Origin of the sequence: Streptomyces sp. NPDC051452 (assembly GCF_044454765.1) — a bacterium.
Lineage (GTDB): Bacteria > Actinomycetota > Actinomycetes > Streptomycetales > Streptomycetaceae > Streptomyces.
In genome coordinates this window covers 114885-170948 of sequence record NZ_JBITEB010000013.1, presented here as the reverse complement: position 1 = coordinate 170948, position 56064 = coordinate 114885, and the positions used below count along the sequence as shown (strand labels likewise).

At 72.1% G+C, this 56064-nt stretch carries 53 protein-coding genes and 1 riboswitch (2 of these 54 running past the window's edge); of the genes, 15 read left to right on the top strand and 38 right to left on the bottom strand.

Going from position 1 to position 56064, the window contains the following annotated elements; genetic code table 11:
• Positions 1-448, top strand: the 3' portion of a protein-coding gene (locus ACIBA9_RS27360; protein WP_399366982.1) for a hypothetical protein. It extends 245 nt beyond the left edge of the window; only the last 448 of its 693 coding nucleotides appear in the window; its start codon lies beyond the left edge, outside the window; the stop codon is at positions 446-448.
• Here ACIBA9_RS27360 and ACIBA9_RS27355 read toward each other — a convergent pair.
• A complete protein-coding gene (locus tag ACIBA9_RS27355; protein ID WP_399366980.1) occupies positions 427-1554 on the bottom strand; it encodes a glycosyltransferase in 1128 nt (375 codons plus the stop codon). The two genes, ACIBA9_RS27360 and ACIBA9_RS27355, sit on opposite strands and share 22 nt — an antisense overlap.
• Positions 1551-2090 carry a putative colanic acid biosynthesis acetyltransferase gene (locus ACIBA9_RS27350; protein ID WP_399366978.1) on the bottom strand — a complete coding sequence of 180 codons (540 nt, stop codon included), beginning with the start codon at positions 2088-2090 and terminating at the stop codon, positions 1551-1553. The genes ACIBA9_RS27355 and ACIBA9_RS27350 overlap by 4 nt, the downstream gene beginning before the upstream one ends.
• A gap of 124 nt (positions 2091-2214) precedes the next feature.
• Between ACIBA9_RS27350 and ACIBA9_RS27345 the strand changes: the two genes are divergently transcribed.
• Complete coding sequence (locus ACIBA9_RS27345; protein ID WP_399366976.1) at positions 2215-3723, top strand: hypothetical protein; 1509 nt, start codon at positions 2215-2217, stop codon at positions 3721-3723.
• A gap of 870 nt (positions 3724-4593) precedes the next feature.
• On the opposite strand, the gene ACIBA9_RS27340 is transcribed toward ACIBA9_RS27345, so the two are convergent.
• The 3 genes from ACIBA9_RS27340 to ACIBA9_RS27330 are packed head-to-tail and all read right to left on the bottom strand — an operon-like array spanning position 4594 to position 8818.
• On the bottom strand, positions 4594-5922 hold the full coding sequence (locus ACIBA9_RS27340) for a hypothetical protein (RefSeq protein WP_399366974.1): 1329 nt from the start codon (positions 5920-5922) through the stop codon (positions 4594-4596).
• Positions 5919-7616, bottom strand: a complete 1698-nt coding sequence (locus ACIBA9_RS27335) for a lipopolysaccharide biosynthesis protein (protein ID WP_399366972.1) — start codon at positions 7614-7616, stop codon at positions 5919-5921. Before ACIBA9_RS27335 ends, ACIBA9_RS27340 begins: the two co-directional genes overlap by 4 nt.
• Positions 7613-8818: a glycosyltransferase family 4 protein gene (locus tag ACIBA9_RS27330; protein ID WP_399367081.1), complete on the bottom strand. Its 1206-nt coding sequence runs from the start codon at positions 8816-8818 to the stop codon at positions 7613-7615. Before ACIBA9_RS27330 ends, ACIBA9_RS27335 begins: the two co-directional genes overlap by 4 nt.
• 393 nt (positions 8819-9211) lie before the next feature.
• Between ACIBA9_RS27330 and ACIBA9_RS27325 the strand changes: the two genes are divergently transcribed.
• On the top strand, positions 9212-9691 hold the full coding sequence (locus ACIBA9_RS27325; RefSeq protein WP_362157828.1) for an adenylyltransferase/cytidyltransferase family protein: 480 nt from the start codon (positions 9212-9214) through the stop codon (positions 9689-9691).
• On the opposite strand, the gene ACIBA9_RS27320 is transcribed toward ACIBA9_RS27325, so the two are convergent.
• Entirely contained in the window at positions 9651-10370 is a 720-nt protein-coding gene (locus ACIBA9_RS27320) for a CDP-alcohol phosphatidyltransferase family protein (RefSeq protein WP_399366970.1), read from the bottom strand. The two genes, ACIBA9_RS27325 and ACIBA9_RS27320, sit on opposite strands and share 41 nt — an antisense overlap.
• A gap of 155 nt (positions 10371-10525) precedes the next feature.
• Positions 10526-11380, bottom strand: coding sequence for a LysR family transcriptional regulator (locus ACIBA9_RS27315; RefSeq protein ID WP_399366968.1), 855 nt, complete (start codon positions 11378-11380; stop codon positions 10526-10528).
• Between the two features lie 103 nt (positions 11381-11483).
• Here ACIBA9_RS27315 and ACIBA9_RS27310 point away from each other — a divergent pair, with 103 nt between their 5' ends.
• Positions 11484-12209: an SDR family oxidoreductase gene (locus tag ACIBA9_RS27310; protein ID WP_399366966.1), complete on the top strand. Its 726-nt coding sequence runs from the start codon at positions 11484-11486 to the stop codon at positions 12207-12209.
• 118 nt (positions 12210-12327) lie between these two features.
• On the opposite strand, the gene ACIBA9_RS27305 is transcribed toward ACIBA9_RS27310, so the two are convergent.
• Positions 12328-12498, bottom strand: a complete 171-nt coding sequence (locus tag ACIBA9_RS27305) for a DUF5670 family protein (protein ID WP_362157818.1) — start codon at positions 12496-12498, stop codon at positions 12328-12330.
• A gap of 137 nt (positions 12499-12635) precedes the next feature.
• Here ACIBA9_RS27305 and ACIBA9_RS27300 point away from each other — a divergent pair, with 137 nt between their 5' ends.
• Positions 12636-12809 carry a CsbD family protein gene (locus ACIBA9_RS27300; protein WP_362157816.1) on the top strand — a complete coding sequence of 58 codons (174 nt, stop codon included), beginning with the start codon at positions 12636-12638 and terminating at the stop codon, positions 12807-12809.
• A gap of 161 nt (positions 12810-12970) precedes the next feature.
• On the opposite strand, the gene ACIBA9_RS27295 is transcribed toward ACIBA9_RS27300, so the two are convergent.
• From ACIBA9_RS27295 to ACIBA9_RS27260, 8 genes are all read right to left on the bottom strand, one after another.
• The gene (locus ACIBA9_RS27295; RefSeq protein WP_399366963.1) at positions 12971-13816 is read right to left on the bottom strand and encodes an RNA polymerase sigma factor SigF; all 846 of its coding nucleotides are present in this window, start codon (positions 13814-13816) and stop codon (positions 12971-12973) included.
• A 147-nt stretch (positions 13817-13963) separates the two neighbouring features.
• Positions 13964-14716, bottom strand: a complete 753-nt coding sequence (locus ACIBA9_RS27290) for a hypothetical protein (RefSeq protein ID WP_399366961.1) — start codon at positions 14714-14716, stop codon at positions 13964-13966.
• A gap of 12 nt (positions 14717-14728) precedes the next feature.
• On the bottom strand, positions 14729-19501 hold the full coding sequence (locus tag ACIBA9_RS27285) for a putative T7SS-secreted protein (protein ID WP_399366960.1): 4773 nt from the start codon (positions 19499-19501) through the stop codon (positions 14729-14731).
• Positions 19502-19503: 2 nt separating this feature from the next.
• A complete protein-coding gene (locus ACIBA9_RS27280) occupies positions 19504-20157 on the bottom strand; it encodes a hypothetical protein (protein WP_393899153.1) in 654 nt (217 codons plus the stop codon).
• On the bottom strand, positions 20154-20567 hold the full coding sequence (locus ACIBA9_RS27275) for an SseB family protein (RefSeq protein WP_399366957.1): 414 nt from the start codon (positions 20565-20567) through the stop codon (positions 20154-20156). The genes ACIBA9_RS27280 and ACIBA9_RS27275 overlap by 4 nt, the downstream gene beginning before the upstream one ends.
• A gap of 155 nt (positions 20568-20722) precedes the next feature.
• Entirely contained in the window at positions 20723-21382 is a 660-nt protein-coding gene (locus ACIBA9_RS27270; protein WP_399366955.1) for an MSMEG_1061 family FMN-dependent PPOX-type flavoprotein, read from the bottom strand.
• A gap of 90 nt (positions 21383-21472) precedes the next feature.
• Entirely contained in the window at positions 21473-22801 is a 1329-nt protein-coding gene (locus tag ACIBA9_RS27265; RefSeq protein ID WP_399366953.1) for a class I SAM-dependent RNA methyltransferase, read from the bottom strand.
• 120 nt (positions 22802-22921) lie between these two features.
• A complete protein-coding gene (locus ACIBA9_RS27260) occupies positions 22922-24973 on the bottom strand; it encodes an APC family permease (RefSeq protein ID WP_399366952.1) in 2052 nt (683 codons plus the stop codon).
• Between the two features lie 161 nt (positions 24974-25134).
• Here ACIBA9_RS27260 and ACIBA9_RS27255 point away from each other — a divergent pair, with 161 nt between their 5' ends.
• From ACIBA9_RS27255 to ACIBA9_RS27245, 3 genes are all read left to right on the top strand, one after another.
• Positions 25135-25269 (top strand): hypothetical protein, encoded by a 135-nt coding sequence (locus tag ACIBA9_RS27255; protein ID WP_399366950.1) that lies wholly within the window; start codon positions 25135-25137, stop codon positions 25267-25269.
• A 113-nt stretch (positions 25270-25382) separates the two neighbouring features.
• A complete protein-coding gene (locus ACIBA9_RS27250) occupies positions 25383-26054 on the top strand; it encodes a TrkA family potassium uptake protein (RefSeq protein WP_362157795.1) in 672 nt (223 codons plus the stop codon).
• Positions 26054-26725: a potassium channel family protein gene (locus ACIBA9_RS27245; RefSeq protein ID WP_399366947.1), complete on the top strand. Its 672-nt coding sequence runs from the start codon at positions 26054-26056 to the stop codon at positions 26723-26725. Before ACIBA9_RS27250 ends, ACIBA9_RS27245 begins: the two co-directional genes overlap by 1 nt.
• Before the next feature lie 128 nt (positions 26726-26853).
• Here the strand turns inward: ACIBA9_RS27245 and ACIBA9_RS27240 are convergent, their stop codons facing one another.
• The 7 genes from ACIBA9_RS27240 to ACIBA9_RS27210 all read right to left on the bottom strand — a co-directional run bounded on the left by ACIBA9_RS27240 (position 26854) and on the right by ACIBA9_RS27210 (position 33550).
• Positions 26854-27639, bottom strand: coding sequence for a DUF3159 domain-containing protein (locus tag ACIBA9_RS27240; protein WP_362157790.1), 786 nt, complete (start codon positions 27637-27639; stop codon positions 26854-26856).
• Between the two features lie 3 nt (positions 27640-27642).
• Positions 27643-28041, bottom strand: coding sequence for an OB-fold nucleic acid binding domain-containing protein (locus ACIBA9_RS27235; protein ID WP_399366945.1), 399 nt, complete (start codon positions 28039-28041; stop codon positions 27643-27645).
• Positions 28042-28121: 80 nt separating this feature from the next.
• On the bottom strand, positions 28122-28832 hold the full coding sequence (locus tag ACIBA9_RS27230; protein ID WP_399366943.1) for a response regulator: 711 nt from the start codon (positions 28830-28832) through the stop codon (positions 28122-28124).
• Positions 28826-31402: an ATP-binding protein gene (locus ACIBA9_RS27225; RefSeq protein ID WP_399366941.1), complete on the bottom strand. Its 2577-nt coding sequence runs from the start codon at positions 31400-31402 to the stop codon at positions 28826-28828. The genes ACIBA9_RS27230 and ACIBA9_RS27225 overlap by 7 nt, the downstream gene beginning before the upstream one ends.
• Before the next feature lie 240 nt (positions 31403-31642).
• Positions 31643-32416, bottom strand: a complete 774-nt coding sequence (locus ACIBA9_RS27220) for a DUF3710 domain-containing protein (RefSeq protein WP_399366940.1) — start codon at positions 32414-32416, stop codon at positions 31643-31645.
• A gap of 1 nt (position 32417) precedes the next feature.
• Positions 32418-32969, bottom strand: coding sequence for a dUTP diphosphatase (dut, locus tag ACIBA9_RS27215; protein ID WP_399366938.1), 552 nt, complete (start codon positions 32967-32969; stop codon positions 32418-32420).
• Complete coding sequence (locus tag ACIBA9_RS27210; protein ID WP_399366937.1) at positions 32966-33550, bottom strand: PaaI family thioesterase; 585 nt, start codon at positions 33548-33550, stop codon at positions 32966-32968. The genes dut and ACIBA9_RS27210 overlap by 4 nt, the downstream gene beginning before the upstream one ends.
• Positions 33551-33608: 58 nt before the next feature.
• On the opposite strand from ACIBA9_RS27210, the gene ACIBA9_RS27205 reads away from it, so the two are divergent.
• Positions 33609-34082: a DUF3093 domain-containing protein gene (locus ACIBA9_RS27205; RefSeq protein WP_399366936.1), complete on the top strand. Its 474-nt coding sequence runs from the start codon at positions 33609-33611 to the stop codon at positions 34080-34082.
• Between the two features lie 62 nt (positions 34083-34144).
• Here ACIBA9_RS27205 and ACIBA9_RS27200 read toward each other — a convergent pair whose 3' ends face one another.
• The 4 genes from ACIBA9_RS27200 to ACIBA9_RS27185 form a co-directional block, all read right to left on the bottom strand.
• On the bottom strand, positions 34145-35059 hold the full coding sequence (locus ACIBA9_RS27200) for a hypothetical protein (protein WP_399366935.1): 915 nt from the start codon (positions 35057-35059) through the stop codon (positions 34145-34147).
• Positions 35060-35072: 13 nt separating this feature from the next.
• Complete coding sequence (locus tag ACIBA9_RS27195) at positions 35073-35369, bottom strand: DUF4193 domain-containing protein (protein ID WP_005481602.1); 297 nt, start codon at positions 35367-35369, stop codon at positions 35073-35075.
• 394 nt (positions 35370-35763) lie between these two features.
• Positions 35764-37011, bottom strand: a complete 1248-nt coding sequence (locus ACIBA9_RS27190) for a sensor histidine kinase (protein WP_399366934.1) — start codon at positions 37009-37011, stop codon at positions 35764-35766.
• 4 nt (positions 37012-37015) lie between these two features.
• Positions 37016-37669, bottom strand: coding sequence for a response regulator transcription factor (locus ACIBA9_RS27185; RefSeq protein ID WP_003993508.1), 654 nt, complete (start codon positions 37667-37669; stop codon positions 37016-37018).
• Between the two features lie 414 nt (positions 37670-38083).
• On the opposite strand from ACIBA9_RS27185, the gene ACIBA9_RS27180 reads away from it, so the two are divergent.
• Positions 38084-38257, top strand: coding sequence for a hypothetical protein (locus ACIBA9_RS27180; protein WP_173456694.1), 174 nt, complete (start codon positions 38084-38086; stop codon positions 38255-38257).
• A 110-nt stretch (positions 38258-38367) separates the two neighbouring features.
• Here ACIBA9_RS27180 and ACIBA9_RS27175 read toward each other — a convergent pair whose 3' ends face one another.
• Positions 38368-39183, bottom strand: a complete 816-nt coding sequence (locus ACIBA9_RS27175; RefSeq protein ID WP_399366932.1) for an inositol monophosphatase family protein — start codon at positions 39181-39183, stop codon at positions 38368-38370.
• Between the two features lie 8 nt (positions 39184-39191).
• Complete coding sequence (locus ACIBA9_RS27170) at positions 39192-40319, bottom strand: ferrochelatase (protein WP_399366930.1); 1128 nt, start codon at positions 40317-40319, stop codon at positions 39192-39194.
• A 194-nt stretch (positions 40320-40513) separates the two neighbouring features.
• Between ACIBA9_RS27170 and ACIBA9_RS27165 the strand changes: the two genes are divergently transcribed.
• The gene (locus ACIBA9_RS27165) at positions 40514-41758 is read left to right on the top strand and encodes an MFS transporter (protein ID WP_399366929.1); all 1245 of its coding nucleotides are present in this window, start codon (positions 40514-40516) and stop codon (positions 41756-41758) included.
• Positions 41718-43037 (top strand): D-arabinono-1,4-lactone oxidase, encoded by a 1320-nt coding sequence (locus ACIBA9_RS27160; RefSeq protein ID WP_399366928.1) that lies wholly within the window; start codon positions 41718-41720, stop codon positions 43035-43037. The genes ACIBA9_RS27165 and ACIBA9_RS27160 overlap by 41 nt, the downstream gene beginning before the upstream one ends.
• On the opposite strand, the gene ACIBA9_RS27155 is transcribed toward ACIBA9_RS27160, so the two are convergent.
• Positions 42961-43764, bottom strand: coding sequence for a hypothetical protein (locus ACIBA9_RS27155; RefSeq protein WP_399366927.1), 804 nt, complete (start codon positions 43762-43764; stop codon positions 42961-42963). The two genes, ACIBA9_RS27160 and ACIBA9_RS27155, sit on opposite strands and share 77 nt — an antisense overlap.
• A gap of 491 nt (positions 43765-44255) precedes the next feature.
• Between ACIBA9_RS27155 and sepH the strand changes: the two genes are divergently transcribed.
• Positions 44256-45305, top strand: a complete 1050-nt coding sequence (gene sepH / locus ACIBA9_RS27150) for a septation protein SepH (protein ID WP_399366926.1) — start codon at positions 44256-44258, stop codon at positions 45303-45305.
• Positions 45306-45388: 83 nt separating this feature from the next.
• On the opposite strand, the gene ACIBA9_RS27145 is transcribed toward sepH, so the two are convergent.
• Positions 45389-46240 carry a sulfurtransferase gene (locus tag ACIBA9_RS27145; RefSeq protein ID WP_399366925.1) on the bottom strand — a complete coding sequence of 284 codons (852 nt, stop codon included), beginning with the start codon at positions 46238-46240 and terminating at the stop codon, positions 45389-45391.
• A gap of 322 nt (positions 46241-46562) precedes the next feature.
• Between ACIBA9_RS27145 and ACIBA9_RS27140 the strand changes: the two genes are divergently transcribed.
• Positions 46563-47354, top strand: coding sequence for a VOC family protein (locus ACIBA9_RS27140; protein WP_399366924.1), 792 nt, complete (start codon positions 46563-46565; stop codon positions 47352-47354).
• Between the two features lie 48 nt (positions 47355-47402).
• Here the strand turns inward: ACIBA9_RS27140 and ACIBA9_RS27135 are convergent, their stop codons facing one another.
• The 4 genes from ACIBA9_RS27135 to ACIBA9_RS27120 form a co-directional block, all read right to left on the bottom strand.
• Positions 47403-48053, bottom strand: coding sequence for a thymidine kinase (locus tag ACIBA9_RS27135; protein WP_399366923.1), 651 nt, complete (start codon positions 48051-48053; stop codon positions 47403-47405).
• A 49-nt stretch (positions 48054-48102) separates the two neighbouring features.
• On the bottom strand, positions 48103-49293 hold the full coding sequence (locus ACIBA9_RS27130; RefSeq protein ID WP_399366922.1) for an alkaline phosphatase family protein: 1191 nt from the start codon (positions 49291-49293) through the stop codon (positions 48103-48105).
• The gene (locus ACIBA9_RS27125) at positions 49293-49880 is read right to left on the bottom strand and encodes a DUF5998 family protein (protein ID WP_399366921.1); all 588 of its coding nucleotides are present in this window, start codon (positions 49878-49880) and stop codon (positions 49293-49295) included. The genes ACIBA9_RS27130 and ACIBA9_RS27125 overlap by 1 nt, the downstream gene beginning before the upstream one ends.
• A 103-nt stretch (positions 49881-49983) precedes the next feature.
• Positions 49984-52887 carry a GNAT family N-acetyltransferase gene (locus tag ACIBA9_RS27120; protein ID WP_399366920.1) on the bottom strand — a complete coding sequence of 968 codons (2904 nt, stop codon included), beginning with the start codon at positions 52885-52887 and terminating at the stop codon, positions 49984-49986.
• 176 nt (positions 52888-53063) lie between these two features.
• Between ACIBA9_RS27120 and ACIBA9_RS27115 the strand changes: the two genes are divergently transcribed.
• Positions 53064-53345, top strand: a complete 282-nt coding sequence (locus tag ACIBA9_RS27115) for an HPr family phosphocarrier protein (RefSeq protein ID WP_164339252.1) — start codon at positions 53064-53066, stop codon at positions 53343-53345.
• 236 nt (positions 53346-53581) lie between these two features.
• Here the strand turns inward: ACIBA9_RS27115 and ACIBA9_RS27110 are convergent, their stop codons facing one another.
• From ACIBA9_RS27110 to ACIBA9_RS27100, 3 genes are all read right to left on the bottom strand, one after another.
• On the bottom strand, positions 53582-54268 hold the full coding sequence (locus ACIBA9_RS27110; RefSeq protein ID WP_399366919.1) for a GntR family transcriptional regulator: 687 nt from the start codon (positions 54266-54268) through the stop codon (positions 53582-53584).
• A 298-nt stretch (positions 54269-54566) separates the two neighbouring features.
• Positions 54567-55322 (bottom strand): M23 family metallopeptidase, encoded by a 756-nt coding sequence (locus ACIBA9_RS27105; protein ID WP_362157732.1) that lies wholly within the window; start codon positions 55320-55322, stop codon positions 54567-54569.
• Between the two features lie 12 nt (positions 55323-55334).
• A riboswitch (cyclic di-AMP (ydaO/yuaA leader) is annotated at positions 55335-55495 on the bottom strand.
• A 211-nt stretch (positions 55496-55706) separates the two neighbouring features.
• Positions 55707-56064, bottom strand: partial view of a M16 family metallopeptidase gene (locus ACIBA9_RS27100; RefSeq protein WP_393899135.1) — the end only. 1031 nt of this gene lie beyond the right edge of the window; 358 of the gene's 1389 nt are visible here — the last part of the coding sequence; the start codon falls outside the window, past its right edge — the gene reads right to left on this strand; its stop codon occupies positions 55707-55709.

Here is a 56064-nt window from a genome sequence, read left to right as displayed (position 1 = left end):
CGGCTCGTTCACCGCCCGGCAGAAGCAGTATCTGCACGGCCGCGTGCCCGCCGACATGGACCCCGCCGCCGTGCTCCAGGTCGGCCAGGAGGCCTGCCAGCGCATCGAGCGCACCGCCGCACACGACAGGAACGCTGCGGTCGGCGCACTGATCACCGGGGACGTGCCGTCCGCCGCCGACGCCATCGACCAGCTGTGCCCGAAGGAGAAGCCCCTGCTGAAGGCAGCGGCGGCCGGCTTCGCCGACGGCACGCGCAAGAATCCGAAGGCGGGCGCCTACCGGGCGCTGACCAGCGCCGCGGGCTGCACCTGGAAGGCGCTGGGCGTGGGCGACAAGGTGCTGGCCTCGGGCCCGGGTACCGGCGACACCCGGCGGGTGACCGCGAAGATCCCGGCCGGGACCCGGACGTTCGTCTCGTCGGGCTGCTACGCCTGGCTTCCCGCGTAGGCCCGCTCGTACACGTCGAGCAGGGTGTCGAGGACCGCGTCCATGGAGAACGTCCCGGCGGTGAGCCCCCGGGCCGCCGCCGACGCGGTCCGGCGCGCGGCGGGCTCCAGCAGGTCGAGCACCGCCGGGGCGATCCCCCGCGGCTCCCCTACGACCCGTCCGGCCCCGGCCCGGTCGACATCGCGGGCCAGGCCGTTGGAGTCGGTGATCACGACCGGTGTGCCCACGGCCATCGCCTCCAGCACCGACATCGGGAACGGTTCGTCCACGGACGGCAGCACATAGACGTGCGCCCGGCGCAGCTCCTCGGTCATGCGCGCACCGGTGAGCGGGCCCGGGCAGCCGACCTGCGCCGCGAGTCCCAGCTCGTCGATCCGCCGCCGTACCGCCGCGAGTTCGCCCTCGTCGGGGCCGGCCACGACAAAGGTCGCCCCGGGGTGGCGGGCCAGGATCGCGGGTGCGGCGTCCACCAGGTCGACGGGTCGCTTGCGGGCCTGTAGCCGGGCCGCGTAGAGGATGCGCGGCGGCCCGTCGGGGGTCGGTCCCCCGGGCTGCGCGGGGACGCCGTTGACCAGGCGGACGGCACGGTCGAGGCCGGTCCCGCCCACCACGGCTTGCAGATCACGCAGTTCACGGGTGGTCAGGTGCAGCACGGCCGCGGCACCGCGCAGCACCCGGCGCACCGCGACCGCGTCCAGGAGCCGGGCCGACAGTCGCTCGCTCGGGTCGACCATGCCGTGCGTCTGCACCACCAGCGGCCGTCCGGCGCGCAGGGCGGCCAACGCCAAGGGCAAGGTGACCAGATCGCGCGCGAGATGCACGTGCACCACGTCGGCCCGCCGCACGAGGCGGTGGGCGCCGGCAAGCAGCGACGGGGACGTCAGACCGCTGAAGCCCAGCGGCAGGACCCTGCGCGCCTGATGCAGCCGGGCGGGCACGCCCTCCACGTCCTCGGGCAGTGGCCGTTCGAAGCCGTCGGCGAGCGCGGTGAGGCGGGCGTCGTGCCCGCGTGCGCGCAGCCCCTGACAGAGGTTGAGGGCGACCCGTACGGGGCCGCCGAAGGCGTGGGTGGTGCTGTGCAGGGTGACCGCGTGCAGCACTCTCACACCGGCTCCTCGACGGGACGGCGCCGGTTGTCGGCGCTGTGCAGGGTGAGTTCGGGCAGGTCCGTGTGGAGGACGGCACCGGCGCCGACGACGGCGCAGCGGCCGACCTTCACCCCGGCGAGCACGGTGGCGCGGGCCGCGATCCAGGCACCGTCGTCCACGGTGACCGGCGCGTTGCGGTACCGGAAGTCGGCGGCGCGGTGGTCATGGCCGCCGGTGCACAGCAGGGCCTCCTGCGAGACACATACCTGGGCGCCGAGGGTGACCGGCTCCAGGTTGAGGATCCAGGCCCCCTCGCCGATCCAGGTGTGGTCGCCGACCGTCAGCTTCCACGGCCACAGCACCCGCACCCGGTGCCGTACGAGCACCCCGGTCCCGATCTCGGCGCCGAAGGCCCGCAGCAGGGCCACCCTGACCCGGGCCGGAGTGAACCAGGCCATGAAGACCGTGTTCATCACCGCGAACCAGAGCGCCTGGACCAGCCGGCCGCGCCCCTTGTCATAGCCGGCCAGCGTGAAGGCCGTAAGGTCACGCATCGTTCGATCCCCCCCAACGACGTCTCCCCGGACGCCACTTCGCCACACTGTAGTGGCGATCCGTTCACCACGGGCCGGGCGTCGGTAGACTGCGGCGGGGATCTTTCTCGGGGGCGGGGGCGCCATGACGCAAGCGACGGACCGAAGCGCTGCGGCACGGCCCGGGGCGCCGGAGCGCGGCCTCCACGAGCGCGCCGCGCTGCCGTCCTTCTCCCCGCGCACGCTGCTCTCGCGCGCGCTGTCGGTCCCGCTCGTGCTCGGCTTCTCGGTGTTTCTGCCGCTGCTCGTGCTGGTCCAGCCCGGCACGGGGCTGCGCGACTCGGCGCTGTGGATGCAGCTGGCGCTGACCATGTACGCGGGCGTCCGGCTGTCGGCGATGATCCTCACCAGCCGCCGCAAACTGCTCGCCGGTTCGTTCTGGCTGTTCGTCTACATGGCGATGGGGGTGGCGCCGCTCGCCCAGGCCGTGCTGGGCCGCACACCGACCCCGGTGGTGGGGGCGCGCACCGATCTGACCGAGGCCGTCTCCCTCGTCCTGATCGGCTGTGTCGCCTTCGACGTCGGCTCGCTGCTGGCCCGCCAGCGGCCGGGCCGGGAGCGGGACGACCGGCTGCGGCCGGCCCTGGTGCACCGGCGACGGCTGTATCTGCTGACCGTGGCGGCCTTCGTCGGCTCGGCGCTGCTCGTGGTCAAGCTGGGCGGCCCCGCCGTGTTCTTCACCAGCCGCCAGGAGATCATCAGCAGCGTCGAGGAAGCGGGGCTCTCCCAGGCCGACTCGCAGGCGGGCCAGGCGATCGTGCGGGGCTTGGGCACCGTGCCCGCGCTCATCGCCTGGCTGGCGTACACGCGGTGGCTGGTGACCTCGCGGCGGGCCCGCCGCTCCGCGGTCGTCATCGCCGTGTGGCTCGCGCTGTGCGCGCTGAACGCGGTGGTCAACAACCCGATCTCCAACCCGCGTTTCTGGTTCCTCACCGTCCTGTTCTCGCTGCTGTTCACCGTCTTCCCGGTGAGTGCCGCGCTGTACCGGATCGCGCTCAGCCTGGGCGTGGTGGTGGCGCTGATCGTGTTCCCGTTCGCGGACCGGTTCCGTTACGACGACGCCAACTACCGCCCGATCCAGACGACTTCACCTCTGGAGCCGCTGGCCCTGAAGGACTACGACCAGGTCGGCATGTTCGCCAACACCATCACCTATGTGCGGTCGGGCCCCGGCCACACCTACGGCCGTCAGCTCGCCGGCGCGGTCCTGTTCGCGGTGCCCCGGTCGGTGTGGCCGGGCAAGCCGATGGACACCGGGGTGATGGTCGGCCAGTGGATGGGGGCGACCAACACCAACCTCTCGTCGCCGGTGTGGGCCGAGCTGTGGATCGACTTCGGCCCGGTCGGCATGGCGGCGGGGTTCATGGCCCTCGGGTACGCGGCGGCCCGGGTCGACCGCCGCTACGCCCGCCGGGCGGTGCGCCGGGCCCCGCCGGGCAGTCTGATCGCGCTGACCGTGCCCCTGGTCGCCGGCTACTCCTTCATCCTGCTGCGGGGGCCCCTCCTCCAGGCATCGGGCCGCGTGGCCATCGCGGCCTGCTGTATCGCCCTGATCACGACATTCCGCCAGGACCGGACGACCGGCCTCCGCTGAGGGCACCGCCCACCGGTGGCTGGGGGTGGTGAGCCGGACGGTCGGCCCACCAGGACCGCCGGGCGCCGATGCCGTCGCGGACCACTCGTCCACGCGGATGCGGCGAGCACGACCGGTCGAGCACGGGTGGCCCATGGATGACCATCCCACCCGAACCGCCAGGCGCGATGCCCTCACGAACCGCCCGTCCACCCGCCCGCACCGGATGGACCAGAGCCCAGCCGCGGGCGGTCAGTTCGCCAGGACCGCCCGGACCGGCGCCGTCGTAGGCCGCCGGTCCGCGCAGGCGGGCGACGCATTACCGGTCAGTTCGCCGGGACCGCCCGGGCTGCGGCCGGCATGGGCCGCTCGTCCGTCCGGATGCGGCGACGCTCGACCGGTCGGGCAAGGTTGGGCCCCTGGATGATCCGCCCGCCCGAACCGCCGGACCCGGTGCCCTCACGAAGCACCCGTCCACCCGCCCGCACCGGATGGACCAGAGCCCAGCCGCGGGCGGTCCCGTTCACCGGGACCGCAGGGGCCGGCAGCGTCGTCAGCCGCCGGTCCGCGCGCAGCGGGCGACGCGTGACCAATCGGGCAAGGTGGCCCTGGATGACGCCCTGACCGCCAGGCCCGGTGCCCTCACGGGTCCGCCCGTCGACACCGCCCGCACCCGACCGCCCAGAGCCTAGCCACGGGCGGTCAGTTCACCAGGACCGCAGGAACCGGCACCGTCGCGGGCCGCTCGTCAACGCGGAGGCGGCGACGCTCGACCGGTCGGGCAAGGTTGGACCCCTGGATGACCCGCCCGCCCGAACCGCCGGACCCGCTGCCCTCACGAACCACCCGTCCACCCGCCCACGCCCGACCGACCAGAGCAGCCGAGGGCGGTCAGTTCGCCGGGACCGTCGGGGTCGGGGTCGGTGTGGGTCGCTCGTCCGCGTGGAGGCGGGCGACGCGGGTCCAGGCCGCCGCCGCCTTGAGCGCGGAGCCCGCGGCCAGTCCCCAGGCCGCGCCCAGGGCCGATCCGCTCAGCAGGTATCCGCCGAGCATGAGCGCGACCGAGACCAGCGAGAAGACCACCTGCACCGACAAGGTGGCGCGCGGGCTGAGCACCCGCAGGGTCACCAGGGCACAGGTGCCCAGACCCATCACCGCGTACTGGGCGCCGGAGGCCGGCAGCAGCGCCGAGGCCGAGTGCCAGGTGGCGCCGAGGAGTTGGTGGCCGACGTCGGCGGGAAGGGCGTACAGCACCAGGCCCCAGGCGAGGCCGACGACACCGAGCACCAGACCGAGCACGGCGGCGGCCCGTGCGGTGGCCCGGCGCCCGCGAAGGCGGCCCAGCAGCGGCGGCCCGAACGCGTTGACCGAGTTGAACAGGACGTTGAGTGGCCCGAAGAGCGTGGTGGCGCCGCGCAGCGCGCCGACCGCCAGCGGCGCGGCGAAGAGCCCGAGGCCCAGTACGGCGAGCTGGCTGGAGGCGTTGCCGACGGCGAACTCCACCACGAAGCGCTGCCCGAGGTGGCCCCGGCGCACATAGGGCAGCAGGTCGGCTCGTACCCCACGCACCTTCGGCCACAGCAACCGCAGCCCGAGCAGCAGCGCCGGCACGGCCGACAGGCCCCAGACGGCCACGAGCATCCCGGGCGCGGTGTGCGGGGACTGGGCCAGCAGCGCGGGCACCACGCAGACCAGGCGCAGACTGTCGGCGGCCAGCGCCAGGCCGGGGCGCCGCAGGGTGGAGAACGCGTAGCGCAGCCCGTCCTGCACCAGGACCAGCGGCAGGACGAGCCCCAGGGCGAGGAACGCTCCGCCCGGCCCGGCCCAGCCGCCGGTGAGGGCGGCGGTGATCGCGCCGACGGCGGCGAGCAGGGCGCCGACGGCGGTGGCGGCCAGCGCGGTGAAGGAGACGGCGGACCGGCAGGCGGCCCCGGTGACCGTGGCGCCGCCGCGGGTGAGGACGACGGCCTGCCCCACGTACGCCATGTTGAGGCCGAGCAGCACCGTGAAGGTCAGGTAGACCATCGAGAAGGTGGCGAACCCGTGCGCGGTGGAGACGCGGGCGGCGATCACCAGCACGGCGATGTTGGTGAGGCTGGACGCCGCCTGATCGAGCACCGAGGCGACGACGGCCGCCGACCGGCGCCGCGCGCGCGGGGAGCCGGGGGCCGGGTCGGCGTCCCTCGGTGGTCGTTCTCCGGGATTCCCCGGGGTGCTCACCGGTCCACCGAGCGGACGGTGCGCAGCGCAACCGTGTCGCTGCCGTCGCCCTCCGGATACCGCTCGGGCTCGCGGCCGGTGTCGGCCGGGGCCGGACGGGACGCCGAACTCCTGTTCTTGTGCCGCCTGTTGTCGCGGCGGCCGCCGCTCTCCGCCTCGCCGCGGCGCGCCTCGGGATGCGTCACGGCCCCCAGCACGGTGCCGCCCGCGCCGACGATCAGCTCGCGGATACGAACGAGGTCGGCGCGGTGCACGGTGCGCGGGTCGCAGACGATGAGCACCCCGTCGACCCGGTCGACGAGCGCGAGGGCGTCGGCGTAGGCGAGGACGGGCGGGGCGACGACCACGACGGTGGCGTCGGGATCGTCCGCCTCGGCGATCAGCCGGGTGGTCCGCCCGGAGGTCAGCGCGCGCGGGACGTTGCGCACCCGCTCGCCGGGGACGAGCCCGAAGGACCCGGACTCGCCCGCGTCGACCACGAGTTGACCCGGTCCCGGCCACTCGCCTTCGGGGGACTCGGCGCCCCCGCGGCTCCAGCGGGGCCGGGAGGCGGCGGACACGTCGAGCCGGTCGGTGAGGGACGGCGTGCGCAGATCGGCCTCCACCAGCAGTACGTGCTTGCCGGTCTCCGCGAAGGACGCGGCGAGGTTGACCGCGACGGCCACGCTCGACTCCATGGAGCCGCGCGGGGCAACGACGAGCAGGCGGCGCCGGTCGGCGAACCTCTCGTCGTAGGCGAGCCGGAAGGCGACCGAGCGGTATTCCTCGGCCGCCCGGGAGTCGGTACGGCCGACGACCAGGGCGCCCGCCGAGCCGCGCGGCAGCGCGCCGAGCACGGGACCGCGCACCGCACGGGCCACGTCGCCCGCCGAGCGCGGAGCGGGGTCGAAGACCAGGCGCACCCAGGCGCCGAGCAGGCCGAGGCCGACGCCGACGAGCCCGCCGAGGCCCAGCGAGAGCGGCAGGCCCGGGCCGTCGGGGGCGGTGGGGACCGTGGCGTTGCGGATCACGTTGCCGGGCGTCATGTCGAGCGCCTTCAAGCTGGTGATCTTGGAGCGGAGGTCGGTGATGCGGTTGATCAGGTTGGCCTGCACCGCGTAGGCGGAGTCGGCGGCGGATCCGTTGGGCAGCTGCTTGATCCGCTGGGTGAGCTCGTCGTTCTGCTTGGCGACGGGATCGAGCTGGTCCTTCAAGCTCTTGAGCATCGAGTTCCGGACGGACTCCCACTGCTCCTTGCGCAGGTCGATGTAGGAGCGGGTGAGGGCGTTGGCGCGGCGCGCCGCCTCCTTCGGGTCGGAGGCGTTGTAGGTGAAGTGCAGTACGAGGGTCTGCGGAGGGTTGGTGACCTGGAGCCCGTGCTGGAGCCGGTCGACGTCACCCGAGCCCATTCCGAGCTGCTTGACGGCGCCTTCGGCGACCTTGCGGCTGATCGCCGTCTGCCGCTCGGACCCCATGTTGATCGCCTTGTCACCGGAGAGGGTCGGGGCGAAGGGATCGCTGGTGGGGGCGCGCAGCACGACGTCGGTGGTGGCGGCGTAGCTGTCGGCTCCGGTGATGCCGAGCCAGGCACCGGCCAGCAGTCCGACGCCGATACCGACACCGATCAGCCGGCGGTAGCGCAGCAGTTGGCGGAACTGCTCGCGCAACTGCTCCGGCTCGTCCTCCGTCCGGACGGGGACATGTGTGTCGCTCACCTGCCAAGACCCCCCAAAGCCTCGTCGATCAGCGCGTCGATCCGCGCGAGACCCGCCTCCCGGGAGAGATGGGCGGCCACGTGGCGCGGGCCCGCCGCGCCCAACTCGTCCGCCATGACGGGATCTTCGGCGAGTCTACGCACTGCGGACAGAAACCGATCGGGATTCTCCGGTTCCACCAGCACTCCGGCGCCGGAGCGCAGTACCTCTCGCGCCGTGCCGCCCTCGGCGGCCACGGAGGCGACCACCGGGCGGCCGGCCGCGAAGTAGGAGGTGAGCTTGGAGGGGACGCTCATGTCGAGGACGGAGGCCCGCTGGGTCACGGCGAGCACGTCGGCCGCGGCCAGTACGTCGGGGAAGTCGGCGTCGGCCACGGCGCCGAGGAAGTGGAGGTTGGGCAGCCCCTCGGCGAGGTGGGTGAGGTGCTCACGCTGGTTGCCGTCGCCCATGAGGACGATCCGGATGGCCGGGTCGCGGCGGGCGGCCTCCACGAGCACGTCCAGCCCCTGCTTGAGGCCCATGTTGCCGGAGTGCAGGACCACCGTCTGTCCCGGGCGCCACCCCAGGCGCTCGCGGGTCCGGTCCCGTGGCACCGAAGGCGCTTGAATGTGCGACCAGTTGGGCACCAGGCGGATGCGTCCGGGATCGACGCCCATGGCCCGCACCCGTTCGACGAACGTCTCGTGGATGACGCCGACGAGCGTGGCGCGCCGCAGCACCCACGACTCCGCGCGCTCGGCCAGCTCGGCGGCGCGGCCGCCGCCCCGGATGCCGGACTGCGCGGCGGCGGCTCCCATGAGGTCCTGTACGACCGGCACATACGGGGCGTGGTGCCGGGCGGCGATCCGGGCGCCGAGCACTCCCCCGGCGAGGCTGGGCAGTTGGGCGAGTACGGCGTCCACGCGGCCGGTGCGGGGTGGCGCGACGAGCCCGTGGGCGAGGATCGACCCCTCGAACAGGGCGCGGCGCAGGGCACTCTGCCGCGGTGGGACGCTGTGCCGGCGGCGGTGCACGGTGACGCCGGCCCGCTCCTCGGTGGCCCGCCACACCCCGCGGTAGGCGGGGTCGAGGCGCCAGGACGGATAGTGCGGGAGCCCGGCGAGGACGTGGGTGTCGTGTCCGCGGCTCGCCCAGTGCTCGGCGATCCCGGTGGCGTAGGGTCCTATGCCGGTGTGCTCGGGAGCGTAGTTGGTGGACACCAGGAGCAACCGCCGTACCGCGGACGGCGTTTCGCGCTCCCGGTCGTGACGGGTGGTGCGGTCCGGATGGCCGCCCTGCGCGGCGGTGAGGTCCGGATGGCCGCCCTGCGCGGCGGTGAGGTCCGGATCGCCGCCGCGCTGTCGCTCGTCGTGGGTCTGTGTCACGAGACGAAACCTTTCCCCCCGGCCACCTCGGCGGCCTCCCCAGTGTGTCGGCGCCCTCGCCCCACGGGACCCCCCGATCCCACCCGAGATCTGCACACCGATCGCGAGTGAACCAGGACGCACCCTGATTGTTCACCCTTCGGGCACCGAGCATGAACGCTATCGTCAAAGTCCGCGCATCCCCGCAAAGGGGTGCGCACAGGGGGTCACCATCGATCGAGGGGGGCATCTGTGCCATCGAGCAAGCCGTACCGCGTGGGCTACGCGCCGGGCGCCTACGATCTGTTCCACATAGGGCACTTGAACATCCTGCGCCACGCACGGGCCCAGTGCGACTACCTGGTGGCAGGCGTGGTCTCGGACGAGATGGCCGAACGGGCCAAGGGCAGGCTGCCGATGATCCCGCTGGTCGAGCGGCTGGAGATCGTCCGCAGCGTCCGTTACGTGGACGCCGCGTTCGTCGAGACCGTGCCGGACAAGCTGGAGACGTGGAAGCAGGTCCGCTTCGACGTGCTGTTCAAGGGCGACGACTGGCGGGACACGCCCCGGGGGGAGCGGCTGGAGCGGGACTTCGCGACGGTCGGCGTCGACGTCGTCTATTTCCCGTACACCGTGCACACGTCGAGCACCCAGTTGCGGCGCGCCATCGACGCGCTGAACGGACCGCGGTTCACCGACGAACTGCGGACAGTTCCCGGAACCACTTGGTGAGGAAGGCGACGAGGAAGAGGCCGGCGGCGACGGCGAGGACGGTGTAGACCCACCGGAAGAGGCCGCCGCCGCCGAGCAGCAGGAAGACCAGGCAGAACACGCCGTGGTCGACGGGCAGCAGGGCCACCGCGCGGGCCGTCGAGGGCGCGCCGCGGTCACCCGGGGCCGCCTTGGGCTTGAGCTGTTCGGTGAGCAGCCCACCGAAGAACGTGACGACGGCGACGAGCTGGAAGCCGAGCGGCACCAGCAACCAGCCGTCACCCGCGGTCCCGAAGTGACCGGGATGGCGGTAGAAGGAGATCAGCACGGCGGTGTGCAGTGCGGTGATCTTGGCGCAGTCGACGACGTGGTCGAGCCACTCTCCCGCCGCGCTGCCGCCGCCGCGCAGCCGGGCCAGCTGCCCGTCGGCGGAATCGAAGGCGAACCCGACCGCGAGCCCGGCCCACACCACGAGCCCGGCACCCCAGGAGGGCGCGGCGAGTGCCACGGCGACAACGGCGGTGAAGCTGAACGCCGCGCTGACGAGGGTGACTTGATTGGGAGTCAGGCCGACCCGGTAGGCACCGGCGGCGAGATACCGACCGGCCGGCCGGTTCACGAACCGCGAGTACAGCGACACACCCTTCGCACTCTTCTGCGCGGACTTCAGCCGTATCAGCGCCGACGCCGTACCGCTCATCGAACCCCCTCGCCTCGTGACCTCACCGGTCGCTCCCCTGATCCACATCATCACAGGCGGAAGCGCGCGATACCGAACGATCGGGTAACTGACCGGAAACGCCGGGTGGCGCCATGTCGTGGGTCGCGGACGAGCCGTTCCACGGTGGGCCGCCCTCATCCCGCGAGCCGTGCCGCGATCCGGACGAGGTCGGCGACGGGCGCGGACCGGCTGTGCGGTGGCCACGCGATGACCGTGGTGACCGGCGGCGCGTCCAGTACGGGCACGGTGGCGAGGCCGCCGGGCAGATGGATCCGGCACGATTCCGGCGCGATCCAGCAGGCGCGTCCGAGCGCGATCAGCTGATGCAGCTGCGCATGGTCACGGGCCTGGGGGCCGGGGCCGTCCGGATAACTGCCGTCGGGACCGGGCCAGCGGGGCATCGGCAGACCGGGCAGGTCGGTCACGTCGGCCATGCGCACATGAGGCCGGCCGGTGAGGGGATGTCCGGCCGGCAGCACCAGGACCTGTTCCTCCGTGTGGAGCTCTTCGGTGTCGAGTCCGGTCGTCGTGTCGAACGGCCGGTGCAGCACGGCCACGTCGGCCCGGCCGTCGCGCAGCAGTCGTTCCTGCTCGCCGATCCCGCACAGCACCACGTCGACGGTGACCGCGTCGGGTTCGGCGGCGTAGGCCTCGAGCAGCTTCGCCAGCAGTTCGCTGGAGGCGCCGGCCTTCGCGGCGAGGACCACGCCGGCGTGGCCGGTCGCGGCGAGGGCGGCGCGCCGGGTGCGGCGCTCGGCGGCCGCGACCGCGTCCAGCGCCGCCCGGGCCTCGCGCAGCAGTACCGATCCGGCCTCGGTCAGGGTGACGGCACGGCTGGTGCGTTCCAGCAGCGTCACGCCGAGGCGCCGTTCGAGCAGGCGGATCGCCCGCGACAGCGGGGGCTGCGCGATCCCGAGCCGCCGAGCGGCCCGCCCGAAGTGCAGCTCCTCGGCGACGGCGACGAAGTACCGCAGTTCACGCGTCTCCACCCCGTCACATTAGCGACTGCGACCGCGATCGATACCCGCACGGTATCGAAGCCCACCCGATCGGTGTTGGACGCACCGCGGGGATCCGGACAGAGTCGGTCGTATGAGTGAACAGACGATCGCGCTGGTGACCGGCGCGAACAAGGGCATCGGATACGAGATCGCGGCGGGGCTGGGCGCCCTCGGCTGGACGGTCGGGGTCGGCGCCCGGAACGAGGAGCGGCGCGAGGCCGCGGTGACGAAGCTGCGCGAGACCGGCGTGGACGCGTTCGGCGTACCGCTCGACGTCACCGACGACGCGAGCGTGGACGCCGCCGCCACGCTGATCGAGGGCCGCGCCGGACGCCTCGACGTGCTCGTCAACAACGCCGGGATCACCGGCAGCGCGCCACAGATGCCGACCACGGTCGACCCCGCGACGGTGCGGGCGGCCGTCGAGACCAACGTCATCGGCGTCATCCGCGTCACCAACGCGATGCTGCCGTTGCTGCGCCGCTCGGCGTCACCGCGGATCGTGAACATGTCCAGCAGCGTCGGCTCGCTCACCCTGCAGAGCGCTCCCGGCGCCGAGATGGGCCCGATCTCCGTCGCCTACTCGCCGTCGAAGTCGTTCCTGAACGCCGTCACAGTCCAGTACGCCAGGGAGCTGCGGGACACGAACATCCTGATCAACGCCGCCTGTCCCGGCTTCTGCGCGACGGACCTCAACGACTTCCGCGGCGTTCGCACCCCGGCGCAGGGCGCGGCCATCGCGCTCCGGCTCGCGGCCCTGCCCGACGACGGCCCGACCGGCCGGTTCTTCGACGACGCCGGGGAGGTGCCCTGGTAACTCCTCGCGCCCCGGTGTACTTCTGTGCTCACGCTGATCCCGTCTCGAAACCAAAAAGGGTCTGTCCGGCGTAATCCGCCGGACAGACCCTTTGAGTGATACTCGGACGCGGTTCAGATCACCATCGATACCAGCGTCCGCGACCGCCACTTGAATTGGTGGAACGCATGACGAAGCCCAGCAGCCACAGCACCAGGACGATGACCGCGACCCACCAGAGGATCTTGAGGGCAAAGCCGGCACCGAAAAGGATCAGGGCCAAAAGAAGAACGAGCAGCAGGGGAACCATAGTTATCAACCTCCTGAGCTGCGTATGCCCCGCACGTCCGCCCCTACTCCCCCGCCGCACCTTGTTTGTGCGGGGAATGCCGGGGCACGAGTGAGCTACCGCGAAAGCGACATCCAAGCTATGAGGAGGCGCATTCCATGACTGCCGGCGAGAAGGCCAAGGCGAAGACCGAACAGGCCGAGGGCAAGGTCAAGGAGGCCGCGGGAAGCGCCGTGGGCAACGACCGACTGGCCGCCGAGGGACAGGCGCAGAAGAGCACGGGCGACGCTCGCGAGGCCAAGGAAAAGGCGAAGGACGCGCTCAAGCACTGAGCCTCTCCCCTTCGCGTTAAGCGTCTACGCGACCACGCGATAATTCACACGAACAGGCGAAGGGCCTTCCCGCACCGAATGCGGGAAGGCCCTTCGCCATCAGCGTTTGTACTCACCGAATCACCGAACTCACCGATGTGTGAGCACGCGTCGTTGCCGTATTACTGCTGGGTGAGCATTCCCTCGCGCAGACGGGCGAGGGTGCGCGACAGAAGCCGGGAGACATGCATCTGGGAGACACCGAGGTGTTCACCGATCTGCGCCTGGGTGAGTTCCTCGACGAACCGCATGTGGATGATCTGCCGGTCCCGTTCGTCGAGTTCGGCGATCAGCGGGGCCAGGGCGTGGAAGTCCTCGACCAGTTCCAGCGCCTGGTCTTCGGCACCGATGAAGTCCTGCAGCGCGGATTCGCCGTCCTCGCTGCCGTTGATCGTGGCGTCCAGGGAGGAGGAGTTGTAGCCGTTGGCGGCCAGGCGGGCCTCCCGCACCTCGTCCTCGGGCAGGCACATGAGGTCCGACAGTTCCTTGACCGTCGGCGTACGGCCGAGGCGGCTGCGGAGTTCCTCGGTGGCGCGGGCGAGCTGGACCCGGGCCTCCTGCAGCCGGCGCGGGACGTGCACGGCCCAGGTGGTGTCGCGGAAGAACCGCTTGATCTCCCCGACGATGTAGGGGATGGCGAAGGAGGTGAACTCCGCCTCGCGTGAGAGGTCGAAGCGGTCGATCGCCTTGATCAGGCCGATCATGCCGACCTGGACGATGTCCTCCATCTCGTCCGCGCCGCGGCTGCGGAACCGTCCGGCCGCGTAGCGGACCAGGGACATGTTCATCTCGATGAGGGTGTTGCGCGCGTAGCTGTACTCGGGCGTGCCCTCTTCCAGGACCGCCAGCTGGTCGAAGAACAGCCTGGACAGCTCACGGGCGTCCTTGGGCGCCACCCGGGAGGGATCGGAGACCTCCGGCAACCAGCCAGTCCGCGTGTCCCCTGCCAGGGTGCTCATGAGCGCCATACTGTTCCCCTCCTACAAGTCGAACCAAGGTCTACGGCCCACCGTACCGGCGGACAACGCAGCGGTTACCCCGTGCCTCCGCGTTCATGCCTGTGTTTCACACATCCTGCCCAGACGGCCCCGGCGCGCTGTTCGAAGCCGGGCGAGTCAGCCGGTCCCGTAGTCCTCCACCAGGTTGGCGATGAGCGCGAGCAGGGCGTTGACGCGGTGCCGGTCCTCGCGTTGGGCGCGCAGGGCCCGGTGGACCTCCGCGAGCCGGGCCAGGGCGGCCGGGTCCTGGTCCTGCACCTCTTCGAGCAGCGGATCCGTGATCAGGTCCAGACAGGCACCGAGCAGCGCGCGGGTGGCCGGGGACGGCGGAGCGGGGTCCGGAGCAGCGTAGGCGGTGGTCAGATAGCGCGCGGGATCGGTGAGGCTCCAGCCGACGACCGTGCCGTTCTGGACCAGGAGCGCCACGTCCGGGGCGATCCCGATACGCGCCTCCAGCGGTGCGTCGAGAACCTCGAGGTCGCGCAGACAGGCCAGCACGGCGTCCCCGGGCGCGCGGCACAGCACCGAGGCCGCTTCGAGGCGGCAGTCGCGCTCCTCGTCCGCGCGCAGCCCGCCGGGGCGGACCGCCGGCGCGGAGGGGAGGCGGGCGCAGTCCTCGGCCGACGCCGACTCGTGGGGCAGCTGGAACTCGGCGCCGACCAGTTCCCGGCTCGACCGGTCGAACCCGAGCGTGTCCGGGGCGTCCCACAGCCACTCCTGGCTACCGAAGGTCTCCGCGAGGAACCGCACCCGTTCCTTCACGTCCCCGTAAGGCGCGACGGCCACGAAGGTGCCCGTGAAGCGGGGGGTGAAGGGCAGGGGATCGTCCGTCACCGTCGCGGACCAGCCGTCGTCGAGGGTCAGTCTCATGGTCAGCGTGCCTCATCTGATCTGTACGGCGGGGGGCATGAATCCGTCCTTGCCCGGAATCTTTCCCTCCACGATGTCCTCGTGGGTAATCGGTGCACCGGGAGCGGTCGGCTCGCCGCCCAGTGCCGTCGCCCCGGATTCGCCCCTGATGCCCGACGGCCCGTACGCCGTGATGGCCTGACCGGCCTCGGAGCCGGGCCCATGGGTCACGACGACGTCCTCGCCCTGCCGGAAGACGAGTTTTCCGGCCGAGCCCGACGACTGGTACACGGCGTCCGGGTTCTTCAGGATCTCCAGGACACGTTCGTCGGTGAAGCCGTGCATCTCGTCCCCGTGGTACTTGGGGTGTTTCCGGAACGTGCCGTCCCGCGCCCGTTCGATCACCCCGTCCGCCGTCTTGACGCTCCGCTGCCTGGCCTTCTCCTCCTTCGTGTACTTGGGCATCAGCCCCAGCGGGTCGCACCCGGTGTAGGGGTTGTCCACATAGCCGAGGGGGTTGGGCGCGGCGGCGAGACCCAGCGGGTCCGGGGAGGTGTAGCGGCCGGTCTCGGGGTCGTAGTGGCGGAAGAGGTTGTAGTGGAGGCCGGTCTCGGGGTCGTAGTACTGGCCGGGGAAGCGGAGCGGGGTGTAGGCGCTGCTGTCCCGCGCCCAGGCGGTGGTGCCCCAGAGGGTGCTGCGGCTGCGCCAGGCGATGTCCCCCGTCTCGTCGATCAGTTCGGTGGGGGTGCCGATCAGGTCGGTGGCGATGGCGAAGAACCGCCGGTCGATCTCCTGCTGCCGGCCGTCGGCCGTCAGGATGCGCTCGGTCTGGGCGAGGGGGACGACGTCACGGTGGTCCCAGCTGAGGGCGACCGTGTGCGGGAGGTCCGGCCGGTGGCTGGTCTGCTCGCAGAGGGTGAGCCCGTCCCAGGTGAAACGGACCTCCTCGACCACGCTCTCGCCGTCGGCCGCGAGACACTGCTTCGCGGTGCGGCGGCCCAGCGGGTCGTAGCGGTAGCGCCACCGGGCGCCGTCGGGGGTGGTGACGGAGGTGAGGCGGTTCTCCGTGTCCCACTCGTAGCGCCAGGTGTCCGGCTTGCGGGACAGGCGGGTCTTCTGCCGCAGGGTGACCCGGCCGAGGGCGTCGTGCTCGAAACGGACGCCTCCGGCCCGGGTGATGCCCGTGCCGCTGTACATGCGCGGTCCGGTGGCCTCGCCGCCCGGGTGCCGGTCCGGCCAGGAGGCCGAGGTCTGGTTGCCGGCGTCGTCGTAGGCGTACCGCTCCGTCCAGCCCGGGGCGTGGACGGCGGTGACCCGGCCCATCGGGTCCAGGTCGAACGAGCGGGTACCGGAGAGCCGGTCCGCGACGGACAGCAGGCGTCCGTCGGCGCGGTAGGAGTAGGAACGGCTGTTGACGGCGTGGGCCCCGGCGGTGATGTGCTGCGAGGCGAGCCGTCCGGCCTCGTCCCAGGCCGCCGTCATGGTGATCGCGTCCCCGAAGGCGCGGGCCAGTTCGCGTCCGGCGGCGTCGTGGGTGAAGTCGACGGGCCGGCCACCGGTGGTCAGCCGTGCGGGGAGCCCGTCGGAGTCGTAGGCGTAGGAGGTGACGTGGCCGGTGGGGGTGGTCCGGCGGACGCGCCGGTTCAGGGCGTCGTAGGAGTAGAGCATCGGGCGGCCGTCGACCAGTTCCGTTTTGACGCGCCCGTTGCGGTCGTACTGGTAGCGCAGTTCGCTGTCCGGTCCGACCGCCTCGAGGAGGCGGCCCGCCCGGTCGTACGCGTACGTCGTCACCCGGTCGTCGACGGTCTTGGCGATCACCCGGCCGAGTGGGTCGCGCTCGAAGGAGATGGTGCCGCCGAGGGCGTCGGTCCTGCTGGTGAGGCGGCCGGCGGCGTCCACGCGGTAGGTCAGCGTGCGCCCGTCGAAGTCGGTCTCGGAGACGATGTCGCCGACCGCGTCGTACTCGTACGTCCAGCTCAGGCCGTGCGGGCCGGTGACCTTGGTGAGGCGCAGGTCGGCGTCGTGCTCGAATTCGTAACGGCCGCCGTCGGGACGGGTGGTGGCGAGCGGGAGGTCGAAGTGGGTGTATTCGTGGCGCGTGACGGCACCGGCCGCGTCGGTGTGGGCCGTGCAGTTGCCCTCGCCGTCGTACGTCCATGACTCGCTCGCACCGTCCGGGCCGGTGCGGCGGGCGAGTTGGCCGTCCGCGTTCCACTCCAGGCGGGTGACGCCGCCTGCCGGGTCGGTCACCCGGACCGGGCGGCCGAGCCCGTCCCGCTCGGTGCGGGTGGTGGTGCCGGACGGGTCGGTCACCGCCACGGTCCGCCCCGCCGCGTCACACCTCACCCGGGTGGTGTTCCCGAGGGCGTCGGTGACCGAGGTGGGGCGGCCGGCATCGTCGTAGGTGGTGCGGGTGGTGCGTCCGGCCGGGTCGGTGTACGCGGTACGGTTGCCGCGCTCGTCGTAGGTGTACGTGGTGCGGGCGCCGTCCCACCCGACGATCTCCGTCGGCAGCCCGAACGGACCGCGTACGACGCGCAGTTCGGAGCGGTCCGGGCGGACGGCCGAGATCAGCCGGCCCTCGTCGTCGTAGGTGAAGACGTTCGTGGCGCCGAGCGGGTCGGTGCGGGACAGCAGGTTGCCGCTCGCGTCGCGGTGGAAGCGGGTGGTGCGGCCGAGCGCGTCCGTGGTGGCCAGGATCCGGCACCCCGGGCCGATCACATGCCGGGTGACCCGGCCGTCGGCGGTGGTCAGGACCGTCGTACGGTGGCCGGTCGCGGGGTCCGGTTCGGTGTACCCCAGGGTGATCTGGACGTGACCGGCCTCGCCGCCCTCGGCGACGACCCGGTCGCGGTCGTCGTACACGTAGTCGTAGCGGCGGCCGTTGGAATCGGTCCAGGCGATGACGCGGTGGCCTTCGTCATAGAGGAAGGTGGTGACGGCGCCGGACGGGCGGGTGACGGTGGTGAGGTCGCCGTTGTCGTAGCCGTAGCCCATCAGCGGCAGGTCCGCGCCGTTCTCCCCGGCGCCCGCGAGGAAGAGCGCGGTCACCCGGCCGTCGGCGGTGGTCAGTCCCAGCCGGTGGCCCGCGGAGTGGACGAGGGCCAGGGGCAGTCCGTCCTCCGCCCGGTCGACGGTGACGGTGTGGCCGCCCCGTTCGCCGACCCCGGACAGCCAGGCGGTGCCGTCACCTCCCGGTCCGGCGGCCGCCGGACCGGTGAAGTGGCGGACCACGCCCGAGTCGGGGTCGGTCAACGTGTAGTCGCCGTCGGTGTCACGTGCGAGCAGCACGCGCGCCGCGGCCGTGCCCGGCCGCGGCCGGGTAGGGGCGCCGGGGACCGGGTGCGGGTAGGGGATCAGGAGGCCGTCGGCGGTGACGTGGACGACGCCGACGGCGTCGATCTCCAGCCGCTCGTCCACCGTGGACGTCCACGACGGCCCCAGGAAGCGGCCGACCGTCAGGCCGGACTCGGTGCGCCGGGTGAAGACCAGCGGCAGGATTCCCGGGATCTCCACATCGGTCTGGGGCAGGAACATCCGGCCCGTGGCGAGGTCCACCGGGTCGGAGCCGTCGATGAGGCGTTCCCCGTCCGGGTGCGCGTGGGTGCCCTCCGGCACGTCGTCGACGAGCCTGCGCACCTTCGCGGCTTCGGAGGCGTCCTCGGCGACGCGCACGCCCTTCACCGCGGCACCGCCGCCGTCGGTGGCCACGGTCAGCACGATGTCGGGGATCAGCCGGCCGAAGCCCTCGGCCGGGTCCTTCATGAAGTCCTTGACCATCTGGGTGCCGGTGCCGACGGGGTCGTTGGCGGCCACGACGAGGCCGGCGGCCAGGCTGTTCAGGGACGTGGCGTACTCGGCCGGGTGCGTCAGGTTGTACGGGTCCATGGGATCGACGCTGCGCACGAAGTTCACGATCCCGGCGGTGCCCTTGACGAGGCCGCCGGCCACGTGGTCCTGCATGATCCGCGCCTCGTCGTAGCCGTCGCGCAGCTGCTCGGCGTAGGACGGCTTCTTCGGGGCCATGTCGCGGGCGGCGCGTACCGCGGAACGCGCGGTCTCCGCCGCCGAGTTCCGCTGTTTGCGGGCCTCGGCCAGGATGTCCTGCGCGTCCTTCATCAGCTTCTTGCCGGGGTCGTCGAACGTCTCGGCGGGGCGTGGCGGGAGCGAGGACGGGTCCCGCTTGTCGGCGGACTGGGCGTTGTAGCGGTCGACGGCCTTGTTGTAGGCGTCGACCTTCTCGCGGTGGGCGTCGGCGGCGTCCTCGGACGCCTTGACGCCCGCCTTCCACTTGTCGATCGCCGTCTGCGCCTGGCCCTGGGCCCAGGTGACCGTGTCGGCGAACGACTCCAGCGCGCTGATCGCCTTGACGCAGGCCTCACCCGCCGTGTACCAGCGGTGGGGCTGCTTGCCGACGGTGGTGCGCAGCGCGTCGGCCGCCTCGCCCTTGAGCCGGGAGGTGTCAAGGCCCCAGAGGCCGTCACCGGTCTCGTCGAAGGCCGACTCGAAGGCGCGGAGCTTCGCGGCGACGGCGTTGATCTTGCTCGGGCTGCCGTAGACCAGCTTGGTCTTGTCCTCGGTCTGCCCGAGGTCCATCTCGTCGACCTCGGCGCCGAGCCGGTTGGCGACCGAACGGGACTGCTCGCGCACCCAGTCGGCGCCGGACTCCCAGCCGACGTCCTGCAACCGGTCGGCGGTCCAGTTGCCCGCGTCCTCGACCCGGTCGCCGACCCACTCGACGCCGTGCTCGATCTTGTCCTCGACCGAGTCGGGCGTGATGTCACTGATGAAGTCGCCGATACCCACCGTCAGTTCCCCCCGGACTCACCCTGCTGTTGCTGCTGCGCGCGCTCTTCGGGCGACGGTCCGAAGGTGTCGTCCAGCGCCTGGTTCCACTGGTCGTCGGAGACACCGAGCGCCTGGTTGAGCATCTGCGACCGCATACCGCCCTCCCCCTCGGTGAGAAGGCTGCGGCCGGTGTCCTTCCAGGTCTGCGCCATGTCGTGACCGGCCTTGTCGAACGACTCGGCGCTGTAGTCGGGGTGCAGGTAGTCCGGGGTGAAGATGTCGCCCCAGCCCTGCTTGGCGATCTCCTCCTCACTGGCGTGCGGGTTGCCGCCGAACAGGGAGTTGGCGCCCACCTTCAGCGAGCCCGCCACGTACTGGTCCTCCTCCCACAGGGTGCCCGCCGCCAGGCCGAGCCGGTTCGCGATCTCGCTGGCGTCCCGGACCAGGGCGCGCACGCCCCACTCCCAGGACTCGCAGAAGTCCTCGAAGTCGACCGAGAGGCCGTGGTGTCCGGCCTCCATCCCCGTCATCGCCAGCTCCGAGAAGCCCTTTCCCATGAGGGAACCGGTGGCGCCGCCGAGGTCACCGAGCTGTTCGATGGTCGTCCCCAGGCCCTGTGTGAACTTGGCGACGGACGCCTTGTCCAGCTGGAGGTCCTTGCCGTCGTCGCTCAAGACCGCCCCTTCCCCGCCCGGCCGGCATCGACGGCTACCGCGTCCGGGACGATGCCGGCGACCGGCGGAAAGAACATCGCCCCGTCCTCGGTGGCGATGTCGACGGCGAGACCGGCGGGCTCGCCGAGGGCGGGCACGATCTCGTCGACGATGCGCGCGCCCAGCAGGGCCGCGTAGTCCATCGGCTGGTCTCCGGGCGCGTGGTGCAAGGCGAACCGGGCCAGTGCGGCCTCGTCGGTGAACCCGCAGATCCACCGCGTCCCGCCCGAACGCACCGACCACAGCCCCCCGTCGGCCACGGGCACCAGAAGGACCGAGCGGCGCATCTCACCGACGAGGGCTCGAGGATCGCCTTCCGCCCTCCTCCGCTCGGCGATGCGCTCGGCGAGCCTCGCCTCCGGCCTCTGCACGCTTCCTCCCCGGTCGTAGTCGCGGATACCACCGTAGAAAGGGACGCGCACCGACAAGGGGCGGTTCTGCGGGGGCTTCGTGAGGGACGGTCCGTGACCGACCGTCCATGACTGATCGTCAGTGCGCGGTCGCGACCGCGGAGACTGTCCCCCCGTCACTCGTACCGGTACTTCAGCGAATCAGCCTCCGCCTGCTCGATGTCGGCGATCGTCAGCTCCGGCATCCGCAGCTGGGCCAGCGTCACCTCGGCCGAGGTCGGCTGGGCGTCCGCCGGCAGCCACTGCTCCGGCTTCCAAGCGCCGCTGCGCAGCAGCGACTTGGGGCAGTGCGGGTAGACCTCCTCGATCCCCACCACCAGCGCGCTGGCCGGCGGCTTGCCCACGGCGGTCAGCTGTGACAGCAGCTCCGGACGGGTGGAGACGCAGGCCCTGCCGTTCACCCTGAGCGTCGTGGTGCGCCCGGGGATGACGAACAGCAGCCCCGCCCGTCCGGTGGCGACGACGTTCTGCAGCGTGTCCAGACGCTTGTTGCCGGTCGCGTCCGGTATCGCCACCGTCCGCGCGTCCAGCACGGCGACGAACCCGGCGGGGCCGCCGCGCGGGGAAACGTCACAGTTGCCCTGGGCGTCCGCGCTGGCGACCAGGACCAGCGATGAGCATCCGATCAACCGCCGTGTCTGATCGGTGAGTTCCGTCATCTGCTTGCGCACGGCCGCGTCGCCGGGGAGCGCGTAGGCCCGGCGCAGCCCCTCCTGATCGGTCACCGCGTCGAGGCGGAGCGAGTCGAAGGCGCTGCCGGCGAGGAGTGATGTCATGCCCCCGACCCTAATGGGCCAACCCGCGGCCATGGCCGAAAGCGCACCACGCCCACAGCGCACACACCGCACACTCGACGAAAGATCAGGTCAGCGGCCCTTTTCGGCCGGCTCCAAAATAGCCACGCACTCCACGTGATGCGTCATCGGAAACAGATCGAACGCCCGCAGCGTCCGTACCCGGTATCCGCCCTCCCGGAAGTAGCCCAGGTCCCGGGCGAGGGCGGCGGGGTCGCAGGCGACGTAGGCGATGCGGCGGGCGCCCAGGGAGGAGAGGTGGGTGACCGTCTTGCGGCCGGCGCCCGCGCGGGGCGGGTCCAGGACGATCAGGTCGACCTCGGTGATGCCCGTGCGCGGCAGTACCGACTCGACCTTGCCCTGCTCGATGCGGACGCGGTCGAAGCCGGCGAGGTTGTGGCGGGCGTCCTCGACCGCCCGCTTGCCGGACTCGATGCCGAGGACCGCGCCCTTCTCGCCGAGGCGGTCGGCCAGGGCGCCGGCGAAGAGGCCGACGCCGCAGTAGAGGTCCAGGGCCATGTCGCCCTTGCGGGGCAGCAGGCCCTGCATGACGGCCTTGACGAGGGTGTCGGCGGCCATCGGGTGGACCTGCCAGAAGCCGCCGCTGCCGACCCGGTAGGTGCGGTCGTCGGCGCGCTCGCGGACGAACGCGCGGCCGTGGACGCGGTGGATGCCGCCGTCCTTCTCGTCGACCCGCATCACCGAGACCGGCCGGTCCAGCTCGACGAGCGGCAGCCGGGCCCCGGGGCGGGGCTCCAGGATGACCATGCGGTCCTGGGATCCGGTGGCGGCGATCGCGTCGACGGACGCCATGCCGGACCAGTCGCGCTCCTCGATGCCCAGCTCGCTGACGCCCTGGGCGGCGATCATGCAGTGGTCGATCGGCTCGACCTCGTGCGAGCGGTGGCGGCGCAGGCCGGCGTTGCCGTCGGCGTCGACGGCGTACTGGACGCGCGTGCGCCACTGCGGGACCTGGCCGGCCGGCAGCTTGTCGCCCTCGGCCGGCATCACCGTGCCGTCCCAGCCGGCCTCCTCGGGGGTGAGGCCCGCGAGCCGTTCCAGCTGCTCGGCGATCACCTCGCCCTTGAGTCGGCGCTGGGCGCCCGGCTTGGCGTGCTGCCAGTCGCAGCCGCCGCAGCGGCCGGGGCCGGCGAAGGGGCAGGGTGCCTCGACGCGGTCCTTGGAGGCCTCCAGGATCTCCACGGCGTCCGCGCGCAGGAAGCGGGCGCCCTCCTCGCCCTCCGTCACCCGGGCGCGCACCCGCTCGCCCGGCAGCGTGTGCCGGACGAACAGCACCTGGCCCTCGGCGGTACGGGCGATGCAGTGGCCGCCGTGGGCGACGGGGCCGATCTCGACCTCGTACTCCCGGCCCACCAGAGACGTCGTCGGTTCTGCCTGCATGGTGGGGGGACTCCAGATCGAAGAAGGGGGCACGAGCGGAAGGAAGCGCCGCCGCGTGGGCGGCCGTACACCGGTCGGGCCGGACAACAGCCCACCAGTCTACGGCCTCCCCGCGGTGCCTCAGTCCTTGGCGGGTGCCGACTCCTTCGGCCGCTCCACCGCCGGCCCGCGCCGCACGGCGCCCGGAGCGCTCCACTCCTGCCGCCTGCGGGCCCGCACCTTGGCCGCCTCGGAGGACTGCAGCTGGTAGGGCACCGAGGTCACCATGACGCCCGGGGTGAACAGCAGGCGGCCCTTCAGGCGCAGCGCGCTCTGGTTGTGCAACAGGTGCTCGTACCAGTGACCGACCACGTACTCGGGGATGATCACGGAGACCGCGTCACGCGGGGACTCCTTGCGCAGACTCTTGACGTACTCGATCACCGGGCGGGTGATCTCGCGGTACGGCGAGTCCAGCACCTTCAGCGGTACGTCTATGCCGCGCCGCTCCCATTCCTCGCGCAGCGCCTTGGTCTCGGGCGGGTCGACGTTGACCGTGAGCGCCTCCAGGGTGTCCGAGCGCATCAGCTTGGCGTAGGCCAGGGCACGCAGCGTCGGACGGTGGATCTTGGAGATCAGGACGACCGAGTGCACCCGGGAGGGGCGGACCATGTCGTCGGCGGGACCCTCGGGGGCGGCGATCTCCTCGGCCACACGGTCGTAGTGCTTACGGATCGTGGTCATGGTCACGTAGAAGATGACCATGCCCAGCAGGGCCACCCAGGCACCGTGGGTGAACTTGGTGACCAGCACGACGACCAGCACGAGGCCGGTGAAGAACGCGCCGAACGCGTTGATCGCGCGGGAGCGGACCATGTGGCGGCGCTTCGCCGGGTCCTTCTCGAGCGCCAGGTGGCGGTTCCAGTGCCGGACCATGCCGGTCTGGCTGAGCGTGAAGGACACGAACACGCCGACGATGTACAGCTGGATCAGGCGCGTGGAGTCGGCGCCGTAGATGACCACCAGCAGGGCCGCCGCGCCCGCCAGCAGCACGATGCCGTTGGAGAAGGCGAGACGGTCGCCGCGGGTGTGCAGCTGGCGCGGGAGGTAGCGGTCCTGGGCCAGGATCGAGCCGAGCAGCGGGAAGCCGTTGTAGGCGGTGTTGGCCGCGAGGAACAGCACGAGGGCGGTGGCGGCCGCCAGCACCACGAACAGGAAGCTGCCCTTGCCGAACACCGCCTCGGCGACCTGGGAGATCACCGGGTTCTGGACGTAGCCCGAACCGACCGGGCTGCCGTTGTGGAGCAGGTCGGTGGCCGGGTGCTCGGCCATGCGGACCTTCGTGGCCATGGCGAGGGCGATGATGCCGCAGAACATGGTGACGGCCAGCAGGCCCATCATGGCGAGCGTGGTCGCCGCGTTCTTCGACTTGGGCTTGCGGAAGGCGGGGACGCCGTTGGAGATGGCCTCCACGCCCGTCAGGGCGGCACAGCCGGAGGAGAAGGCACGCAGGAGCAGGAAGACGAGCGCGAAGCCGGCGAGGCCCTGGTGCTCGGCCTTGATGTGGAAGGCGGCCGTCGGGGCGCGCATGGTGTCGCCGAGGACCAGGCCCCGGAACGCGCCCCAGGCGACCATGATGAACACGCCGCCCACGAAGACGTACGTCGGGATCGCGAAAAGCTTTCCCGACTCCTTCACGCCGCGCAGGTTCATCAGCGTCAGCAGGACGATCACGGCGGTCGCGCACAGCACCTTGTGCTCGACCACGAAGGGGACGGCGGAACCGAGGTTCTCGATGCCGGAGGCGATGGAGACGGCGACGGTCAGGACGTAGTCCACCAGCAGGGCGCTGGCGACGGTCAGACCGGCCTTGGGGCCCAGGTTGGTGGTGGCGACCTCGTAGTCGCCGCCGCCGCTCGGGTAGGCGTGAACGTTCTGCCGGTAGGAGGCGACGACGGTGAACATCAGGACCACGACCGCGAGGGCGATCCAGGGGCTGAAGTGGTACGCCGACACGCCCGCGATGGACAGAACCAGCAGGACCTCCCCCGGCGCGTAGGCGACGGAGGACAGCGGGTCGGAGGCGAAGACGGGCAGTGCGATGCGCTTCGGTAGGAGCGTTTCGCCCAACCGGTCACTGCGCAGTGCGCGCCCGATCAGAATCCGTTTGGGCACGTCGGTCAGTTTGGACACGAGAGAGGATCGTAAGCCTTCGAACAGGCAGCCGCCCAGTCGCCGTCCCGTATCTGCCCCACGAGTGAACTCAAGCCTCACAAGAACTACGGATTCCGCGGTGGGCGCGCCTTCCGTGCCTAGATGGCAAACCCCGCCTGTCGTCGCACCTCGGAGGTCCCATGCCCGCGACCGCTGAGCTGATCGGGGCCACGGTCGCCCTGGCCGGCCTCGGAATCCTGACCCTGTTCAGCGTGCGCAGCATCACTCGGCGGTGGGCGCGATCCATGATCACGGAGGGCGACCGGCACCGCTGATCCCACGAACCCCCGCACGGGGGTGCCGACCCCCGACCGCCCGTGTGTAGCTTTGGGCGTCGGTCTGAGACCCTGATGCTGAGCAGTAACTTTTGGACACCGGAAGGACGGTCGTGCACATCGTCATCATGGGCTGCGGAAGAGTGGGTTCCGCACTTGCCCAGACCCTGGAGCAACAGGGCCACACGGTCGCCGTGATCGACCAGGACCCCACCGCCTTCCGTCGACTGGGCCCGGGCTTCGGGGGCCGCAGGGTCACCGGGGTCGGCTTCGACCAGGACACCCTGCGCGAGGCGGGCATCGAGGAGGCCGGCGCCTTCGCCGCCGTCTCCAGCGGTGACAACTCCAACATCATCTCCGCGCGCGTGGCCCGTGAGATGTTCGGTGTGGAGAACGTGGCCGCCCGTATCTACGACCCCCGCCGCGCGGAGGTCTACCAGCGCCTGGGCATCCCCACCGTGGCCACGGTCCGCTGGACCGCCGACCAGATGCTGCGCCGCCTGCTGCCTTCCGGGGCGGAGCCGTTGTGGCGTGACCCCACCGGCGGCGTCCAGCTCGCCGAGGTGCACGCCTCCCCCAAGTGGGTCGGGCACAAGATCAGCAGGCTGCAGGAGGAGACGGGCGTCCGGGTGGCGTTCCTGACCCGTCTGGGCGAGGCGATGCTGCCGACCTCGCAGACCGTGTTGCAGGAGGGCGACCTCGTGCACGTGATGATGCGCACGGACGACGTCGAGAAGGTCGAGGCGGCGTTCGCCGAAGGCCCGGAAGAGGAGGGCGGTCACTGATGAGGGTCGCCATTGCCGGTGCCGGCGCCGTCGGTCGTTCGATCGCGGCCGAGCTGCTGGAGAACGGCCACGAGGTGCTGCTCGTGGACAAGGCCCCGACCGCCATCTCGGTGGAGCGGGTGCCCCAGGCGGAGTGGCTGCTGGCCGACGCCTGCGAGATCACGTCCCTGGACGAGGCGGCGCTGCAGCGCTGCAACGTGGTCATCGCCGCGACCGGCGACGACAAGGTCAACCTGGTCGTGTCGCTGCTCGCCAAGACGGAGTACGGCGTCCCGCGCGTCGTCGCCCGGGTGAACAACCCCAAGAACGAGTGGTTGTTCAACGAGTCCTGGGGTGTGGACGTGGCCGTGTCCACGCCGCGACTGATGTCGGCCCTCGTCGAGGAGGCGGTGAGCGTCGGCGACCTGGTCCGGCTGCTCCGCTTCAGCCACGGCGACGCCAACCTCGTCGAGCTGACCCTTCCCGAGGAGTCGGCGCTGGCCGGCACCCAGGTCGGCGACGTGGAGTGGCCGCAGGACACCTCCCTGGTCACGATCATCCGGGGCACGCGGGTGCTGACCCCCTCCAAGGAGGACTCCCTGGAGCCGGGCGACGAGCTGCTCTTCGTGGCCGCGCAGGCCCGGGAGGAGCAGCTGGAGGAGCTGCTGTCGGTACGGCGGGAACAAGCCTGACCGCACGAGAAAAGGGCGCCCTCGCTGCCGGGGGCGCCCTTCGTCGTCGTACGGGCGCCCCTCGCCGCCGGGGCGCGCCCTTCGTCGTCGTATTACGGCCGCTCACGCCGCCGTCGTACCACGGCCGCTCACGACTCCCGGCGGTGCCGTCCCGCGGTCGCCTCGCCGCTCTCGCCGGCCGCCGCGGCCGCGCGCTCCCGCTCGGTCTGCGCGGCCTTCTCGGCCCGTTCCTCGGCCTCCATCTCCGCGAACACGTCGATGGGCGCCGGCGCCTTCGCGAGGAAGACCCAGGTGAGCCAGACCGCCAGCAGGAACGGCGGGATCTTCAGGGCGACCAGGATCCAGCCGAGCGAGGTGGTGTCGGCCCACCAGTACAGCGGGAAGAGGATCGCGCACTTGGCCAGCAGGATCAGGCCCCAGGCCCAACTGGCCTTCGCATACGCCTTCTTGCGGCCGGGGTTGCGGGTGCGCCAGGAGAGGTTCTCCTTGAAGACCGGGCCCAGGATGAGGCCGATCAGGGGCACGCCGGCGAGGGTCGTGACGATGTAGGCCAGCGCCAGGCCCAGCGTGTAGAGCATGCCGGGGAGGTAGAAGTCCTTGGCGTTGCCGGTGAACATCGCGAACACCACGCCGAAGGCGACGCCGAACACGCCGCTGAAGGCGTGCTTGACGGTGTCCTTCATGACCAGCCGGACCACGACCAGGACGAGGGAGACGGCCAGCGCGGCGATCGCGGCCAGATGCAGGTTCTTGTCGACCGTGAAGATCGCGACGAAGAGCAGGCCCGGCACGACCGTCTCGACCATGCCGCGGACACCGCCGAACGCCTCGAACAGCGCGGCCTCGGTCACCGCGCGGACATCGGCGGGCGGACTCTGGTCGGCGCCTTCGGTCGGCTTGTCGAGGGACGTCACCGGCTACTCCCGTCCAAGGGGTCGCAGTTCGTATTTCGGGTTGAACAGCACCCGGCGGCCCCGGCTCATCGAGATCCGGCCCGATGCGAGCAGCTTGCGCCCCGGTTCTATGCCCACGATGGAGCGCCTGCCGAGCCACACGACGTCCAGCGCGGCGGAGCCGTCGAACAGCTCGGCCTCCAGGGCCGGGACGCCCGCGCGCGGACGCAGGGTGACCGTGCGCAAGGTACCAGTTACGGTGACGATCTGCCGGTCCCGGCAGTCGCCGATCCTGGTACAGCCCGCCGTCTCGGCGTCCACGCGCAGCTCCTCGGACTCCAGGTCCTCCTGGGAGGAGGAGAGCCGGTCGAGCATGCGCCGGAACCGGCCGGCCGGCTTTTCCGATCGAGGAACAGCAGTCATACGTGAAGGGTACCGGGGAGGGGCGACAGCACTGTAAGCCAGCTCACGGCCCGGGCCGGCTCACTTCCGATCGGCCCGGCTCACTTCTCGAACCGGTATCCCATCCCCGGCTCGGTGATGAAGTGCCTGGGGTGGGAGGGGTCCGCCTCCAGCTTTCTGCGCAGCTGGGCCATGTACACCCGAAGGTAGTTGGTCTCGGTCCCGTACGACGGCCCCCACACCTCCTGCAACAACTGCTTCTGGCTGACCAGACGGCCGGTGTTGCGGACCAGCACCTCCAGCAGGTGCCACTCGGTGGGGGTCAGCCGGACGTCCTTGCCGGCGCGGCCGACCTTCTTGGCGGCGAGGTCGACGGTGAAGCCCTCGGTCTCGACGGTCGTCAGGTCGTCCTCGCCCGCGCCGACCGGTTCGGCCCGGCGCACGGCGGCCCGCAGCCGGGCCAGCAACTCGTCCATGCCGAAGGGCTTGGTGACGTAGTCGTCGGCGCCCGCGTCCAGCGCCTCGACCTTCTCGTCGGAGGAGTGCCGGGCCGACAGGACCAGGATGGGGACGCGGGTCCAGCCGCGCAGGCCGCGGATCACCTCGACGCCGTCCATGTCGGGCAGGCCCAGGTCGAGCACGACCACGTCGGGGTGGCGGGAGGCGGCCAGCTCCAGGGCGGTGCGGCCGTCGGGGGCCGCGTCGACGTCGTATCTGCGCGCCCTGAGGTTGATCACGAGGGCGCGCACGATCTGCGGCTCGTCGTCGACCACGAGCACCCTCGTGGGGGTTCCCCCATTCGGGCTCAGCATGAGGTCTGCCTTTCTGGTTCCGCTGGTTCCGCTGCTTCAGCTTCGGGCCGCCCGGGCGGGAGGGGCTCGGCGCCCGGGAGCGCCGCGCGGAGGCTGAGGACCATGGTGAGCCCCCCGCCCGGTGTGTCCTCGGCGTTGAGCGTGCCGCCCATGGCCTCGGCGAAGCCCCGGGCGACCGCCAGGCCGAGTCCGACCCCGGCACCGCGCGGAGCGTCACCGTATCGCTGGAAGGGTTCGAAGATGCGGTCCTTGGCCTCGTCGGGCACCCCCGGCCCGCGGTCGACGACGCGCACCTCGACCCGCTCGGCCATGGCGCTGGCGGAGACCAGGACGCGGTGCCCGCGCGGGCTGTACTTGACGGCGTTCTCGACCAGGTTGGCCACCGAGCGCTCCAGCAGCCCGGGGTCGACGGCGACCATCGGCAGGGTCTCGGGCACGTCCAGGTCGACGCTGTCCTCGGGCACGCCGCCGAGTGCCATCGGGACGACCTCGTCGACGTCGATCTCGCGGATGAGCGGGGTGACGGTGCCGGTCTGCAGGCGGGACATGTCGAGCAGGTTGCCCACGAGGTGGTCGAGGCGGTCGGCGCCCTCCTCGATGCCCTGGAGCAGCTCCGCCTGGTCCTCCTCGGACCAGGCGACGTCGTCGGAGCGCAGGGAGGTCACCGCGGCCTTGATCCCGGCGAGCGGGGTGCGCAGGTCGTGGCTGACGGCGGCGAGCAGGGCGGTGCGGATGCGGTTGCCCTCGGCGAGCGCTCGGGCCTGCTCGGCCTCTTCGCGCAGGCGCCGGCGGTCGAGGACGACGGCGGCCTGGGCGGCGAAGGCGGCGAGCACCCGGCGGTCCTCGGCTGGCAGCACCCGGCCGGTGAGCGCGAGGGCCATGTGGTCGCCGACGGGCATGTCGACGTCGGCGTCCTCCGGACGTTCGAGCGAGGGCCCGAACCCGGCGCGGCCGGCGCAGGTCCACGGGTCGACGTCGCTCGCCCGTTCCAGCAGGGCGGCCGATTCCATCGCGAAGGTCTCGCGGACCCGTTCCAGCAGGTCCTCCAGGCCGGTCTCGCCGCGCAGCACGTTGCCGGCGAGGAAGGAGAGGATCTCGGACTCGGCGCGCAGCCGGGCGGCCTGGTGGGTGCGCCGGGCGGCGAGGTCCACCACCGAGGCGACCGAGACGGCGACCCCGACGAAGATCGCGATGGCGACGATGTTCCTGGGGTCGGCGACGGTGAGCCGGTGCAGGGGCGGGGTGTAGAAGTAGTTCAGCAGCAGGGAACCGAAGGCGGCCGAGGCCAGGGCGGGCAGCAGGCCGCCGAGCAGGGCGGCGGCGACGGTGACGGCCAGGAACAGCAGCATGTCGTTGGCGAGGCCGAGGTCGACGGTGTTGAGGAGGACCGCGAAGACGGCGGGGCCGCCCAGGCCCACCGCCCAGCCGGAGATGATCCGGGTCCGCCCGAGCCGTCCGCCGCGGGCGACGGGCAGTCCGCGGCCCTTGGCGACCTCTTCGTGGGTGACGATGTGGACGTCGAGGTCGGGTCCTGACTCGCGGGCGACCGTGGCGCCGACGCCGGGCCCGAAGACGTACTGCCAGGCCTTGCGGCGCGAGGAGCCCAGCACTATCTGGGTGGCGTTGACGCCGCGTGCGAAGTCCAGCAGGGCGGCCGGTATGTCGTCGCCGACCACGTGGTGGAAGGTGCCGCCGAGGTCCTCGGCGAGGGTGCGCTGGACGGCCAGCTCCTTGGGCGAGGCCGCTGTCAGGCCGTCGCTGCGGGATATGTAGACGGCGAGGACCTCGCCGCCGGCGCCCTTCTCGGCGAGCCGGGCCGCGCGCCGGATGAGGGTGCGTCCCTCGGGACCGCCGGTCAGGCCGACGACGATCCGCTCGCGTGAGCCCCAGATCCGGGAGACGCGGTGTTCGCTGCGGTACTCGTTGAGGTAGGCGTCGACCCGGTCGGCCACCCACAGCAGCGCCAGCTCCCGCAGGGCCGTCAGGTTGCCGGGGCGGAAGTAGTTGGACAGGGCCGCGTCGACCTTGTCCGGCTGGTAGATGTTGCCGTGCGCCATGCGGCGGCGCAGGGCCTGCGGTGACATGTCGACCAGCTCGATCTGGTCGGCCCGCCGGACCACCTCGTCGGGCACGGTCTCGCGCTGGCGGACCCCGGTGATCGACTCCACGACGTCGCCGAGTGACTCCAGATGCTGGATGTTGACGGTGGAGATGACGTCGATGCCGGCGGCGAGGAGTTCGCGGACGTCCTGCCAGCGCTTGGCGTTGCGGGAGCCGGGGACGTTGGTGTGGGCGAGTTCGTCCACCAGGGCGACGGCGGGGGCGCGGCGCAGTACGGCGTCGACGTCCATCTCGCCGAAGGTGGCCCCCCGGTACTCCAGCTGCCGGCGCGGCACCTGTTCCAGGCCGTGCAGCATCACCTCGGTGCGGGGCCGGTCGTGGTGCTCGACGAACCCCACGACGCAGTCGGTGCCCCGTTCGGCACGGCGGTGCGCCTCGGAGAGCATCGCGTAGGTCTTGCCCACGCCCGGTGCCGCGCCGAGGTAGATCCGAAGCTTGCCTCGTGCCATGGCTCCATTGTCTTCCCGTGACTGCTGCCTACGCAGCGTCGACCTTACGGCCAACAATCACGGCAAACGGGACAGGGGGGTGGGCACCGGGCAACTTTGACGGATCCCTGACGAGGTCCCGGGTGGCCGGGCGCGGGGCGGGACGGCCGCGTCCAGCTGGTAGGAGGCAGACGTGGGCGGCGGCGCGGCATGCGGAAAGGGCCGCACCCCGAGGGGTACGGCCCTTGCGTTGTGCCGGTGTCAGCGGACCTCGGTGATCTCCGGTCCGCGCTGCAGCTGGCCCATGCCGCCGGAGAAGCGCGAGCCCTCCTCCTGCTGGACGCCCTCGGGAACCATCTGGGCGTCGTTGGGCAGCTTGAGCACGATGGGGTCGCGGGGCGCCATCGGGCCCTCGCCGCGGACCACGACCGTGTCGCGGAAGATCTGCTCCAGCAGGCCGGCGGCCTGCGGCTGCACCGCGCCCTGGCCGGAGATCACACCACGCAGGAACCAGCGCGGGCCGTCGACGCCGACGAACCGCACGACCTGGAAGCCGCCGGTGCCGTCCGGCAGCTGCACCGGCACCTGGGCCCGCAGCTCCCAGCCCAGCGGCCCCTCCACCTCGTCGACGATGCCACCCTGCTGGGTGATGCCGGCGGCGATCTCCTCACGCACCTCGCCCCAGATGCCCTCGCGCTTGGGCGCGGCGAAGGCCTGGAGCTGGACGGCGCTGTCGCGCAGGACGACGGTCGCGGCGACGATCGCGTCACCGGCCACCTCGACCCGCAGCTCCATGCCGTCCACGCCCGGGATGAACAGGCCGCCGAGGTCGACCCGGCCCTCGGCCGGGTCACGCACCTCGTCGCTGTCCCACGGCCCGTCGGGCCGGGGTCCGGGCTCCAGCCGGACGCGCTCGCTCTCGGCCGCGTCCACCGCGTCCATCTCGTCCGCCTCGGTGTCGACGTTGTCGACGACCTGCTCGGCCTCGCCGGCCGCATCCTCGGCGGCACCCTTCTTGTTGCGACGTCCGAACACGTCACTGTCCTTCCCGGTCGGATACGACCGAAGCGTATCGATTCCCACCCGTCGGGCCGCTCACGGCGGCCTGACCGCTTGTGCCGCTCTCGCCGCCCACCGCGGCATGGCCGCCGGTGGACCCGAAGCCCCCCTCGGCCCGCGCCGAGTCGGGAAGTTCCGCCACCTCCTGGAAGCGGACCCTCTCGACCTGCTGGACAACCAGTTGGGCAATCCGGTCGAAGCGCTCGAACCGCACGGACTCGCGCGGGTCGAGATTCACCACGATCACCTTGATCTCCCCACGGTACCCGGCGTCAACCGTCCCCGGGGCATTGACGAGGGCCACGCCGCAGCGGGCGGCGAGGCCGGAACGCGGGTGCACGAAGGCCGCGTACCCGTCCGGCAGGGCGATCGACACACCGGTGGGCAGCACGGCACGCTCGCCGGGCTTCAGCTCGCACGCCTCGGTGGTGCGCAGGTCGGCTCCGGCGTCGCCGGGGTGCTCGTACGCGGGCAGCGGTACGTCCGGGTCGACGCGCCGGATCAGCACGTTCAGGGGGGCTCGGCTCACGGGTTCACCTCGAAGGCGCGGGCGCGCCGGATCTGGTCCGGGTCGTTCATGGCCGCCTGGATCTCCGCCTCGCGGCCGTGGTCGATGAAGTGGTCGATCTTGACCTCGACGAAGAGGGCGTCGGCACGGACGGCGACGGGGCCGCCGGGGCCTCCGATGCGTCCGACGGCGGTGGAGTAGATCTTCCGCCCGGCCACGGCGGTGATCTCGGCCTCCAGATACAGGGTGGTGCCGACGGGCACGGGCCGCACGAAGTCGGTCTCCAGCCGGCCGGTGACGGCGATGGTGCGCAGCAGCCAGTTCAGCGAGCCGAGCGTCTCGTCCAGCGCCGTGGCCAGCACTCCGCCGTGCGCGAGGCCGGGGGCGCCCTGGTGGGCGGGGCGCACGGTGAACTCGGCGGTCAACGACACGCCCTCACCGGCCCGGGCCTCCAGGCGCAGCCCGTGCGGCTGCCCCGGACCACAACCGAAACAGCGTTCGTAGTGGGCGCCGAGGAGTTCGCCGGGCGCGGGCGCGTCGGGGTGCCGTACCGGGGGCACGGCGTCGGCGGGAGGCTGAAGAGCTGCGGAACTACCACTCACAGGCGCAGACCTTACCCGTGCGTCGGCGCGCCGCGGATCCCGTGCCAAGCTTGGCGTTATGCAGCTCTCCGCCACTCCCTACGAAGAACGCCTCACCGCCCCGCGTACGTGGTGGCTGATCAGTTTCCTCGTGGGTGTCTCGTTCGCCCTGATCCTGCTGCCCTTCGGCACGCTGCCGCTGCTCGGCGGCCTGGTGGGCGGTACGGCCGCCGCGGCGGTGGTGGCCAGCTCCTACGGCTCGCCGCGCATCCGTGTCGTGGGTGACTCCCTGATCGCGGGAGAGGCCAAGATCCCGGTGTCGGCACTGGGCGCCTCGGTGGTCATGGACGCGGAGGAGGCCCGCGCCTGGCGGACGTACAAGGCCGACACCCGCGCCTTCCTGCTGCTGAGGGCCTACATCCCGACGGCGCTGCGGGTGGAGGTCACCGACCCCGAGGACCCGACGCCGTACCTGTACCTGTCGACGCGCGAGCCGCAGAGGCTGGCCGCGGCGATCGAGGCGGCACGCGAGGCGAACGCCCAGGACGCCTGAACGCCCCCGGGCGCCCGGTTCCCTCGCGGGACGCCAGGGGCCAACCTCCCGGGACGGCGCACCTAGAGCTCGTCGGGCAGGTCGTCCATGCGCAGCGGTCGGGCCGGTTCCTCCAGCGGCGGCAGCTCGGACAGCTTGTCCCAGGGCACCTGGTGGCCGCGCAGGTCGTCGCGGATACGGCCCGCGAGTCTTCTGGTGTCCCGGCGGTTCATGACCGCCCCGACCGCGGCTCCGACCATGAACGGCGTCAGGTTGGGCAGGTTGCGGACCATCCGCTTCATGATCTGCTGGCGCAGCTGGCGTTTCATACGGCCCCCGAGGGCCGTGTCGTACGTCGACGGCTTCATCACGTCGATCCCGCGCTCCTGCGACCAGGAGGAGAGGTACGCGGTGCTGCGGGCCTTGACGCTCCCGGGCGGGCGTACGCCGTAGACCTCGTGGAGTTCGGCGATGAGTTTCAGCTCGATCGCGGCGACGCCGGTGATCTCGGCGGCCAGCTCGGTCGGCATGGCCGGGGGTACCGGCAGCATCGCCGCCGCTCCGACGCCGGCTCCGATCGTCGAGGTCCCGGCCGCCGCGCCCGCCACCAGTTTGTCGGCGAGCTCCTCGGGTCCCAGACCCGGGAACTGTCCGCGCAGGGTCGCGAGGTCGCGTACGGGGATACGCGGGGCGATCTCGATGATCCGGTCCGCGAGGTACGCCAGCCCCGCCCTGGCGCGGCTGCCGCCCTTACGGGCCCCTTCCCGGGCCATGTCCCGGGCTCTCTCGCGCATCACCGCCGCCCGTCGCCTGGCGACGGGTGCGGGATGACGCGTCGGCGCCGACGGGTCCGCCCCGGCGTCCGCCGGTTCGAGCGAGGCTCTCTCATCGATTGAGCCCCGCCCGTCGTCACGCGCGCCGTGCGGGCCGTCGGACGGCCCGTGGTCCGCTTTCCGCAGGGAAAAGCGGCGCTTCCGTGGAGGGGTCGAGCCAGACATGGCCGACCCGTCCTCAGTCGCAGTCGCGGCAGATCGGCTGACCGTTCTTCTCGCGGGCCAGCTGGCTGCGGTGGTGCACCAGGAAGCAGCTCATGCAGGTGAACTCGTCCTGCTGCTTGGGCAGTACTCGGACGGCCAGTTCCTCGTTCGAGAGGTCGGCGCCGGGAAGTTCCAGGCCCTCTGCGGCCTCGAACTCGTCGACGTCGACCGCCGAGGTGGACTTGTCGTTCCGCCGGGCCTTCAGCTCTTCAAGGCTGTCCGAGTCGACGTCATCGTCGGTCTTGCGTGGAGTGTCGTAATCGGTTGCCATAGTCGCTCTCCCCCTCTGGGTGTCTGCGGTGTCTCCAGCGCACGTAACGCGTGAGAGGCCGGACTTGTGCCCGACCTGAGGCGGAGATTTTGCCTCACATCAAGGTCTGTTACTCAATCGACACCCAACCCGACCTCTCAAGAGCGATCGGCTTGGATGGCGGTGAGGACCGTACACGGTTCGGATGGCGCACTCCAAAGGCGCCTCACCGTGTACTTCCCGTGATCAAGAGCCCCGAAAACCAGGACTTTCCCGGCTTTACACCCTCTGTCATGATCACGGAGGGTGTATGGCCGGAAATCCGCCCATGTGATCGATCACACAATGTGAACCCCGTCCGGCACCCTGGAAATTCCGCGTGAAGCGAAACTTCTCCGCGCGTGTCGGTCGTCGCTCACAGCGGCAGCGTGACCCGCATCACCAGGCCACCACCCTCGCGGGGCTCCGCCGCGATGTGCCCGCCGTGCGCCCGGGCCACGGACCGGGCGATGGACAGGCCGAGACCCACGCCCTTGTCGCTGCCCGTGCGCTCGGTACGGAGCCGCCGGAAGGGCTCGAAAAGATTGTCGATCTCGTACGCCGGCACCACCGGTCCCGTGTTCGAGACGGTGAGCACCGCGTGTCCGTGCCGGACCTCGGTGTCCACCTCGACCCAGCCGTCCTCGGCCACGTTGTAGCGCACGGCGTTCTGCACGAGGTTCAGGGCGATCCGCTCCAGCAGCACGCCGTTGCCCTGCACCACGGCGGGCTTGCGCTCCCCGCGGATCTTCACGCCCTTGGACTCGGCCTCGGCGTGCACCTGGTCGACGGCCTGCGTGGCGACCTCGGCCAGGTCGACGGGCCCCCGCTCGACGATCTGGTTGTCGCTGCGGGCCAGCAGCAGCAGACCCTCGACGAGCTGCTCGCTGCGCTCGTTGGTGGCCAGCAGCGTCTTGCCGAGCTGCTGCAGTTCCACCGGCGCGTCCGGGTCCGACAGGTGCACCTCCAGCAACGTGCGGTTGATCGCCAGGGGCGTGCGCAGCTCGTGGGAGGCGTTGCCGACGAAGCGCTGCTGGGCGGTGAAGGCCCGCTGGAGCCGCTCCAGCATGTCGTCGAAGGTGTCCGCCAGCTCCTTCAGCTCGTCGTCGGGGCCGTCCAGCTCGATCCGGCGGGACAGGTCGGAACCGGCCACCTGCCGCGCGGTGCGGGTGATCCGGCCGAGCGGGGACAGCACCCGGCCCGCCATCGCGTAACCGAACGCGAAGGCGATCACGGCGAGCCCCAGCAGGGCCAGCAGCGAACGGCTGAGCAGGTTGTCCAGGGCCGCCTGACGCTGCTGGTCCACGCAGTGCGCGATCGCGTCGTTGAAGTCCGACAACGACAGACGGGTGGTGTTGATCGCGGGGCAGTTGCCGCTGGAGACCTTCAGCTCCTGATAGCTGACGATCTTGAACAATGGCTGGTTGCCGGTGCTGATCGCCTGCGCGGCCAGCAGATAGATGATCGACAGCAGCAGGATGCCGGCGATCAGGAACATGCCGCCGTACAGCAGGGTCAGCCGTATGCGGATGGTCGGGCGCAGCCAAGGGGACGGGGGCTGGGGCCTTCGTGGGTCCCAGGTGGGCTTCGGTGGCGCCTGCGGGGGCGCGGGGGTGGCGGCCACGGGATCAGATCCGGTAGCCGGAGCCGGGGACCGTGACGATGACGGGCGGCTCGCCCAGCTTCCGGCGCAGGGTCATGACCGTCACCCGCACCACGTTGGTGAACGGGTCGGTGTTCTCGTCCCAGGCCTTCTCCAGCAGCTGCTCGGCGGAGACGACCGCGCCCTCGCTGCGCATGAGCACCTCGAGGACCGCGAACTCCTTGGGCGCGAGCTGGACCTCCTTGCCGTCACGGAAGACCTCGCGGCGATTGGGGTCGAGCTTGATGCCCGCCCGCTCCAGGACCGGGGGCAGCGGCACGCTCGTACGCCGGCCCAGGGCGCGCACGCGCGCGATCAGCTCGCTGAACGCGAACGGCTTGGGCAGGTAGTCGTCGGCGCCGATCTCCAGTCCCTCCACGCGGTCGCTGACGTCGCCGGAGGCGGTGAGCATGAGCACGCGGGTGGGCATGCCCAGCTCGACGATCTTGCGGCAGACGTCGTCGCCGTGCACGAGCGGGAGGTCGCGGTCGAGGACGACCACGTCGTAGTCGTTGACGCCGATGCGCTCCAGGGCGGCCGCACCGTCGTACACGACGTCGACGGCCATGGCCTCCCGGCGCAGTCCGGTGGCCACCGCATCGGCGAGCAGTTGCTCGTCCTCGACGACGAGTACGCGCACGCGCTTGTCCTTCCTGTGTCCACTCGCGTAGCAGGCTGTGCGCACACGCGGGCAGGGTGTTCGTGGGGTGTGAACCCCATCCTGCCCTTTTCGGCCGTAAGTCGGCTGTAAGACGGGGTGCGGGGCCGGAGGGACGGGGGTACGGGGGCGGGTGGCACGAGATTTTCTCCGCCGGTCGAGGTTTCCCGGGAGAGGAGCGGGGGGAGGACGGCTTTACACCCCGCGATCACGCTCTGCATGTGCCGCAGCACCATGCGGTACGACGCGCTCCGCTTCCGCAGAACGGGCGCGGGTGTCCGGCACCGTGGCCGCCCGGCACGGCAGCGCCGGGCACCTGCGAGAGCCGTGATCGCCCCTTCCCAACCGGCACACCCCCGTGCCACCTACCCACGACCCAGGACGAGGGGGCGCAGCATGGACGCTTTCACCGCAGGACTTCTGCAGCGCATAAAGGCGACCGAGTCCGACCTGTCGCGGGCTCGTGACGAGGGCGACGACTTCCTCGCCGAAGTGGAGCAGGCCGAGCTCGACGACCTGCGACGCCTCGCCGCCGAACACGGTGTGGAGGTCGGCGCGTCACGCGTCTGACCGGATCGAAAGCGCGAGAAGGGGCCCCGGCGAATCCAGCGCCGGGGCCCTCTCGCGTCCGCCCGCCCGCCGGGCGCCCTCTCGTGGATCCGCGCCGGCCCCGAGGGGGCTCAGTCGTGCCAGGCCCCGAGGTCCTCCAGCAGCTCCTGGAGCGGCTCGAAGACCCCGGGGACCGCGGCCACCGTCAGCTCCCGCGAGGGCCGCTCGCCGGGCCGTCCACCGGTCAGCGCGCCGGCCTCCCGGGCGATCAGGTCGCCCGCGGCGACGTCCCACGCGTTGAGCCCCCGCTCGTAGTACCCGTCCAGCCGACCGCAGGCCACGTCGCACAGGTCGATCGCGGCCGAGCCGCCGCGCCGGATGTCCCGGAACCGGGGGATGAGCCGGCCGGCCACCTCGGCCTGGTGGGCGCGGACCTCGGTGACGTAGTTGAAGCCGGTGGAGATCAGCGCCTGGTCCAGCGGGGGCGCGGGACGGCAGCCGAGCGCACGCTCGCCCTGCCAGGCGCCCGTGGCCCACGCGCCGCCGCCGCGCACGGCGTGGTACGTCTCGCCGCGCATCGGCGCCGCGACGACCCCGGCGACCGTCTCTCCGTCGTACTCGGCGGCGATGGAGACCGCCCAGGTCGGCAGGCCGTACAGGTAGTTGACGGTGCCGTCGAGGGGGTCGATCACCCAGCGCACGCCACTCGTGCCGGCCACGGAGGCGCCCTCCTCGCCCAGGAAGCCGTCGTCGGGACGCCGGGCGGAGATCAGGTCGGTGATCAGCTTCTCCGCCGCGATGTCCATCTCGGTGACCACGTCGATCGGGCTGGACTTGGTCTTCGTCACGGCCAGGTCGGCCGGGCGGCCGTCGCGCAGCAGTTCGCCGGCGTGGCGGGCGGCCTCACGGGCCAGGTCGAGCAGGTCGCGGTGCGCGGTGTCGGTCACGGGTCTCCTCACGCGTAGGGGCTGTCGGCCCCGGCGGCCGCCGGGCGGGGCGCGCGGGCCGGACAGCAGCCCGCCGGGCAGAGGTGGTGGCTGGGGCCCAGGGCGCCCAGGGCGCAGGGGGTGACCGTCTCCCCGCGCTCCACGGCCGAGCGCTCCAGGACCAGCTCGCGGACGGCCGCGGCGAACCGCGGGTCGGCGCCCACGGTGGCCGCGCGGCGCACCGGCAGTCCCAGTTCCGCGGCCCTGGTCGCGGCCTCGGTGTCGAGGTCGTAGAGCACTTCCATGTGGTCGGAGACGAAGCCGATGGGGGCCATGACGACGGCCGGGGCCCCGGCCGCGTGCCGCTCCTCCAGGTGGTCGCAGATGTCGGGTTCCAGCCAGGGGATGTGCGGGGCGCCCGAGCGGGACTGGTAGACGAGCTGCCAGGGGTGGTCGACGCCGGTGCGCTCGCGGACGGCGTCGGCGATGAGCCGGGCCACCTCCAGGTGCTGTGCCACGTAGGCGCCGCCGTCGCCGTGGGCCTCGGCCGGGCCGGAGGTGTCGGCGGCCGCGGTGGGGATGGAGTGGGTGGTGAAGGCGAGGTGGGCGCCGTCGCGGACGTCCTCGGGGAGGTCGGCCAGGGCGCGCAGCACGCCGTCGATCATCGGCTCGACGAAACCGGGGTGGTTGAAGTAGTGCCGGAGCTTGTCGACCCTCGGCGGCTCGAGGCCCTCGGCCTTAAGGGCGGCCAGCGCGTCGGCGAGGTTCTCGCGGTACTGGCGGCAGCCCGAGTAGGAGGCGTAGGCGCTGGTGGCGAGCACCAGGACGCGCCGGCGGCCGTCGGCGGCCAGCTCGCGCAGGGTGTCCGTCAGATACGGCGCCCAGTTGCGGTTGCCCCAGTGGACGGGCAGGTCGAGGCCGTGTTCGGCGAAGTCCTTGCGCAGGGCGTCCAGCAGGGCGCGGTTCTGCTCGTTGATGGGGCTGACCCCGCCGAACAGGAAGTAGTGCTGCCCGACTTCCTTCAGGCGTTCCTTGGGGATGCCGCGCCCGCGGGTGACGTTCTCCAGGAACGGGACCACGTCGTCCGGTCCTTCGGGGCCGCCGAAGGAGAGCAGGAGCAGGGCGTCGTACGGGGTGGCATCGAGCGCGTCTGGCATGTCTCGATCCTGCCACCCGGCACCGACAGCCGGGCAACCCCGGGGCGGAAGTCTCGTTCGAAATGATTTCGGCCGTTTTCTCCCGCTCGCGCACCGGACCTGAATCCATCGCGTCCAAGGGTGTGATGAGGGTGCCCTAACTCGTAAGCTGTATCCGCCGCGTTCGTGCCTTACCCAGCCGCTTCGGAGACATCGTGCCCAGCCCCTACAGAGCCTTGTTCGCCGCGCCCGGCAGCAAGGCCTTCTCCGCCGCAGGCTTCCTCGGCCGGATGCCGCTGTCGATGATGGGCATCGGCGTGGTCACGATGATCTCCCAGCTCACCGGGAGGTACGGGCTCGCGGGCGCCCTGTCGGCGACCATCGCGCTGTCCGCTGCGGCCCTCGGGCCGCAGATCTCGCGCCTGGTGGACCGGCACGGGCAGCGCCGGGTGCTGCGCCCCGCGACGCTGCTGGCCCTCGCGGCGGCGGCCGGGCTGCTGCTCGCCTCCCACTTCCGGTGGCCCGACTGGGTGCTGTTCCTCAGCGCGGCCGGGATCGGCTCCGTGCCGAGCCTCGGCGCGATGATCCGCGCCCGCTGGGCGGCGCTGTACCGGGGCACGCCCCGGCTGCACACCGCTTACTCCTTCGAGTCGGTGGTCGACGAGGTCTGCTTCGTCTTCGGCCCGATCATCTCCATCGGGCTGTCCACGGCCTGGTTCCCGGAGGCGGGGCCCCTGCTGGCCGCCTGCTTCCTCGCGGCCGGCGTCTTCTGGCTCACCGCCCAGCGGGCCACCGAACCCCGGCCGCACCCGCGCGAGCGCGACGGCGAGGGCGGCGGCAGCGCCCTGCGCTCGACCGGACTGCGGGTGCTGGTGGCCACGTTCGTGGCGACCGGCGCGATCTTCGGCGCGGTGGACGTGGTCACCGTCGCCTTCGCCGACGAACGGGGCCACAAGGGCGCGGCCAGCCTGGTCCTCGCCGGGTACGCGGCCGGGTCCTGTGCGGCGGGGGCCGTCTTCGGGCTGCTGCGGTTCACCGGGCCGCCGGAACGTCGCTGGATGCTGGGCGTGGCGGCGATGGCCGTGAGTATGATCCCCCTCCTACTGGTCGGAAACCTGCCGCTTCTGGCCGTGGCGCTGTTCGTTGCGGGGCTGGCCATCGCACCGACGATGATCACGACGATGTCCCTCATCGAAGAGCACGTACCTCGCGCGAAGCTCACCGAGGGCATGACCTGGGTGAGCACCGGCCTCGCGGTCGGTGTCGCGCTCGGCTCCTCCGCGGCCGGCTGGGTGATCGACGCAGCCGGGGCGCGTGCCGGGTACGGGGTTCCGGTGGTCTCCGGAGCCGTCGCGCTCGCGGTCGGTTTCCTCGGGTACCGCCGGCTGCGCAGGCCGGTCGCGGGGCGGGGAGGCACCGTTGAGCAGCACAGCGAGCGGGAAGAACGGAACGTGGCGTAACTGGGGCGGCAACGTCCGCGCCCGGCCCGCCCGGCAGGTCGAGCCCGCCTCGGTGGAGGAACTGGCCGAAGCGGTGCGCCGGGCACGCGAGGACGGCCTGAAGGTGAAGGCGGTCGGGACCGGCCACTCCTTCACGTCGATCGCCGCGACCGACGGCGTGTTGATCCGCCCGCATCTGCTGACGGGCATCCGCGGGATCGACCGGGAGTCCATGACGGTCACCGTGGCGGCGGGCACCCCGCTCAAGAGACTCAACGCGGCTCTCGCGCGCGAGGGTCTGTCGCTCACCAACATGGGCGACATCATGGAGCAGACCGTCTCCGGGGCCACCAGCACGGGCACGCACGGCACGGGCCGTGAGTCCGGCTCCCTCTCCGCCCAGATCAGGGGGCTCGAACTGGTCACGGCCGACGGTTCGGTGCTCACCTGCTCCGAGAAGGAGAACCCCGAGGTCTTCGCGGCCGCCCGGACGGGCCTCGGCGCCCTCGGTGTCGTCACCGCGATCACCTTCGCCGTGGAGCCGCTCTTCCTGCTCACGGCACAGGAGGGACCGATGCCCCTGGAGCGGGTCCTCGCCGAGTTCGACCAGCTGTGGGCGGAGAACGAGCACTTCGAGTTCTACTGGTTCCCGCACACCGGCAGCACCAACACCAAGCGCAACAACCGCAGCGCCGGACCCGAGCAGCCCGTGGGGCCGGTGGCCGGCTGGATCGAGGACGAGCTCCTCTCCAACGGTGTCTTCCAGGTGGCCCAGTGGGTCGGCCGCGCCGCTCCCGCCACCGTGCCGGGGCTGGCCCGGATATCCAGCAAGGCCCTGTCCGCGCGGACGTACACGGACATCCCCTACAGGGTCTTCACCTCGCCGCGCCGGGTGCGTTTCGTGGAGATGGAGTACGCCGTCCCGCGCGCGGCCGTGGTGGAGACGCTGCGCGAGCTGCGGGCCATGCTCGACCGCTCGGGCCTGCGCGTCAGCTTCCCGGTGGAGGTGCGCACCGCCCCGGCCGACGACATCACCCTGTCCACCGCGTCCGGCCGGGACAGCGCCTACATCGCCGTACACATGTTCCGGGGCACCCCGTACCAGGCCTACTTCACCGCCGCCGAGCGCATCTTCACCGCGCACGAGGGCCGGCCGCACTGGGGCAAGGTGCATACGCGGGACGCCGAGTACTTCTCCCGGGTGTATCCGCGCTTCGCGGAGTTCACGGCGCTGCGGGATCGCCTCGACCCGGAACGGGTGTTCCAGAACGACTACTTGCGGAGGGTCCTGGGGCCGTAGGCGTCCCGGCCGGTCCGCCGGGTGTCGGGGTCGCGGACGGGCTCGGCCCCTCGCTCGCCCCCGTGCCGTCCGCGCCGCCGGAGCCGCCGGGCGTGGGCGGGGCGCTGTCGCCCGCAGCACCGCCGGCGCCGGACCGCGGTCCGTCCGGCGTCCCGGAGGGCGGGATGGACGGCGTGCCGTCACCCGGACCGGAGGATCCGGGCCCCGGGGAGCCGGACTTCGGGGAGGATCCCGGATCCGGGGAACCGGGCCCCGGGGACTCGGACTTCGAGGAGGACGCGCCGCGGCCGGTGACGGCGCCGCTCACCGTGGTGCCCCCGCCACCGCTGAAGCTGCTGCCCGAGGCCAGTTCGCAGGTGGTGATGCCGGCCATGGTGACGCCGAAGACCACCGCCGCCGCGAGGACCGGCCGCTTCCAGCCCCTCACCCGCGCGCGATAGACCGTGCCCCGGGTGAACTCCCCGGGTGGCGGCGCCTCCTGCCCTCTGGGCCGGGCGGCCACCGTGGCCTTCTCCCGCAGCTGCTCCCCGGTCCGCTTGAAGAAGTGCTGGAAGACCGTGCCGCCACAGGTGGCCACCACGCTGACCACACCGGCGCCGAGGATCGTGCCGTACACCCCGAAATACGAGGCCAGCTTCGCCGCCACGACCGCCGCCATGGCGCCGCCCGCGACCTGGGGGACGTTCAGGTCGATCCGCTTACGACCCGCATCGGGCGTCTCTCGCATACCCGGAACTTGCCTGCCTTTCCCGTACTTCACGGCCTACTTGATGACATGGACCGATCGGTTGCACGAGAAAGGGACGTACGGCCGAAAGCAATAGTTCCGTTTCTGGGGATTGCGTGAAGTTCGCCACGTTCATGATCAACAAAACCGGTTGCGGGTACCGAAGTCGCATGCCTCGCCTGAAGTTGGATGGCGCGCCCATCCACGCACGTGGTCCGAATGGAGTACTGTTGCCAGCCCTGGGTCCGGTCTCCCACCAGGGTGTCCGCGGCCGTTCGGGACCGCCGGGAGGGGGCTAGTTGCACAGGGTGATGGAGTTGGTCACTTAGCGTTGCGAACACGTAACCGTGCCATAACGGCGTTCCAGGGCGCGTGCCCGACACGCCGGGCAACTCGGCAAGGTTGTGGCAGGCTGCACCCGGGCAGGCCACACTCGACTAGCGGAAGCAGCGACGCACGTGACGTCGGCAGGCACCACCCGGGAGGTCCCCATGCCCGAACTGCGTGTCGTGGCCGTCTCGAATGACGGCACACGACTGGTGCTGAAGGCTGCCGACTCAACGGAGTACACGCTTCCGATCGACGAGCGGCTGCGTGCCGCCGTGCGCGGCGACCGGCCCCGGCTCGGCCAGATCGAGATCGAGGTCGAGAGCCATCTCCGGCCCCGCGACATCCAGGCGCGTATACGCGCCGGTGCCACGGCGGAAGAGGTGGCACAGCTCGCGGGCATCCCCGTGGACCGGGTGCGGCGCTTCGAGGGCCCCGTACTGGCCGAACGCGCCTTCATGGCCGAGCGTGCCCGCAAGACCCCGGTCCGCCGTCCCGGCGAGAACTCCGGTCCGCTGCTCGGTGAGGCCGTCCAGGAGCGGCTGCTGCTGCGCGGCGCCGACAAGGACACCGTGCAGTGGGACTCCTGGCGCCGCGACGACGGCACCTGGGAAGTCCTGCTCGCCTACCAAGTCGCGGACGAACCGCACTCGGCGAGCTGGACCTACGACCCGCCCCGGCGGCTGGTGCAGGCCGTGGACGACGAGGCGCGCTCGCTGATCGGCGAATCCGACGACCTCGCCGTGCCCGAGCCGAGCTTCCCGTTCGTCCCGCGCATCGCCCGGCTGCCGCGCGAGCGCTCGATGGACCGCGCCCTGGACCGGGGCGCCCTCGGCGACCGCGAGCGGCCCGTGCTGCCCGCGCTGCCGCCCGAGCCCGTCGAGGAGAGCGCGGGCGACCGGGACTCGCTGACCAGCCTGCTGGAGGCGGTGCCGAGCTTCCGCGGCGATCTGGTGGTCCCCGAACGCCCGTCGGAGGCCGTGGAGGAGTCCGTCGAGGAGCCCGCGACGGAGGAGCCCCCGGCGCCCGCCGCCTCGGCCGGTTCGGCCTACGCGGACGTCCTGATGCCCCGTTCGGTCACCAGCCACCGCGACCGCCTCGTCGGGGCCACCGACCGGCAGGCGGAGGCCGACGGGGTCCGCCCCGGCCGCCGTGCCGCCGTGCCGAGCTGGGACGAGATCGTGTTCGGCACGCGTCGCAAGAAGCAGGAGTAGGACCGCCGTAGGAACGGGGGGCACGCGCGCGTGCCCCCCACCCCCGCGACCGTTGCCGAAGCGGGCCCGCCGGACGGCTGCCGCTAGCGCGGGTCCGCGCCCACCGCCACCGGGCGGGACGGGTCCGAGGACCACTCGGACCAGGAGCCGACGTACAGTGCCGCCGGAATGCCCGCCACGGCCAGCGCGAGCACCTCGTGGGCAGCGGAGACGCCGGAACCGCAGTACACACCGACCTCGGTGTCCGCGGAGATCCCCAAGGCCTTGAAACGGTCGGCGAGTTCGGCTGCGGGCAGGAACCGTCCGTCCGGGCCCACGTTCTCCGTCGTCGGCGCCGAGAGCGCGCCCGGGATGTGCCCGCCGACCCGGTCGATCGGCTCCACCTCACCGCGGTACCGCTCCCCCGCGCGCGCGTCCAGCAGTACGCCCGTACCCGCGAGCGCCGCTGCGCCGTCCGCGTCCAGCAGCCCGGCGGCGGCCGGCGCCGGGACGAAGTCGCCCTCGGCCGGGGCGCTCTCCCCCGTGGACAGCTCGCCCTCCCAGGACGGCAACCCGCCGTCGAGCACCCGCACGTCCGGGTGACCCGTCCAGCGCAGCAGCCACCACGCGCGCGCGGCCGCCCATCCCTGCCCGCCGTCGTACACGACGACGGGCCGGGCCGCCGAGACGCCCGCGCGGCGCATCGCGGCGCCGAACTCCGCGAGGTCCGGCAGGGGGTGACGGCCGTTCGGCCCGGGCGCGGCGGCCAGTTCGCGGTCCAGGTCGACGAAGGCCGCGCCCGGGATGTGCCCGGCCGCGTGTTCGGCCCGGCCGTCGAAGGCCGGCGCGCCCGCCGCCTTCGCCACGCTCAGCTGCCAGCGGACGTCCAGCAGCACGGGCGGGTGGGCGCCGGTCAGCTCTTGTGCGAGTTCGGTCGCGGTGATGATGGCTCTCATGGCGTCCATCCATACGCCAGGGGTGGCCGCCGCGTCCAGGTCCGGCTACTCTGCTCGGCCGGACAGGCTCGATCACGAGGCGTAGGGGATCGGGCACGTGCTGTACAGCCGACGGACACCCGCCGGCCATGGCGAGGAAGCGGCGAACGACGTCATTTCAGGCATTCTTCCGGAAGACACCGCCGGGCCGCGGCGCGGCAGGGCGGCCGGGCTCCGTGGAGGATGCGGACACGGGCACGGGCGTACACGCGGTCGGCGTGGACACCCTTCCGGAGAGCGGAAGCGACACGGCCACCGTGAGGGGCCGGGGAGAGAGTGATCGATGACCGAGGCACGGGAGTCGGCCGGTCCGTACGCGCGGCGCGCGCTCGGCGGACCCTGCTGGGTGAGCCTGATGGCGCACGAACTGGCCGCCACCGAGGAGTTCTACGCCGAGCTGTTCGGCTGGGAGTTCCAGCCGGGTCCGCAGCAGCTCGGCCCCTATGTGCGGGCGCTGCTCGACGGGCGGGAGGTGGCCGGGATGGGCCAGCTGCCGCCGGACCGCCGACTGCCGATCGCCTGGACGCCGTACCTGGCGACGGAGGACGTGGACGGGACGGCCGACGCGGTACGGCTGTGCGGCGGCACGGTGGCGGTCGGCCCGATCGACGCCGCCGAGGCCGGCCGGCTGGCCATCGTCTCGGACCCCGCCGGGGCGGTGTTCGGGATCTGGCAGGGCGCCGCCCACCTCGGCACGGCCATCACCGGTGTGCCCGGCACACCCGCCTGGAACGAACTGCTCACCGTGGAGACGGAGAGCGTCGCCAAGTTCTACGCCACCGTGTTCGGTTACGAGCAGGATCCGGTGGTGGACGCCGGCTTCGACTACGTGACGCTGCGTCTCGACGGCCGTCCGGTGGCCGGTCTGCACGGTGTCGGCAACGCGCTGCCGAGGGACCGGGGCTCGCACTGGCAGACGTATTTCGAGGTCGCCGACACCGACGCGGCGCTGCGGCTGGTCGCGGAGCTCGGCGGCCGGGTGCTCAGGCCGGCCCACGACAGCCCGCTCGGGCGGGTGGCGACGGTGGCGGACCCGGAGGGGGCCGAGTTCTCGGTGGTCCAGGACCCGCACTGAGGGTCCGAAGCGGAAGTATCCGGTGGGTGTGGCTCTCCGGCCGGGTGTTCAGGCCGGTGACACCGGAAGGACGTCCGGGGACAGGGCCGCCGCGCGGGCCGTCGCGGCGGTCATCAGACGCCGGTGGTGACGGCGGCACAGCACCTCGTAGCCGACCTCGCCCGCGGAGTGGTCGACGTCCCCTACGACCACCTGGGCGCCCTCGACCACCATCTCGCCGTCGATCGTACGGGCGTTGTGCGTGGCCCGGGCGCCGCACCAGCACAGCGCCTCGACCTGCAGCACCTCGATGCGGTCGGCCAGCTCCACCAGTCGCTGCGAGCCGGGGAACAGCTTGGAGCGGAAGTCCGTGGTGATCCCGAAGGCGTACACGTCGAGGCCGAGATCGTCCACCACGCGCGCCAGCTGGTCGATCTGCCCCGGCGCGAGGAACTGCGCCTCGTCCGCGATCACATAGTCGGCCCGGCGGCCCTGCGAGAGGTGGTCCACCAGGTAGGCGTACAGGTCCTGGCCGTCCGCGACCTCCACCGCGTCGGTGACCAGGCCGAGCCGGGAGGACAGCTTGCCCTCCCCGGCGCGGTCGTTGCGGGTGAAGATCATGCCGACCAGTCCGCGCGCGGAGCGGTTGTGCTCGATCTGCAGAGCCAGCGTCGACTTCCCGCAGTCCATCGTTCCGGAGAAGAACACCAGCTCGGGCATGAGGAGTTGAGCACCTTTCGGTGAGTCGCGGGGAGGGGAGGGGGGAGGTTCAGGAGCGTACTTCGAGCAGCGGTACCAGCTGCTCGGCCGGGGTCATCGAACCGTGGTTGCCGACCAGCGCCGACTCCTTGGGCTCCCGCTCGGACGCGGTGATCAGGACGTCGTCGTGGGCGGCCGCGATCACATCCCCGAGGCGGGCGTACACGCGCTCGTCGACACTCGGCCCGAACCAGCCGGCCGCGATCGCCTCGTCCCGCGAGGCGATCCAGAACTGCTCGCCGAGCACCTCGCGCCAGACGGTCAGCACGTCGTTCTCGGCGCCCGGCACCGCGTACACGTGCCGCGCGCGCCCCTCGCCGCCCAGCAGGGCGACCCCGGCGCGCAGCTCCCAGTCCGCGTCGAAGTCGATGCGGTGCTCCTCGTCGAACGGGATGTCGACCATGCCGTGGTCGGCGGTGACGTAGAGCGCGCTGCGCGGCGGCAGCTGCTCGGCGAGGCGCTGGGCGAGCCGGTCGACGTACATCAGCTGGCCGCGCCAGGTGTCGGAGGCGACGCCGTAGCGGTGCCCGGCGCCGTCCAGTTCGGCGTAGTACGTGTACACCAGCGCGCGGTCGGCGGCGGCCAGTTGGGCGGCCGCCAGGTCCATGCGCTCCTCGGCGCTGAGCCGGCCGTGGAAGGTGCCGCCGCTGAGCGCGACCTTGGTGAGCGGGGTCTGGGCGAATGTGGGCGACGACACCTGTGCGGCGTGCACTCCGGCGTCGTGGGCCAGCTGGAAGACCGTGGGGTACGGCTGCCAGGGGCGCGGCGGGGTCCAGGGCTGCCAGCGGAGCTGGTTCATCAGCTCGCCGGTGGCCGGGTTGCGCACGGTGTAGCCGGGCAGGCCGTGCGCGCCGGGCGGCAGGCCGGTGCCGACGGAGGCCAGGGAGGTGGCGGTGGTGGCCGGGTAGCCGGCGGTGAGCGGGCGGCCGGTGCCGCCCCGGGAGCTGCCGAGCAGCGAGTGCAGGAAGGGCGCCTCGTCGCGGTGTGCCCGCACCTGCTCCCAGCCGAGCCCGTCGACCAGGAAGACGCAGACTCGGTCGGCCGGGGCCAGTTCCCCGATCGTGGCGGTCAGGCCGGGGACGCCCATGTTGGCGGCCAGGGTGGGCAGCAGGTCGGCGAGCGAGCCGCTGCCGTACTCGGGGAGCGGCGCGGAGGCCAGGGCGAGCGGTTCCGGGTGGTCCCAGGCGGAGAGCTGAGACATCAGCGCGTGAGGTCCGCGGTCGCCTCGGAGATGGCCTGCGCGAAGACGAGCGCCTGGCGCACCGTCTCCGGGCCGTCCCCGGCCTCGCTGACGCGCAGGCTGAGGTCGTCCGCCGTGGAACTGCCCGTGTAGCCGTGGTCGGCGTCGCAGTTGGGGTCGCCGCAGGCGGCGGGCTCCAGGTCGATGCGGCTGACCGCGCCCCAGCCGATGGTCAGGACGACCTCGCGGGGCAGCGTGCCCGGCTTGTACTGCTCGGGGTTCGCGACCACGCGGCTGACCACGACCGAGGAGATCCGGCCGATCTTCACCGACTCGGTGGAGGTGGTGGCGTACGGCGTCGGGGAGGTGCTGTCGGCGGCCTGCTCGTCGGTGTGGCTGACGATGAAACGGTTGCCGGTGAGGACCAGCACGGTGACATGCCGGCGGACCTCGTTCTGGTCGAACGTCGTCTCCTGGTGGACCAGGTACGACCGGACGGGCTCGCCGCCCACGGCGGCCTCCACCGCCTCGGCCACGAGGGCCGGGTAGTAGCCGCTGCGCTCGATCGCCGCGCGCAGCCCCTGGGTCGTCGTACTGGTCTTGGCCATGGCGTCCATCCTAATCCGTGGGCAAGGGCGGTCCGGGCCAGTCACCGGAGCCCGGGCCGGTGGCTCGGCGGCACCAGGGCGGGGGGTCGGTCGGCCGGCCGGGTCAGTAGGCCGGCAGCGTGCGCGGGCCGAGGTCGTCGCGCGCGGGGGGCGGCGCGAGCCGTACGGTGGCACCGAGGACGCTCACTCCGTGCGGGGCGACCACGACCGGTTCCAGGGTGACCGCGCCCACCTCCGGGTGGTCGTCCACGAGCCGGGAGACGCGCAGCAGCAGTTCCTCCAGCGCGGGGGTGTCCACGGGTGTGGAGCCGCGCCAGCCGAACAACAGCGGTGCCGTGCGGATCGAACGCACCAGCGAGGTCGCCTCCCGGTCGGTGACGGGGACCAGCCGGTGGGCGGTGTCGCCGAGCAGCTGTGAGGCGGCACCGGCCAGCCCGAAGGACAGCACGGCGCCGGCCGCCGGGTCGATCACCGCGCGTACGACGGTGTCGACGCCTCGGGGCGCCATGGCCTGCACCACCGGCCGCAGCTCCTCGGGACTGCCGAAAAGCTCGGTCAACTCGGCGTAGGCGCGGCGCAGTTGCTCCTCGTTCGTGAGGTCCAGGCGTACGCCGCCGAGGTCTGCGCGGTGCCTGAGGTGCGGTGCGGTCGCCTTGAGGGCGGCCGGGTAGCCGAGGGTGCGGGCGGCCTCGGCGGCGGCGTCGGGGGTGGGCGCGGCGAGGGCCCGGCGCACGGGGATGCCGTATTTCGCGAGCAGTTCGCAGGTCTCGGCGTCGGGGACGGTGAGTCCCTCCCCGCGCGCGAGCAGGCCGCCGATCAGCCGTGCGGCGCCCTTCTCGTCGATGTCGTCGTACTCGGGCACCTTGCCGGGGTCGCCGGCCTCCCGCCGCCACTGCCCGTACCTGACCGCTTCGGCGAGGGCCCGCACGGCGCGTTCGGCGGCGGGGTAGGCGGGGATGAGGTGGGTGCCCTCGGGGGCCGGAGCCGCCGGGGCGGGCCCCCCGGTGGACGGACGTTCCGCGGGACGGACGGGGTGGGTCCCGCTCGCGGCGGTCTGGGTCCGCTCGCCGGCCCGAGGTGCGGTGCTCGCGGCGGCCGGGGGCTTGGCAGGGGACTGCGCCTGGGGCGCGGTGCTCGCGGCGGCCGAGAGGGCCTCCGCGAGCCCTCCGAGTTCGACGTGCACCACCAGCACCGGCTTGCCCGGTACCGCGGACGCCGCCGAGCGCAGCGCCTCGGCCAGCTCCGCGTCCCCCGGGGAGCCCTCGCCGATGGCGGGGATGGCGGTGACGACGACACAGTCGCACCGGTCGTCCGCCAGGGCGGCGGACAGCGCCCGGTGGAAGTCCTCGGCCGTCGCCCCGGTCGTCAGGTCCAGCGGGCGCGCGGGACGCAGTCCTTCGGCGAGGCAGCGGTCGTAGGTCAGCACGCCGAGGGACTCGGAATTACCGAGGATCGCCACGCGCGGCCCGGCGGGCAGGGGCTGCCGGGCGAGCAGCAGACCCGCGTCGACCAGCTCGGTGATCGTGTCGACGCGGATCACCCCGGCCTGCCGGAGCAGGGCGGAGACGGTCGCGTGCGGCAGCCGGGTGGCGCGTACCGCGTGTCCCTGCGGCGCGGCTCCCGTCCCCTGCACCACGACCAGCGGCTTGGCCGCCGCGGTCCGCCGGGCGAGCCGGGTGAACTTGCGGGGGTTGCCGATGGACTCCAGGTACATGAGGACGACGTCGGTCTCGGGGTCGTCGTACCAGTACTGCAGGACGTCGTTGCCGGAGACGTCGGCGCGGTTGCCGGCGGAGACGAAGGTGGACACGCCGGTCACACCGGTGACCCCTCCCCCGCGCCGGTGCAGCCGGGAGAGCAGGGCGATGCCGATGGCGCCGGACTGGGCGAACAGCCCGATGCGGCCGGGACGGGGCAGCTCCGGTGCCAGGGAGGCGTTGAGCCGGACGTCAGGGGCGGTGTTGATGATCCCGAAGGCGTTGGGTCCGATGATCCGCATGCCGTACGCGCGCGCCTGCCGGACGAGGGCCCGCTGGCGTTCGCGCCCTTCGGGGCCGCTCTCGGCGTATCCGGCGGAGAGGACGACGAGCCCCTGCACGCCGTGTTCGGCGCACTCGGCGACCACCGCGGGCACGTGCTCGGCGGGTACGGCGACCACGGCGAGGTCCACCTGTCCCCCGATGTCCCGCACCGAGCGGTACGCCGGGACCCCGTCGACGTCACGGAGGTCCTCGGGGAAGGAGGTGTTCACGGCGTGCAGACGGCCGGGGTAGCCGGCGTCCCGGATGTTGCCGAGGATGCTGCGGCCCACCCCGCCGGGGGCGCGGCCGACGCCGACGACCGCCACGGAGCCGGGCACCAGCAGCCGCCGTACGGAACGGGCCTCGGCGCGCTGCTCCCGCGCGCGCTGCACGGCGAGGGAGCGGTCGGTGGGTTCGAGGTCGAACCCCAGGCGTACGACACCGTCCTCGAAGCTGCGCTTCTGGGTGTAGCCCGCGTCCGTGAACACCTTGATCATCTTGCTGTTGGCGGGGAGCACCTCGGCGGCGAAGCGACGGATGCCGCGCTCGCGGGCGACGGCCGCGATGTGCTCCAGCAGCGCCGAGGCGACCCCGCGGCCTTGGTGGGCGTCCTGCACCAGGAAGGCGACCTCGGCCTCGTCGGCCGGCGCGGAGGCGGGCATGCCGTCGGCGCCGATGCGGTCGTAGCGTACGGTGGCGATGAACTCGCCGCCGATGGTGGCCGCGAGCCCCACCCGGTCCACGAAGTCGTGATGGGTGAAGCGGCGGACGTCCTTGGCGGAGAGCCGGGGGTAGGGCGCGAAGAAGCGGTAGTACTTCGACTCGTCCGACACCTGCTCGTAGAAGCTGACCAGGCGGTCCGCGTCGTCGACGGTGATGGGCCGGATACGCGCGGTGCCGCCGTCGCGCAGCACCACGTCCGCCTCCCAGTGGGCGGGGTACTCGTGCCCGTCCTGCCGGTCCTGCCGGTCCGCCGAGGTCTGCATGGGCCCCAGAGTACGGCTCGCGTACGACAGCAGCGCGAGGCAGTGTATGAAGGACGGATGCCGGACCGAGGCCGCGGTCCGGCACCTTGCCGGGAGGGGCGACGACCCGCTCCGGGCATGCTTCACACTATGGGAAACTGGTCTAGACAACCCTGAACACCGAAGGGCAGCAACACATGGCTGAGCGCCGCGTCAACGTCGGCTGGGCCGAGGGCCTCCACGCCCGTCCCGCCTCCATCTTCGTCCGAGCCGCCACGGCCGCAGGCGTCCCGGTCACGATCGCCAAGGCCGGGGGCGACCCGGTCAACGCGGCCTCCATGCTGGCCGTCCTGGGCCTGGGCGCCCAGGGTGGCGAGGAGATCGTCCTCGCCTCCGACGCCGACGGCGCGGACGCCGCGCTGGACCGGCTGGCCAAGCTGGTCGCCGAGGGCCTGGAAGAGCTGCCCGAGACCGTCTGAGCCACCCGCGCGCACGATGGAGCCGCGTCGCCCCTTCCGGGGCGGCGCGGCTTCGCCGTACGGGCGCGTACTCCGCTCGATTCACGGTCGCCCACGCGCCGAATTCCGGCCCGCTCGAATTTCGGGCGCGGCGACAGCGATGGCAGCGACGGCGGAAGTGGTGGCGGCAGCGGCAATGGCGGCGGCAATTCATTTCCGCCCCCGATTCCCCCCTCCTTTTGTATACAGCACTCGCGTTAATTCCGAGGACCCGACATGTTTACGGCATGTTGCGAAGTCCTCACACGCTCCGCGGTGCCGGAAAAGCGAAGACGGTGCACGGCGGTGACGCGCTCGGCGTGCAGCGCCGTGACCGCCCGCGCGCGCTCACCGTCGCCGCGCGCCACCGCGTCGACGATCGCGCCGTGCTCCGCCCAGGACTCCCGCGGGCTCGGCGGCGCGTCCACCGCGTACATCCAGGCGATCTTGTGGCGCAGCTGGGTGAGCGTCGAGGCCAGTGGCGGGCTGCCGGAGGCCTGGGCGAGCGTCTCGTGGAACCAGCCGCCCAGTGAACGCAGATCCTCGCCACTGCCTCCGCGGGCCCGCTCCTGGCCGAGTCGGACCAGGCCGCGCAACACCTTGAGGTGGGCCTCCGTGCGCCGCTGCGCGGCTCGGGCGGCCCCCAGCGGCTCCAGCAGCGCGCGCATCTCCAGCAGGTCGGCGGCCTCGTGCTCGGTGGGCTCGGCCACGCAGGCGCCCGCGTGCCGGCGGGTCACCACGAAGCCCTCCGCCTCCAGGGTGCGCAGCGCCTCGCGGACGGGGACGCGCGAGACGCCGTAGCGGCGGGCCAGTACTTCCTCGGTGAGGCGGCTGCCGCGTTCGTGGACGCCGGCGACGATGTCGTCCCGGATCGCCGTGCACACCGAGTGCGCCGGAATACGCATGACCGACCTCCGTCTTAATCCCCGTGAAACGCCGACGATGGACGTATGTTCTCGTGACTCTATTCCAAGAGACCGGAATTTCCGATGGCAGTTCCTGATCCATGCTTATTTTTTGGACGCGGGGCGGTGGAGACGGTGGCCATGACTGACGGCCGCGACCATGGCGGCGGACCGGGTGGCGGCCTTCAGGGCAGCCCTGGCGGCGATCTTCCGAAAACGGCGAAAGCCCCGGTTCGGTGGACCGGGGCTTTCGGGTGCGGTGCTCGGGCCCACGCGCGCGTGGGCGTAGGCGTGGGCGTCAGACGTTCACTCCGTGATTGCGGAGGTAGGCGACGGGGTCGACGTCGGAGCCGTAGTCGGGGCCCGTCCGGGCCTCGAAGTGGAGGTGCGGGCCGGTGGTGTTGCCGGTCGCGCCGGACAGGCCGATCTGCTGGCCCGGCATGACCTTCTGGCCGACGGTGACACCGATGGACGACAGGTGGCCGTACTGGGTGTACATGCCGTCGGCCATCCGGATCACGATCTCGTTGCCGTACGCGCCACCCCAGCCGGTGGAGACCACGGTGCCGGAACCGACCGCGTGGACGGTCGTGCCGCTGGCCGCGTGGAAGTCGATGCCGGTGTGCGAGCCGGAGGACCACAGGGAGCTGCTCGCCTTGTAGCCCGTGGAGACGTAGGAGTGCGCGATCGGGGCGACGAAGGCGTTCAGCCGCTTGCGCTCCGCCTCGCGGGCCGCGCGTTCCTTGGCCTGGCGCTCCAGCTTCGCCTTCTCGGCGGCCGCCTTCGCCGCGGCCTGCTCGGCCGCCTGCTGTTCGGCGGCCTGCTGCTGGGCCGTCGCCTGTGCGTCGATCTGCTCGGCCACGCCGTCGCTCACGGTGAGCACGGGCGTCAGGCCGGTCTGCTCCACGGGGTTCTCGGCGGCGAGTGCCGGGGACGCGGCGAGGGTGCCGATGACACCGGTGGTGGTGAGGGCCGCGATACCGGCCGCCTGAGCGGTGGTGCGCTTGACCCGGCCGGGCTTGCGGTGCTTCCCGGTGGCGCACATGAACGCCATGAAGTGGCTGGTCCTTTCCTTCCCTCTCGCCTACCGGGTTAGCTGACGGGTTCGGAGCAGGAAGGTCTCCTACGGGCCCCCTCGCTCACGCGCGGGCGCCCGATTCACCCCAGGGACGATGGGTCCCCGGCTCCCCTGGCTCGCGCCGTACGGGGACTCGGCGATGACTGTCCGGTGCCGCGGGCGCGGCGCACTGCCTGACGAACAGTCCGGATGAAGGTACGTAGGCGCGCTTCCGATCCTCAAACGGATCCGGGTATTTGTAGCGCATCCCACAGGCCAGACAGGCAACCTCCGCCCCAAATCGGGCATCTGGGAGGGTGAGTGGGACAACGTGGGGCCCTGACGGCCCGTAGGTCGTCAGGGCCCCACGCGCGCGTGGCGCTACTCCGCGGCGACGACGGTGACTTCGCCGATGCCCAGCGCCTCGACCGGCGCCTTGATCTGCGCGGCGTCCCCGACGAGGACGGTCACCAGCCGGTCCACCGGGAAGGCGTTGACGACGGCAGCGGTGGCCTCCACCGTGCCCGTCGCGGCCAGCTGCCGGTACAGCGTCGCCTGGAAGTCGTCGGGCAGGTGCTGCTCGACCTGGTCGGCCAGGGTGCTCGCGACGGCCGCCGCGGTCTCGTACTTCAGCGGCGCCACCCCGACCAGGTTCTGCACGGCCACGTCACGCTCGGCGTCGGTCAGACCCTGCGCCGCGAGGGTGCGCAGCACCTTCCACAGGTCGTCCAGCGCCGGG

Bases quoted from the DNA above. Each gene is read 5' to 3' on its own strand.
- ACIBA9_RS27145 (WP_399366925.1), bottom strand. From the start codon at position 46,240: ATGAGAGCCATCATCACCGCGACCGAACTCGCACAAGAGCTGACCGGC.
- ACIBA9_RS27170 (WP_399366930.1), bottom strand. From the start codon at position 40,319: ATGCCAGACGCGCTCGATGCCACCCCGTACGACGCCCTGCTCCTGCTC.
- ACIBA9_RS27270 (WP_399366955.1), bottom strand. From the start codon at position 21,382: ATGACATCACTCCTCGCCGGCAGCGCCTTCGACTCGCTCCGCCTCGAC.
- ACIBA9_RS27180 (WP_173456694.1), top strand. From the start codon at position 38,084: ATGGACGCTTTCACCGCAGGACTTCTGCAGCGCATAAAGGCGACCGAG.
- ACIBA9_RS27225 (WP_399366941.1), bottom strand. From the start codon at position 31,402: ATGGCACGAGGCAAGCTTCGGATCTACCTCGGCGCGGCACCGGGCGTG.
- ACIBA9_RS27130 (WP_399366922.1), bottom strand. From the start codon at position 49,293: ATGTCTCAGCTCTCCGCCTGGGACCACCCGGAACCGCTCGCCCTGGCC.
- ACIBA9_RS27345 (WP_399366976.1), top strand. From the start codon at position 2,215: ATGACGCAAGCGACGGACCGAAGCGCTGCGGCACGGCCCGGGGCGCCG.
- ACIBA9_RS27255 (WP_399366950.1), top strand. From the start codon at position 25,135: ATGCCCGCGACCGCTGAGCTGATCGGGGCCACGGTCGCCCTGGCCGGC.
- ACIBA9_RS27155 (WP_399366927.1), bottom strand. From the start codon at position 43,764: ATGCGAGAGACGCCCGATGCGGGTCGTAAGCGGATCGACCTGAACGTC.
- ACIBA9_RS27245 (WP_399366947.1), top strand. From the start codon at position 26,054: ATGAGGGTCGCCATTGCCGGTGCCGGCGCCGTCGGTCGTTCGATCGCG.
- ACIBA9_RS27120 (WP_399366920.1), bottom strand. From the start codon at position 52,887: ATGCAGACCTCGGCGGACCGGCAGGACCGGCAGGACGGGCACGAGTAC.
- ACIBA9_RS27110 (WP_399366919.1), bottom strand. From the start codon at position 54,268: ATGCGTATTCCGGCGCACTCGGTGTGCACGGCGATCCGGGACGACATC.
- ACIBA9_RS27135 (WP_399366923.1), bottom strand. From the start codon at position 48,053: ATGCCCGAGCTGGTGTTCTTCTCCGGAACGATGGACTGCGGGAAGTCG.
- ACIBA9_RS27300 (WP_362157816.1), top strand. From the start codon at position 12,636: ATGACTGCCGGCGAGAAGGCCAAGGCGAAGACCGAACAGGCCGAGGGC.
- ACIBA9_RS27290 (WP_399366961.1), bottom strand. From the start codon at position 14,716: ATGAGACTGACCCTCGACGACGGCTGGTCCGCGACGGTGACGGACGAT.
- ACIBA9_RS27205 (WP_399366936.1), top strand. From the start codon at position 33,609: ATGCAGCTCTCCGCCACTCCCTACGAAGAACGCCTCACCGCCCCGCGT.
- ACIBA9_RS27305 (WP_362157818.1), bottom strand. From the start codon at position 12,498: ATGGTTCCCCTGCTGCTCGTTCTTCTTTTGGCCCTGATCCTTTTCGGT.
- ACIBA9_RS27265 (WP_399366953.1), bottom strand. From the start codon at position 22,801: ATGCAGGCAGAACCGACGACGTCTCTGGTGGGCCGGGAGTACGAGGTC.
- ACIBA9_RS27125 (WP_399366921.1), bottom strand. From the start codon at position 49,880: ATGGCCAAGACCAGTACGACGACCCAGGGGCTGCGCGCGGCGATCGAG.
- ACIBA9_RS27310 (WP_399366966.1), top strand. From the start codon at position 11,484: ATGAGTGAACAGACGATCGCGCTGGTGACCGGCGCGAACAAGGGCATC.
- sepH (WP_399366926.1), top strand. From the start codon at position 44,256: ATGCCCGAACTGCGTGTCGTGGCCGTCTCGAATGACGGCACACGACTG.
- ACIBA9_RS27200 (WP_399366935.1), bottom strand. From the start codon at position 35,059: ATGTCTGGCTCGACCCCTCCACGGAAGCGCCGCTTTTCCCTGCGGAAA.
- ACIBA9_RS27195 (WP_005481602.1), bottom strand. From the start codon at position 35,369: ATGGCAACCGATTACGACACTCCACGCAAGACCGACGATGACGTCGAC.
- ACIBA9_RS27320 (WP_399366970.1), bottom strand. From the start codon at position 10,370: ATGAGCGGTACGGCGTCGGCGCTGATACGGCTGAAGTCCGCGCAGAAG.
- ACIBA9_RS27350 (WP_399366978.1), bottom strand. From the start codon at position 2,090: ATGCGTGACCTTACGGCCTTCACGCTGGCCGGCTATGACAAGGGGCGC.
- ACIBA9_RS27295 (WP_399366963.1), bottom strand. From the start codon at position 13,816: ATGGCGCTCATGAGCACCCTGGCAGGGGACACGCGGACTGGCTGGTTG.
- ACIBA9_RS27235 (WP_399366945.1), bottom strand. From the start codon at position 28,041: ATGACTGCTGTTCCTCGATCGGAAAAGCCGGCCGGCCGGTTCCGGCGC.
- ACIBA9_RS27230 (WP_399366943.1), bottom strand. From the start codon at position 28,832: ATGCTGAGCCCGAATGGGGGAACCCCCACGAGGGTGCTCGTGGTCGAC.
- ACIBA9_RS27115 (WP_164339252.1), top strand. From the start codon at position 53,064: ATGGCTGAGCGCCGCGTCAACGTCGGCTGGGCCGAGGGCCTCCACGCC.
- ACIBA9_RS27105 (WP_362157732.1), bottom strand. From the start codon at position 55,322: ATGGCGTTCATGTGCGCCACCGGGAAGCACCGCAAGCCCGGCCGGGTC.
- ACIBA9_RS27140 (WP_399366924.1), top strand. From the start codon at position 46,563: ATGACCGAGGCACGGGAGTCGGCCGGTCCGTACGCGCGGCGCGCGCTC.